Annotated in this window: 46 protein-coding genes and 1 pseudogene (1 of these 47 running past the window's edge); 24 read left to right on the forward strand and 23 right to left on the reverse strand. The window is 40.4% G+C overall.

The features are described 5' to 3' along the window. Positions 1 to 40 precede the first annotated feature (40 nt). From der to ndk, 9 genes are all read right to left on the reverse strand, one after another. The gene (gene der, locus H5203_RS12075; RefSeq protein WP_145239710.1) at positions 41 to 1,507 is read right to left on the reverse strand and encodes a ribosome biogenesis GTPase Der; all 1,467 of its coding nucleotides are present in this window, start codon (positions 1,505 to 1,507) and stop codon (positions 41 to 43) included. Positions 1,508 to 1,599: 92 nt separating this feature from the next. After that, a complete protein-coding gene (gene bamB, locus H5203_RS12080) occupies positions 1,600 to 2,778 on the reverse strand; it encodes an outer membrane protein assembly factor BamB (RefSeq protein ID WP_145239707.1) in 1,179 nt (392 codons plus the stop codon). Between the two features lie 9 nt (positions 2,779 to 2,787). Beyond that, a complete protein-coding gene (locus H5203_RS12085) occupies positions 2,788 to 3,408 on the reverse strand; it encodes a tetratricopeptide repeat protein (RefSeq protein WP_182819792.1) in 621 nt (206 codons plus the stop codon). Positions 3,409 to 3,424: 16 nt separating this feature from the next. Beyond that, complete coding sequence (gene hisS, locus H5203_RS12090; RefSeq protein WP_145239702.1) at positions 3,425 to 4,705, reverse strand: histidine--tRNA ligase; 1,281 nt, start codon at positions 4,703 to 4,705, stop codon at positions 3,425 to 3,427. Positions 4,706 to 4,841: 136 nt separating this feature from the next. Next, complete coding sequence (gene ispG, locus H5203_RS12095) at positions 4,842 to 5,960, reverse strand: flavodoxin-dependent (E)-4-hydroxy-3-methylbut-2-enyl-diphosphate synthase (RefSeq protein ID WP_145239699.1); 1,119 nt, start codon at positions 5,958 to 5,960, stop codon at positions 4,842 to 4,844. A gap of 5 nt (positions 5,961 to 5,965) precedes the next feature. Next, positions 5,966 to 6,838, reverse strand: a complete 873-nt coding sequence (locus H5203_RS12100) for a RodZ domain-containing protein (protein WP_145239694.1) — start codon at positions 6,836 to 6,838, stop codon at positions 5,966 to 5,968. Next, on the reverse strand, positions 6,835 to 8,796 hold the full coding sequence (gene pilW, locus H5203_RS12105; protein ID WP_182819793.1) for a type IV pilus biogenesis/stability protein PilW: 1,962 nt from the start codon (positions 8,794 to 8,796) through the stop codon (positions 6,835 to 6,837). Before pilW ends, H5203_RS12100 begins: the two co-directional genes overlap by 4 nt. A 112-nt stretch (positions 8,797 to 8,908) precedes the next feature. Beyond that, complete coding sequence (locus H5203_RS12110) at positions 8,909 to 10,042, reverse strand: bifunctional tRNA (adenosine(37)-C2)-methyltransferase TrmG/ribosomal RNA large subunit methyltransferase RlmN (RefSeq protein WP_145239689.1); 1,134 nt, start codon at positions 10,040 to 10,042, stop codon at positions 8,909 to 8,911. A 171-nt stretch (positions 10,043 to 10,213) separates the two neighbouring features. Continuing rightward, on the reverse strand, positions 10,214 to 10,645 hold the full coding sequence (gene ndk, locus H5203_RS12115; RefSeq protein ID WP_008111339.1) for a nucleoside-diphosphate kinase: 432 nt from the start codon (positions 10,643 to 10,645) through the stop codon (positions 10,214 to 10,216). 243 nt (positions 10,646 to 10,888) lie between these two features. Between ndk and H5203_RS12120 the strand changes: the two genes are divergently transcribed. The 4 genes from H5203_RS12120 (at position 10,889) to H5203_RS12135 (ending at position 15,169) form a co-directional block, all read left to right on the forward strand. Next, on the forward strand, positions 10,889 to 11,476 hold the full coding sequence (locus H5203_RS12120; protein ID WP_145239686.1) for a hypothetical protein: 588 nt from the start codon (positions 10,889 to 10,891) through the stop codon (positions 11,474 to 11,476). Between the two features lie 556 nt (positions 11,477 to 12,032). Continuing rightward, positions 12,033 to 13,358 carry a PAS domain-containing methyl-accepting chemotaxis protein gene (locus tag H5203_RS12125; protein ID WP_182819795.1) on the forward strand — a complete coding sequence of 442 codons (1,326 nt, stop codon included), beginning with the start codon at positions 12,033 to 12,035 and terminating at the stop codon, positions 13,356 to 13,358. A gap of 151 nt (positions 13,359 to 13,509) precedes the next feature. Continuing rightward, entirely contained in the window at positions 13,510 to 14,913 is a 1,404-nt protein-coding gene (gene yegQ / locus H5203_RS12130) for a tRNA 5-hydroxyuridine modification protein YegQ (RefSeq protein WP_182732105.1), read from the forward strand. Between the two features lie 10 nt (positions 14,914 to 14,923). Next, a complete protein-coding gene (locus H5203_RS12135; protein ID WP_182819797.1) occupies positions 14,924 to 15,169 on the forward strand; it encodes a YfhL family 4Fe-4S dicluster ferredoxin in 246 nt (81 codons plus the stop codon). A gap of 117 nt (positions 15,170 to 15,286) precedes the next feature. Here H5203_RS12135 and H5203_RS12140 read toward each other — a convergent pair whose 3' ends face one another. The 10 genes from H5203_RS12140 to H5203_RS12185 all read right to left on the reverse strand — a co-directional run bounded on the left by H5203_RS12140 (position 15,287) and on the right by H5203_RS12185 (position 28,383). Further along, complete coding sequence (locus tag H5203_RS12140) at positions 15,287 to 16,018, reverse strand: M48 family metallopeptidase (protein WP_182819799.1); 732 nt, start codon at positions 16,016 to 16,018, stop codon at positions 15,287 to 15,289. After that, on the reverse strand, positions 16,018 to 19,170 hold the full coding sequence (locus H5203_RS12145) for a type I restriction endonuclease subunit R (protein WP_182819800.1): 3,153 nt from the start codon (positions 19,168 to 19,170) through the stop codon (positions 16,018 to 16,020). Before H5203_RS12145 ends, H5203_RS12140 begins: the two co-directional genes overlap by 1 nt. Before the next feature lie 149 nt (positions 19,171 to 19,319). Next, complete coding sequence (locus tag H5203_RS12150) at positions 19,320 to 21,083, reverse strand: DUF262 domain-containing protein (protein WP_182819801.1); 1,764 nt, start codon at positions 21,081 to 21,083, stop codon at positions 19,320 to 19,322. Positions 21,084 to 21,215: 132 nt separating this feature from the next. Continuing rightward, the gene (locus H5203_RS12155; protein ID WP_145242103.1) at positions 21,216 to 22,280 is read right to left on the reverse strand and encodes a macro domain-containing protein; all 1,065 of its coding nucleotides are present in this window, start codon (positions 22,278 to 22,280) and stop codon (positions 21,216 to 21,218) included. Continuing rightward, positions 22,280 to 22,945 carry a DUF4433 domain-containing protein gene (locus tag H5203_RS12160; protein ID WP_182819802.1) on the reverse strand — a complete coding sequence of 222 codons (666 nt, stop codon included), beginning with the start codon at positions 22,943 to 22,945 and terminating at the stop codon, positions 22,280 to 22,282. Before H5203_RS12160 ends, H5203_RS12155 begins: the two co-directional genes overlap by 1 nt. Positions 22,946 to 22,947: 2 nt before the next feature. Further along, entirely contained in the window at positions 22,948 to 24,285 is a 1,338-nt protein-coding gene (locus H5203_RS12165) for a restriction endonuclease subunit S (RefSeq protein ID WP_182819803.1), read from the reverse strand. Further along, on the reverse strand, positions 24,282 to 26,762 hold the full coding sequence (locus H5203_RS12170; protein WP_182819804.1) for a type I restriction-modification system subunit M: 2,481 nt from the start codon (positions 26,760 to 26,762) through the stop codon (positions 24,282 to 24,284). The genes H5203_RS12165 and H5203_RS12170 overlap by 4 nt, the downstream gene beginning before the upstream one ends. Positions 26,763 to 26,794: 32 nt before the next feature. Further along, a complete protein-coding gene (locus H5203_RS12175) occupies positions 26,795 to 27,034 on the reverse strand; it encodes a transcription factor (RefSeq protein ID WP_182819805.1) in 240 nt (79 codons plus the stop codon). 105 nt (positions 27,035 to 27,139) lie between these two features. Next, a complete protein-coding gene (locus tag H5203_RS12180; protein ID WP_182819806.1) occupies positions 27,140 to 27,730 on the reverse strand; it encodes a hypothetical protein in 591 nt (196 codons plus the stop codon). Further along, entirely contained in the window at positions 27,727 to 28,383 is a 657-nt protein-coding gene (locus H5203_RS12185) for a hypothetical protein (protein WP_145242091.1), read from the reverse strand. The genes H5203_RS12180 and H5203_RS12185 overlap by 4 nt, the downstream gene beginning before the upstream one ends. Before the next feature lie 239 nt (positions 28,384 to 28,622). On the opposite strand from H5203_RS12185, the gene H5203_RS12190 reads away from it, so the two are divergent. From H5203_RS12190 to H5203_RS12215, 6 genes and pseudogenes are all read left to right on the forward strand, one after another. Next, positions 28,623 to 30,644 (forward strand): ATP-binding protein, encoded by a 2,022-nt coding sequence (locus tag H5203_RS12190; protein WP_182819807.1) that lies wholly within the window; start codon positions 28,623 to 28,625, stop codon positions 30,642 to 30,644. A 102-nt stretch (positions 30,645 to 30,746) separates the two neighbouring features. After that, positions 30,747 to 31,514, forward strand: a complete 768-nt coding sequence (locus tag H5203_RS12195) for a hypothetical protein (protein WP_182819808.1) — start codon at positions 30,747 to 30,749, stop codon at positions 31,512 to 31,514. A gap of 19 nt (positions 31,515 to 31,533) precedes the next feature. Next, complete coding sequence (locus H5203_RS12200) at positions 31,534 to 32,508, forward strand: YafY family protein (RefSeq protein ID WP_259401944.1); 975 nt, start codon at positions 31,534 to 31,536, stop codon at positions 32,506 to 32,508. Between the two features lie 78 nt (positions 32,509 to 32,586). Continuing rightward, the gene (locus H5203_RS12205; protein ID WP_182819809.1) at positions 32,587 to 33,684 is read left to right on the forward strand and encodes a cell division protein FtsZ; all 1,098 of its coding nucleotides are present in this window, start codon (positions 32,587 to 32,589) and stop codon (positions 33,682 to 33,684) included. An 80-nt stretch (positions 33,685 to 33,764) separates the two neighbouring features. Further along, positions 33,765 to 34,091 carry a cyclic-phosphate processing receiver domain-containing protein gene (locus H5203_RS12210; protein ID WP_145242070.1) on the forward strand — a complete coding sequence of 109 codons (327 nt, stop codon included), beginning with the start codon at positions 33,765 to 33,767 and terminating at the stop codon, positions 34,089 to 34,091. Positions 34,092 to 34,116: 25 nt separating this feature from the next. After that, positions 34,117 to 34,831 (forward strand): annotated as a pseudogene (locus tag H5203_RS12215) (SIR2 family NAD-dependent protein deacylase). A gap of 208 nt (positions 34,832 to 35,039) precedes the next feature. Here the strand turns inward: H5203_RS12215 and H5203_RS12220 are convergent. Next, positions 35,040 to 35,927: a LysR family transcriptional regulator gene (locus H5203_RS12220; protein WP_182819810.1), complete on the reverse strand. Its 888-nt coding sequence runs from the start codon at positions 35,925 to 35,927 to the stop codon at positions 35,040 to 35,042. A 103-nt stretch (positions 35,928 to 36,030) separates the two neighbouring features. Here H5203_RS12220 and H5203_RS12225 point away from each other — a divergent pair, with 103 nt between their 5' ends. Together H5203_RS12225 and H5203_RS12230 are read left to right on the forward strand one after the other, a co-directional pair. Beyond that, positions 36,031 to 37,146: an FAD-dependent monooxygenase gene (locus H5203_RS12225; protein ID WP_182819811.1), complete on the forward strand. Its 1,116-nt coding sequence runs from the start codon at positions 36,031 to 36,033 to the stop codon at positions 37,144 to 37,146. Positions 37,147 to 37,308: 162 nt separating this feature from the next. Further along, positions 37,309 to 40,230, forward strand: a complete 2,922-nt coding sequence (locus tag H5203_RS12230) for a TonB-dependent receptor (RefSeq protein ID WP_182819812.1) — start codon at positions 37,309 to 37,311, stop codon at positions 40,228 to 40,230. On the opposite strand, the gene H5203_RS12235 is transcribed toward H5203_RS12230, so the two are convergent. Together H5203_RS12235 and H5203_RS12240 are read right to left on the reverse strand one after the other, a co-directional pair. Next, the gene (locus H5203_RS12235) at positions 40,227 to 40,583 is read right to left on the reverse strand and encodes a ribbon-helix-helix domain-containing protein (protein WP_145242060.1); all 357 of its coding nucleotides are present in this window, start codon (positions 40,581 to 40,583) and stop codon (positions 40,227 to 40,229) included. The genes H5203_RS12230 and H5203_RS12235 overlap by 4 nt on opposite strands. A gap of 21 nt (positions 40,584 to 40,604) precedes the next feature. Beyond that, positions 40,605 to 41,162 carry a DJ-1/PfpI family protein gene (locus tag H5203_RS12240; RefSeq protein WP_145242058.1) on the reverse strand — a complete coding sequence of 186 codons (558 nt, stop codon included), beginning with the start codon at positions 41,160 to 41,162 and terminating at the stop codon, positions 40,605 to 40,607. A gap of 578 nt (positions 41,163 to 41,740) precedes the next feature. Between H5203_RS12240 and H5203_RS12245 the strand changes: the two genes are divergently transcribed. The 5 genes from H5203_RS12245 to H5203_RS12265 all read left to right on the forward strand — a co-directional run bounded on the left by H5203_RS12245 (position 41,741) and on the right by H5203_RS12265 (position 45,750). Beyond that, positions 41,741 to 42,730 carry a GGDEF domain-containing protein gene (locus H5203_RS12245; RefSeq protein WP_259397344.1) on the forward strand — a complete coding sequence of 330 codons (990 nt, stop codon included), beginning with the start codon at positions 41,741 to 41,743 and terminating at the stop codon, positions 42,728 to 42,730. A gap of 17 nt (positions 42,731 to 42,747) precedes the next feature. Further along, entirely contained in the window at positions 42,748 to 43,464 is a 717-nt protein-coding gene (locus H5203_RS12250; protein ID WP_145242056.1) for a Sir2 family NAD-dependent protein deacetylase, read from the forward strand. Between the two features lie 128 nt (positions 43,465 to 43,592). Further along, positions 43,593 to 44,390: a response regulator gene (locus H5203_RS12255; RefSeq protein ID WP_145242054.1), complete on the forward strand. Its 798-nt coding sequence runs from the start codon at positions 43,593 to 43,595 to the stop codon at positions 44,388 to 44,390. A gap of 272 nt (positions 44,391 to 44,662) precedes the next feature. Next, the gene (locus H5203_RS12260) at positions 44,663 to 45,079 is read left to right on the forward strand and encodes a hypothetical protein (protein ID WP_182819813.1); all 417 of its coding nucleotides are present in this window, start codon (positions 44,663 to 44,665) and stop codon (positions 45,077 to 45,079) included. 134 nt (positions 45,080 to 45,213) lie between these two features. Beyond that, positions 45,214 to 45,750 carry a hypothetical protein gene (locus H5203_RS12265; RefSeq protein WP_145242050.1) on the forward strand — a complete coding sequence of 179 codons (537 nt, stop codon included), beginning with the start codon at positions 45,214 to 45,216 and terminating at the stop codon, positions 45,748 to 45,750. A gap of 136 nt (positions 45,751 to 45,886) precedes the next feature. On the opposite strand, the gene H5203_RS12270 is transcribed toward H5203_RS12265, so the two are convergent. Then, positions 45,887 to 48,826 (reverse strand): TonB-dependent receptor, encoded by a 2,940-nt coding sequence (locus H5203_RS12270; protein ID WP_145242048.1) that lies wholly within the window; start codon positions 48,824 to 48,826, stop codon positions 45,887 to 45,889. 201 nt (positions 48,827 to 49,027) lie between these two features. On the opposite strand from H5203_RS12270, the gene H5203_RS12275 reads away from it, so the two are divergent. The 7 genes from H5203_RS12275 to H5203_RS12305 form a co-directional block, all read left to right on the forward strand. Next, the gene (locus H5203_RS12275) at positions 49,028 to 50,275 is read left to right on the forward strand and encodes an amino acid deaminase (RefSeq protein ID WP_182733867.1); all 1,248 of its coding nucleotides are present in this window, start codon (positions 49,028 to 49,030) and stop codon (positions 50,273 to 50,275) included. 12 nt (positions 50,276 to 50,287) lie between these two features. Continuing rightward, positions 50,288 to 51,139: a MurR/RpiR family transcriptional regulator gene (locus H5203_RS12280; RefSeq protein WP_145242044.1), complete on the forward strand. Its 852-nt coding sequence runs from the start codon at positions 50,288 to 50,290 to the stop codon at positions 51,137 to 51,139. After that, complete coding sequence (locus H5203_RS12285) at positions 51,139 to 52,611, forward strand: amidohydrolase family protein (RefSeq protein ID WP_259399513.1); 1,473 nt, start codon at positions 51,139 to 51,141, stop codon at positions 52,609 to 52,611. The genes H5203_RS12280 and H5203_RS12285 overlap by 1 nt, the downstream gene beginning before the upstream one ends. Beyond that, the gene (locus H5203_RS12290; RefSeq protein WP_145242042.1) at positions 52,604 to 52,987 is read left to right on the forward strand and encodes a RidA family protein; all 384 of its coding nucleotides are present in this window, start codon (positions 52,604 to 52,606) and stop codon (positions 52,985 to 52,987) included. The genes H5203_RS12285 and H5203_RS12290 overlap by 8 nt, the downstream gene beginning before the upstream one ends. A 161-nt stretch (positions 52,988 to 53,148) precedes the next feature. Then, positions 53,149 to 54,597: a sodium:solute symporter family protein gene (locus H5203_RS12295; protein WP_145242040.1), complete on the forward strand. Its 1,449-nt coding sequence runs from the start codon at positions 53,149 to 53,151 to the stop codon at positions 54,595 to 54,597. Then, positions 54,590 to 55,531, forward strand: a complete 942-nt coding sequence (locus H5203_RS12300) for a PfkB family carbohydrate kinase (protein ID WP_182733868.1) — start codon at positions 54,590 to 54,592, stop codon at positions 55,529 to 55,531. The genes H5203_RS12295 and H5203_RS12300 overlap by 8 nt, the downstream gene beginning before the upstream one ends. Then, on the forward strand, positions 55,524 to 57,671 hold the 5' portion of the coding sequence (locus tag H5203_RS12305; protein WP_182819814.1) for a family 20 glycosylhydrolase. Its footprint extends 171 nt past the window's final position; only the first 2,148 of its 2,319 coding nucleotides appear in the window; its start codon is at positions 55,524 to 55,526; its stop codon lies off the right edge, out of view. Before H5203_RS12300 ends, H5203_RS12305 begins: the two co-directional genes overlap by 8 nt.

The following is a 57,671-nucleotide window of genomic DNA, read 5'->3' on the forward strand; positions in this document are numbered from 1 at the left end:
CTTACAGCTTACAGCTTACAGCTTACAGCTTACAGCTATATCATTTATTGCGGTTTTCTTTACTAAATGCGCGGATCTTACGTTTTTGCGAAAGAGTCACTTTATTAGTACGTCCTGCAAATGGGTTATCACCTTCTCTAAACTCGATTTTGATAGGCGTGCCCATAATTTTTAATGCTTTACGATAGTAATTCATTAAGTAGCGTTTATAGCTATCTGGTAAATCATGTACTTGGTTACCGTGAATTACGATACGTGGTGGGTTATAACCACCCGCGTGCGCGTATTTAAGCTTAACGCGGCGACCACGAACCAATGGCGGCTGGTGATCAGCTTGTGCCATATCCATGATGCGGCGCAGCATAGCAGTGCTAATACGTTTAGTTGCTGATTCATAAGCTTCGTCAATTGACTCAAACAAATGACCAACACCTGTACCATGTAAAGCTGAGATAAAGTGTAAGCGTGCAAAGTCAATAAAGCCTAAGCGACGGTCAAGCTCCGATTTAATACGATCTTTCACGTAATCATCAAGGCCATCCCATTTATTCACAGCAATAACCAGTGAGCGGCCAGAATTTAAGGCAAAACCAAGTAAACTTAAATCTTGATCCGAAATGCCAGCTCGGGCATCTACAACCAATAGCACCACGTTACAATCTTCGATTGCTTGGAGGGTTTTGATCACTGAGAATTTCTCAACCACATCACTGACTTTTTTGCGTTTACGTACACCAGCGGTGTCGATCAACACGTATTCTTTTTCGTTACGGGTCATTGGAATATAAATAGAATCGCGGGTTGTGCCCGGCATATCATAAACAATAACGCGTTCTTCACCTAATATACGGTTAGTCAGTGTTGACTTACCTACGTTAGGACGACCGATAATAGCGAGTTTTACTGGCTTATCTGCAAATGCTTCATGCGCTGTAGAATCTTCATCATCTTCAGAATATAAATCGATTAACTCGTCGTCATCGCCTTTACCATCATCATTTTGTGCACTCAGCTCTGCAAGCAAAGGCTGTAAGGTGTGTTCAAGTAACAAGGTAATACCACGGCCATGAGCGGCTGCAATATGATGTACTTCACCCAGTGACAATTGGTAAAACTCAGCACAATTTGAGTCAGCATCAATACCATCAGTTTTATTGGCAACAACAAAGCTTTTCTTTTCTTGTTTACGTAAATGGTTGGCAATAGCTTGATCAGCTACTGTCATACCTACGCGTGCATCAACTAAGAATAATACGATGTCGGCTTCTTCAATCGCCAGTAGCGATTGATCAGCCATTTCGATTTCGATGCCTTCTTCAGAGCCATCAATACCGCCCGTGTCTACCACGATAAATTCATAGCCATCGTAATTAGCTTGGCCATATTTTCGATCTCGCGTTAAGCCTGGAAAATCGGCAACGAGTGCATCACGCGTACGTGTTAAACGGTTAAATAATGTGGATTTGCCCACATTGGGTCGCCCAACTAGAGCGATCACGGGAAGCATAAACTACCTCTTAAAAAAACAACAAAAGGCTTCGCATAGCGAAGCCTTAAAAAAATAAATTAACTATTAATAACTTATAGTTATTTAGCAAATTAGTCCGGTATTTTTACCGCACTAACTTCACCATCTCGGGTGTATAAAATCAGTTTGTCGTCAGCAACAATTGGCTCAATAAAAAAGCCTGAACTGTCGAAGTCTTCACGCGATACAAGTTCGCCTGATTCTTTATTCAGCCAATGTAGATTACCTTCTTGGTCACCCATGGCTAAGTAATTTCCTGCTACCGCAGGCCCTGTTAAGTACCAACCACGAAGGGCTGGCTGACTCCAGCGTTCAATGCCAGAGGTTTTATCTAATCCATAAACAACACCATTACTATCTACTACGTAAATAGTTTGGGTATCCATGGCAATTTCACGGTAACTGCTGTATTCGCGTTTCCAGACAACATTACCAGAGCGAATATCTACAGCTGCTAAGTTACCATTATAGGCAATAGCATACGCATAAGGACCACTGATCAGAGGTTGTGTATCAACATCGACTAAACGTTCGAATTCTGATGCGCCTTTTGCTGTAGCAATTTCAGCACTCCACGCAGAGTAACCACTATCAGAGATAAGTACACTTAACTTGCCTGTTTCAAGGCCAACTAATACACCGCCGTTAGCAACGGTCGGAGAGCTTTGTCCGCGTAGTGTTAATGCGGGTACTTCTTGCTCATGGCTCCAACGCTCTTCACCGGTATCTGGGTGAAGGGCTAATAATTTACCTGAGCCTAGGTTAACATATATAAGGCCATCACCGGCAGCTGGTTTTGATAACACTTCACCGGGTACTTTTTTACGCCAAACAACATCACCCGTTTCACGGTCAAGGGCAACTAAATAACCATGCTCAGAGCCGATAAAAATTTTACCATAAGCTTGTAAAATACCACCGGATAATTTTGCACTAATGTCGCTTTGCCATGGCCAAAAGGTCAAATTTTCGCGAACATCAGTCTCCCAAAGAGTATTACCGTTTTCAAGCGATAGCGCTTCGACTTTACCAGCGCGGCTTGCTACAAAAACACGGTCTTTATATACCGCCGGTGTTAGCCGAGAAAAGTAATGTTCAACACCGTCACCAATGCTTTCTTGCCAAATTACTTTGGTTTGAAACTGATTAACGATTTCAGGCAATACCAGTTCGTCTTCGTCATCGCTTGATGAACAACCGACTAAGGTTGCCATACATAGCGCTATGGTTGCCGCTGTTAATTTTTTCATGGTAACCCCTTACGCCGTTGGGCTAGTTACTGCTAAGTCATCAAGTTTGATTTGCAATAATGGGTTATTCTCCAGACCACCTGCATCTGCAGCAGTCTGATAAGCACTGCGAGCTTGATTTGCATCGCCTTGAGCTGTGTATATATCACCTTTAAGCTCAGCGACTGTTGCAGTGAATGAATCTGCAAGTTTAGCGTTAAGCGTTGTTAAAGCTTGGTCGTATTGCTGCTGTGCTATTTGCACGCGAGCTAAACGGGTGGTCGCCGTTGCTTTTAAATCTGCATTGGTAACATTATTCATTATCCAGCTGAGCTTTTCACTGGCTACATCAAGTTGACCTTTTTCTACGGCTTCTTTAGCAGCAACAAAGGCTGCAAGTGCGCTGTAGTTAGTATCTTTGTGCTCTGCGATAAATGTATCTGCCGAACCTAATACTTCACCACCTTCAACCAGCTGAGTATATGCATCAGAGGCACTTTCAGCAGTTGTAATTTGATTTTGGTTATATGCTTTCCAGCCATACAGGCCACCTAAACCAAGCACTACACCTAGCGCCAGTGATACACCATTTTCACGAAAAAAACGTTTGATCGCTTCAGCTTGTTGTTCTTCTGTTGAATAAATATCCATTACTACCTCGTCTTTTTTAGCTGTTTATTAGCTCAGCTAAAAGCGTTTTAATTTGTTCTAATTCTAAGGTGACCTGTTCTTTACGCTCACGTAAATACTTAACTGTCACTACGCCTTGTTCTAATTCATCTTCGCCGATAATCAGTGCAACGAGTGCATCGCTTTTATCTGCGCGTTTAAGTTGTTTCTTAAAGTTACCGCCACCGGCATGGACCATGATACGTAAGCCAGGTACTTCAGCACGTAATTTAGCTGCGATAATAGGGGCTTGAATGCTGGCTTTGTCGCCCATCGCTGCCAAATATACATCAGCGTTGCGACGAATGTCACCAACACATTCCAATGCTTGTAACATTAACACTAAACGTTCCAGACCCATAGCAAAGCCCACAGCTGGCGTTGCTTTGCCACCTAATTGCTCAACTAAGCCATCATAACGGCCACCTGCACATACAGTACCTTGTGAGCCGAGGCTATCTGTAACCCACTCAAAAACAGTGCGGTTATAGTAATCAAGGCCACGGACTAACTTTTCATTAACCGTGTATATGACGCCTGCGGCGTCTAAACGTTCACATAAATTTTCAAAATGTTCTTTTGATTCAGCATCTAAGTGTTCAGACAGTTTTGGTGCATCAACTAAAACCGCTTGTACATCAGGGTTTTTGCTATCTAGCACGCGCAGTGGGTTGCTGTACATACGACGTTTTGAGTCTTCGTCTAGTGCATCAATATGTTGCTCAAGATATGCCACAAGTGCATCACGGTATTGCGCACGAGCTTCGTTTGAACCTAAAGAATTAAGCTCTAAACGAACATGTTCGCTGATGCCAAATTGTTGCCATAATTGTGCCGTCAGTAAAATCACTTCAGCGTCAATATCAGCGCTGGCAATACCAAAGGTTTCTAAACCAAATTGGTGAAACTGACGATAGCGACCTTTTTGCGGACGTTCATGACGAAACATTGGGCCCATATACCAAAGGCGTTGCTCTTGGTTATACAGTAAGCCGTTTTGATTACCAGCACGTACACATACAGCGGTACCTTCAGGACGAAGTGTTAAGCTGTCGCCATTATTGTCGGCGAAGGTGTACATTTCTTTTTCAACGATATCGGTGACTTCACCAATTGAGCGTTTAAAAAGATCGGTTGATTCTACAATTGGAAAACGAATTTCTTGATAACCGAACGATGCTACTGTCTCGCGTAAGATGTTTTCTACTTTCTGCCAAACTTGGGTATCGCCCGGCAGACAATCGTTCATTCCACGTATTGCCTGAATTTGTTTTGCCACTGCTAAATCCTAAAAACTGTTTTTTGCGTAATAAAAGATGACTACACAACAAGAATGCTAAAAATTGACCCGTCATTATAGCGTTCTAGCTATAAAGGTAAACGGCAAACGGCTTTGTTTGCCGACTATATTGTATTTATTCGACGATTTTAATGTCGATAGGGGTCTGTTTTTCTTTTTGTGCGATAAAGTCGCGTACATAGCCTTCGAGTTGATCAACAATATTGTTGTTATCAATTCGGGCTTTTTGACGTTCGCCATTAATATAAAGGCCCGAGCGGCGATTTGCACCAGCTAAACCAATATCACTCACTAACGCTTCGCCAGGGCCATTGACCACACAACCAATAACCGATACTGATACCGGTTCGATGATATCTTCCAAACGCTCTTCAAGTTGGTTCATGGTACTAACCACATCAAACTCTTGACGTGAACAGCTCGGACAGGCAATAAAGTTAATCCCGCGAGAGCGAATGCGCAGTGATTTTAAAATATCAAAACCGACTTTGATCTCTTGCACTGGATCAGCCGCCAACGATACTCGCAGCGTATCGCCGATACCTTCGGCAAGTAACATACCTAAGCCTACAGCTGATTTCACTGAGCCTGAACGCATACCGCCTGCTTCTGTGATCCCTAAGTGCAGAGGTTGGTCGATTTCTTTAGCAAGTAAGCGATATGCTCCTACAGCTAAAAACACATCAGAAGCTTTTACTGATATTTTAAATTGATCAAAATCTAAACGGCGCAAAATATTCACATGGCGCATAGCTGATTCAAGTAACGCTTCAGGCGTTGGTTCGCCGTACTTTTCTTGTAAATCACGCTCTAATGAGCCGCCATTAACACCAATACGAATTGGAATGTTGTGCTCACGGGCAGCATCGACTACCGCGCGAATACGCTCTTCACTGCCAATGTTGCCAGGATTAATACGTAAACAATCAACACCATACTTTGCTACTTGCAAAGCAATACGATAATCAAAGTGAATATCTGCAACCAGTGGAATGGTGACTTGTTCTTTTATGCTTCTAAATGCTTCGGCGGCGTCCATAGTCGGCACGGAAACACGCACTATATCGGCGCCGGCATCTTGAATAGCTTGAATTTGTGCAACAGTTGCATCAACATCCATGGTATCGGTGTTGGTCATTGATTGCACTGCAATAGGGGCGCCATCACCGATCGGTACGTTACCCACATTGATGCGGGTAGATTTTCTGCGTTTAATAGGAGATTCTGAAAACATAGTGACTACTCTGTTAACGGTAAATTAAATTTAGCTAAACGATTTTTTGGGAAACTGGAAATATCAATCTTTTCACCGTCAAGAGTGATATCAACAGCTTGATGCTTACCAAGCACGATAGAAAAAGGCAGATGACCTGATACAGTCATATCATAACCCGCTTTTTTAACACCAAATGCCACTTTATCACCTTTGCCGTCATGAATTTCAACCCAACTTTCTTCATTGAAATGCATAACTATGGTGCCAAGGCCATCATTTTGTGGCTCGCTTGACGCTTCGCTCGGGACAACGTCTAGTTCGGTGGTATCGGCTTGTTGCTCCATAATTTGCGCCGCAGTGGGGTCATCAATCGATTCATCAGGGCCAGCTTGTTCTAGCTGGCTGATTGACGCCACGTCAGGCTCTGCCTGTGCGACTGCAACTGTCTCTTCGGCAAAGCTATTTAAAGATTGCGTTACAACTTGTTCGTCAAGAGGGGTTGAATTTTGCCACCACCATAATGCGGATGAACCAATAACAATTGCCAGAATAACGTAACTCACCAGCATCAACCGACTATCATGGGCTTCTTTTTCTGTTCGTCTAGAAAAGCTTTGCATGTTGGTTTTTTTAACGGTTTCCTGAGGTTCAGGGAACAGCGCTAAAACGGCCGCAGTATCTAAATTAAAGGCGCGACAATAACTTTTTGCATAACCTTTAACAAAGGTAGCAGGGCCGATTAATTGGTGTTCGTCATTCTCAAGACGTTGTAATTGCAACACCGATAATTTTAAATTTTTTGCCAACTCTTCTAAGCTGACATTCGCTTGCTCGCGGCTACTTTTTAAAGTTTGGCCAAGAGTGAGCGTTGTTGATTCCGTATTTTCATCATTCATAATGAGTATGATTCAGGGTCCACTAGTAACAGTCTATGCCCAGGTTTAAGTGCAACATCCGGGCTTAATTTATTCCATCGCATTAACTGATCAATTAACAAGCGACGCTTGGTGGCAATACTATACAAAGTATCACCGACGTTAATTTCGTAATAAATGTTGGGATCGTTGAGATAAATTTTCGTCCCATTGACCACCCGATCAGATTCTTTCAGACCATTCCATTGGAGTAATTTCTGTAGTTTAACATTGTATCGTACTGAAATGCTAAATAGGTTTTCACCATCTTGCAAAACATGGTAAGGCGTCGTTAATTGTGGGATCCGCGAATTTAGCAACGGTGCGTGAGTATTTTGTTGCGGATCTTGAAAACGGATTTCAGGTGTAGAGCTATATCCTGACTCTGCGAAGACGGCGGCGTTGCGTTTTGGCTGGTAAAAAACCACCTTTTCTTCATCCGTTAATTGATCACTAAATTGTGCTTGGCTTGGGGTTGAAGCCTGGCTGTTATTTGCAACGGCTTGGCTATCAGTGGGCGCACCAAAAGAAACAATTTTTACACCATCTTGTGCTTTGTTGCTGCGAGCAAGCGTTTGGGGAGGCGTTGCGGCAGTCGCTGTGGGCGCTGTTGCTAAATGCACAGTTGGTATTGCTAATGCTTTAGCAACTGCCTCCTCAGAGGCTAATGATGCAATGTCCGTCGCTTGAGTTGAAGTTACAGCTGGATTGTTTGGTGTTTGTGCGACCACCAGAGCAGACATTACTGCGGCAGGATCATTATTGTTTGCTGGAGCACTGATCTGTACAGCGGTAGTATCAACGTTTGTTTGCACTGGCGTTGTTATTGCTGTGGTACTTAAAGCCGCCAAAATACCACTCGTATCGACAGCTGTTGATACTGTTGCTTGGCTTTGCTGGCTACTTTGTGATGCGGTGCTTTGCGTTGGCGCAACCGGTGAGGTTAGCAACGCGGCAGTTAATTCATTGCTGCTTGCATTGTTATTTTTAACGGCCATTGTTGGCGTTGTGATACTTTGCGCCGACGTACTAGTTGCTGGCGCTTTTTTCTTTTTTACAATGCGTATTTTGGGTGCCGAGATCACCTCTCCCGCAGGGCTATTTGCTTGTAGCTCATCTAATTTTGCTTGGCGGTATTGCGAGCGCAGTATTTCAAACTCACTACGTTTGATTTTTTGCTCGCGAATGATCCCCGCTTCACTTGAGGTTGGGTAGGTTTGCAATATCATAGCCGCAGTGGTTTCGGCTTTTTCAATGTGGCCCATACGCTGCTCAACTAAATAGCTTAATAGCAATGAGCGAGACGATACTTGACCACTATTCTCATAACGCTCAAGTATTTCTTTTGCTCTATGTAAATCACTTTTAGCGTAATACAAAGCGGCTAAACTGATCAGTGATGAGGCACGCATTGAACTGTGATTAATGGCCGATTTGAAATATTTTTCAGCGTTATCAAAATCATCAAACTCAATGGCGCACAGAGCTAAATTTTCATAACTTTCTGCTACTCGTATATAACTTGGGATGGCAATGGCTTTGAGTAGTTGTTCTGTGGCGCGGTCGTACTCGTCAATACCGCATAAAAATACCCCGTAGTTATTTCGGGTATTAGGATCATTGGGATCAATTTTTATTGCTTTTTGATAGGCTTTATCGGCTTGTACGTTTTCGCCGACTTGTTGGTAATAATAAGCAAATGAATAATGGACTTCAGGAAGATCAGGAGAGAAAGACGCGGCGCGTTCGAGGTTATACTTTGCTTGCGAGCTATTACCAGTGCTTAAATATTCTAATGCTAAGGCTATTCGGGTACGTGCTGCGCCGGTATTATTGATTTTATTTTCAACGACTGGTTTGTCATTGCCATCATAACTATTTTCAGTTACACACCCAGTTAAAGCGAGTGCACTGATAGTTAAAGCAAGTAAAGATCGCATTACTTCTTCTCTTTATTATTGTCCATGCACCTATATTACCGAAAAGCCCTTATCTTGCATCATTTATTTAAAAATAAAGCAGCGCTAAGGGCTTTTGATTCACGACAACAGATTATGCTTGGTGGATATTAACCGCAATCGCATTATCGTCGCGCATTTTCTTTTTCGCTAAACGTTTTGTACGGTCAACTACATCACCAACTAACTGGCCGCAGGCCGCATCAATATCATCACCGCGAGTACGACGAACAATACAGGTAATACCTGCTGCTTGTAGCACTTTTGAAAAGCGGTCAATACGGCTGTTGCTAGAGCGTGTATATTCGTTACCCGGGAATGGGTTAAACGGGATAAGGTTCACTTTAGATGGTGTGCCTTTGAGTGTTTTAACTAATTCATGGGCTTGATCTGTGCTGTCGTTAATACCATTTAGCATCACATACTCAATGGTCACATCTTTATTGGCTTTAGAGCCATCAATGTAACGACGACACGCCGCTAAAAACTCTTCAATTGGGTATTTTTTATTGATTGGCACTAAGATATCACGTAATGCGTTATCAGGTGCGTGTAGAGAAATAGCCAATGCAACGTCGATTTTTTCTTTCAATAAGTCAAGTGCAGGCACCACACCAGAGGTACTTAAAGTAACGCGGCGTTTAGATAAACCAAAACCCCAATCGTCCATCATTAATTCCATTGCCGGAACTACGTTTTTAAGATTAAGCAATGGCTCGCCCATGCCCATCATAACGACGTTGGTGACCGGACGCTTTTCACTGTTGCCATCAAGGCCTATGTCTTTGGCCACACGCCAAACTTGGCCGATAATTTCAGATACTTTTAAGTTACGGTTAAACCCTTGCTGCGCTGTTGAGCAAAATGTACATTCAAGCGCACAACCAACTTGCGATGATACACACAAGGTGGCACGTTCTTTTTCTGGGATCCACACGGCTTCAACTTCTTGGCCGCCTTCAAGTATCAGCGCGTACTTGATTGTACCGTCACTGGCTTGTTGGCGTACGGTGATTTCAGGCGCGACAATTTCACATTCTGCTTTTAGTTTTTCTTTCAGCTTTTTGTTAACGTTGCTCATTTCGTCAAAGTTATCAACGCCAAAATGATAAATCCATTTCATCACCTGATCGCCACGGAATGGCTTTTCACCGAACGATACAAATAACTCGCGCATTGCATCTCGGTTTAAATCTAATAAGTTAATCTTTTTTTGCTCAGTGGTCATGAAACAACCTTAATCAGTGACGGTGGTGATAAAAATTTACAAAGGCGAATTGTACACAATCCACTCACTTTAATCATTAAGTAAAACATCATAAATTAGATAATTAATACTTTAACTAATGACTAAAAAAGGGCTCGAAAGCCCTTTTTACTTTTGCTTAGCGCGTTCGAATTAACGAGTACGTGGGCAAAGCTCTTCGTCTGCGAAGAAGTACGCGATTTCGCGAGCAGCAGATTCAACAGCGTCTGAACCGTGAACAGCATTTTCGTCGATGCTATCAGCGTAGTCAGCACGTAAAGTACCAGCTAGTGCTTCAGCAGGGTTAGTAGCACCCATGATTTCGCGGTTTTTAAGAACAGCGTTTTCGCCTTCAAGAACTGTAACCATTACTGGACCAGATGTCATGAAAGATACTAAAGCACCAAAGAAAGGACGCTCGCTGTGTTCTGCGTAGAAACCTTCCGCTTTCTCTTGTGAAAGGTGAACCATTTTAGCTGCAACGATTTTAAGGCCAGCAGTTTCGAAACGGTTGTAGATAGCGCCGATGTGGTTTTTAGCAACTGCATCAGGTTTTACGATTGAGAAAGTACGCTCTAAAGCCATCTTTATGCTCCAATAATTTTTAAGTAAAAGTGTGAATATTAACGGGCGCGAATTATACGCGTTTTAGTAGGCAATGCCTAGTTTTATTAAAAACTAGCTTGATGACAATTGTGCGATATTTAAATAACCGTGGGCCGAGTATAGGAAACAGGGCTTTATTAGCAGGAAATTATTACTGTGTCGTAATTGTTTCATACATTTGAGTTGTAATTAGAAAATTGAATATCTAAAAAGGAAATAATAATGAAAAAGTTATTTGTGATTGTGCTGTTAGCCAATTTTATTACAGCGTGTGGTTCAGACAACGAGGCTGTATTAGAGTGCCCGCCTACAGCTATTGCAATTGATATAAATAAGATTGAACTAGCGGTTAATGGTGGTGAGTACCAAGCGAATACTTTAATTTCTTATGATAAAGTTGACTTATCATTTGAAGCTTCAGGAGCCAATGTTTACAGCGACGGTAACGAACTTGATGAAGGCAAAACTTATGCTGAAAATTGCGTAACTTTGCCTGTTGTTATTCCGGCTAATAATAAATTAACCAAGCTTAATATTTATTCGTCCGCTGACTTTAGTGCTGATTTAACATCTGGCAGCAGTTTAAATGATGTGTTTAGTGTCATTGAATTTAATATTGAGAACAGCCAAGAAGCTATTACAGTTGCAAAAGTGCAAGAGTTACTACCCGTTATGATGCAAAGATACTTTAATTTTACGCTCAATACAGCGCCTGAATTTGAAAGCAGCCATGTGTTTTATATCGAAATAAGCTTAGATAATGGCAAGCAATTTTTATTACAAACACCTGAGGTGTTACTTTCTAAGTAACTCTTTGGTGATAGCTTGTAAGAACGATTGGCTGCAAGGTTTAAATGCCATTGCAGCTAATTAACATGTGCTCCCATCTACCTTACTGGATTATCTACAGTTTGTAGAATGAAGTGGTCGACATATTGTTCTAACGAAAAAGTATCTAGGCAAAGATTACAAAAATGTAAAAAGTAACCACTTTAACTATTCACTTAGGCTCGCTTTGTTGCTGCCAGATATACTTTTTTAAAACAACTAAAAGCTGAATAATCAGCAGTCATGCCCCGCCTTTGTGACGGAAGAATTGATGAGCAATGTTTTCATTATTTTGATTATATTTAAGTTTATCTTAGTGGAATTGGTATTTTCATTTTCTTTTTAGGTAAAAAATTCTTATCCATCACAGAAAAAGAAATATTTTAACTCTTTTTGAGCTATAAATAGTTATATTACGTACAATAGTATACTAGCTTTAAGCTACACTTTTTTTATATTGTTTAGTCGTTTTCATTTTATTAGATACGTTTTCTGGCTAAAAATGTATACCGTGCACACTAAATAACTAGGGTAACATATGTTTTTTAACCAATCTTTTAAAAATAAAATTGCCGAATTAGAAGGCATGCTTGCTATTGGCGAGCAGGTAAAGCAAAGTCTAGAGAGCGAAATGCTTGTTCTAGAGCTCGATAAACAGGGCCATGTGATCAGACAGAACACTAATTTTGAACGCGAATTTAACTACTCAGATAGACAGTTATTGGAGCAAAGTGTACTTAATTTTATACCTGAAAATGCCAGACAAAATCCTGATTTTAACTCATTTAAAAAAGCGATAAAGGACTGTAAACATTGGGCTGGGGCAATTCAATTTACACGCCAAGGTGGAAAACGCGATTGGTTGCGGAGCATTTTACACCCAATAACCGATCAGCATGGGCAGTTTATTCATCTTACTTTGCACTGCACTTTGTTAACACGAACCATAGAAACTTCCCGTGAAAATCAAGATTTAATTAAAGCACTGCACCGCTCTACAGCTGTGATTGAATTTGACACCAATGCAATCGTATTAAGAGCAAACGATAACTTTTTAAAAGGTATGGGGTATTCTGAGCGAGAAGTAGTCGGTCAACATCACCGTATTTTTTGTGAGTCGGATGAAGCCAATTCAGCCGGATATGATGCGTTTTGGAAGCGATTACGCAAGGGCGAATACATCGCAAGTCGTTTTAAACGCATTGATAAATATGGCAATACTGTATGGTTAGAAGCGTCTTATAATCCTATTTTTAATGAGGCGAATGAGCTTTATAAAATAGTTAAATTTGCCACTGTGATCACCGAACAGGTAGAAAGAGAGCAGGCTATTGCAGCTGCTGCAAGTATTGCCCATAGCACATCAACAGAGACCGACAATATCGCCGATCAAGGTGCGCAAGTAGTACAACAAACAGTACAAGTTATGAATGAATTAGCCGTTCAAATGGAGCAAGCCGGCAAAGAGATTTCAGCACTAGATAAGCAGTCTCAGGTTATAGCAAATATAGTACAAAGTATTAGTAGCATTGCCGACCAAACGAATCTATTAGCGCTTAATGCCGCGATTGAAGCCGCCCGAGCGGGCGATCAAGGCCGTGGTTTTGCAGTAGTTGCCGATGAAGTTCGCCAATTAGCTTCAAGAACCAGTAAAGCAACCGAAGAGATTGTTGATGTGGTACAACAAAATCAAAGTTTAACGCAATCAACAGTGGCGGTTATTGAACAAGGCAAAGTTAAAGCACAACAAGGCTTAGAGCTGTCCAACGAGTCTGGCATTGTAATGAGCAAAATTAAAAAAGGTGCGCAACAAGTCGTTGATGCTGTTAGTCAGTTTGCAAACCAGCTCGGGAGTAAAAATTGATTTAACGAGCAGAAGGATCCTGCTAGTTGATTACAGTCTTTTATGATCTTGATCAAGGTTGCGGTTAATCGTAATCCTTATACTTGCGCGCTTTATTTACCCTAACTATTCATGCAACCGACTTGTACTCGGTTCGATGTATGGAGCGCACATGCCGTCAGCCACTAATACCTCAGAGTTTTTTTCAACTAAACCATTTATCCCAGAGTTATTGTCACCAGCAGGCAGTTTAAAAAACATGCGTTATGCCTTTGCTTATGGGGCTGATGCGGTGTATGCCGGGCAACCTCGTTATAGCTTGCGAGTGCGTAATAATGAATTTGATCTGGAAACGTTAAAAATAGGCATTGATGAAGCGCATGCGCTGAATAAAAAGTTTTATGTAGTATCAAACATTGCCCCGCACAATGCCAAAGTGAAATCGTATTTACGCGATATTGAACCGGTAATTGCTATGGGGCCAGATGCGCTGATCATGTCAGATCCGGGTTTAATCATGCTAGTACGTGAAAAATGGCCTGATATGGCTATTCATTTATCAGTACAAGCAAACGCAGTTAACTACGCAAGCGTACAGTTTTGGGCGAAGCAAGGTATTGAACGGGTGATTTTGTCCCGCGAGCTATCACTTGAAGAAATAAGTGAAATTCGCACGCTTTGCCCAGAAACAGAGCTAGAAGTATTTGTACATGGCGCATTATGCATGGCGTATTCTGGCCGTTGTTTGTTGTCAGGTTATATTAATAAACGCGATCCAAATCAAGGCACCTGTACCAATGCATGCCGCTGGGAATACGATGTAAAACCGGGTGTTGAAAACGAAACCGGTGAAATGGTACATAAATTTGATCCTCAGCAGATTATTCCTACTCTTGGCGACGGCGCACCAAGTAACGATATTGTTATGCTTGAAGAGCAAGGCCGCCCAGGTGAATATATGCCCGCTTTTGAAGACGAGCACGGCACTTATATCATGAACTCAAAGGATTTACGCGCCGTGCAATACGTAGAGCAGCTTACAAAAATGGGCGTGCATAGCTTAAAAATAGAAGGCCGTACTAAATCGTTTTATTATGTTGCGCGTACAGCACAGGTTTATCGTAAAGCAATCGACGATGCCGCAGCAGGAAAACCATTCGACGCTGATTTATTTAAAACATTAGAAAACCTAGCCCATCGCGGTTACACCGAAGGCTTTTTAAAGCGCCACGCCCATCAAGATTATCAAAACTACGAATACGGCCATTCAGTTTCTACCAAGCAACAATTTGTTGGCGAAGTATTAGGGCGAAATGCCACTGGTTTAGTTGAGATTGATGTTAAAAACAAATTCTGTGTGGGTCATTCATTAGAGCTGATGACCCCTAAAGGTAATATTAGCTTTACCCTTGAATGCATGGAAAACAAAAAGGGCGAAAGTATTACCGATGCTAAAGGTTCAGGCCACATAGTAAAAATTCCACTGCCTGATACTATCGATTTAGAGCACGCCATACTTATGCGCAACTTGGATGAAAACCAAGACACCCGCAATCCTTTCAAACAAGCTGTTTAACAGGTAAATCATGGCATTACTAATAAACAGCAAATGCATTAACTGCGACATGTGCGATCCAGAGTGCCCTAACGAAGCCATTTATATGGGCGCTAAAATCTACCAAATCGACCCTGCAAAGTGCACCGAATGCGTAGGCCATTACGACAAACCCACCTGCGTGAGTGTATGCCCCATTGATTGTATAAAGCCCGATCCGAATCATAGTGAAAGTATAGATAAACTGGCGGAGAAGTATGTGAGGTTGATGGGTTAGTTTAGTATTTTTTTGTTATTCAACGAGCGTGATTTTAAAACGAGAGGCAATGTCTCTCGTTTTTAGTTTTTATGAAATGTGGTTATTTCAAGCTTCAAAATAACTCTCTTATGTTTATCAGTATTGCCAATCCTCGTAAGCTAAAGGCAAGCTGTTTAGTAAGTCTCGGCGCTCGCGCCAGTTATGCATATGCTTATCCATCAATGCTTTAAAACGTTCATTGTGGTGTCGTTCAAGTAAGTGGATTAGCTCATGTACTAAAATATACTCTAAACATTCAGCTGGCTTTTTAGCAAGTTCAAGGTTGAGCCAAACCCGCTTTGCTTGAATATTACAGCTGCCCCATTTGGTTTTCATTTTTTTGATATTAAGTGAATCCGCTTTTACGCCAAGCTTTTTTTGCCATGAAGGCAGTAACTTTTCAATTGATCGTTGCATTTCATCACGATAAAAACGGTTTAATAACTTGAGGCAATTATCGGGTGATGTATTCTCATTCACTTTTAACTCTAACTGACCGCTACCTTTCGCGGTAACGGTAAATTTACCCTCAGGCTTTTTTATTGCTAGCCGGTATTTTTTTCCCCAAAGATAATGACACTCACCATTGACCATTTCACGGATTGACTGTCGTTCTTGCTTTGCAAAGTCAACTTGTTGTTTTTTAATCCAAGCAAGTTTGTTAACAATAGCAAGCCGAATGGATTGCTCACTTGTTTTATTAGGTACCGATAATCTAACTTTGCCATTGGGCGGTAAAACGCTTAAATGGATGTTCTTAATGTCTCGTCGGTTAATTTCAATATCAATACCGCCAACTTGTATTACCTCAGTATTAGCCTTATTCACTAATGATATTCCTTTTGGGCTTTTACAAGCTCCATAACTTCATTGATATCGACTTCATAACTTGCTGTCTCTTGCCTAATTGCATTAACAATCTCACGCTCTTTAAACCTATCGCCAAGCCACTCAGCTTTTTTTGTGTAGCGCACTGCGGTATCAATTTTACTTGTAAGTACTTCATCATTGCCAAAATTATCGTAAATAGCCTGTTTGGCAGGGCTATCTACTGAAGCAGGATAGTTATGGGCATTATTGCCTGTAGGGTTCACAACTTTTTTAGCTAAAGCTTTAATTTGTTCTAGGTAGTCTTGGTAGCTTATAGCTTGCTCTCTGCGCTGCGCAATAATAGCGTCAAGTAATGTAGCCATGCTTTCAAAGTACTTAGGGTTTACAGGATTTTCATCAACAATGGTTTTTCTAACGTTATTTTCAATCGCTTCCGCCATCGACTCTTCATTATTTCTAATGCCTTCAGGTAATGAATCAAGTCCTGCGCCGTTATTATTTACCACTAAATCTATTAAGCCAAGTTCCTCAAAATCCATGAGTATTTCGCTGTCATCAGCACGAATATACATATCGAGTAAATGTCGCATTGCAGGCTCAAAGCGTTTCATTTCGAGTAAGTCGCCACTGGCTAGTTTTACTTCGTCACGAACTTTCTCAAAATAAGCGACTTCTTTTTTTATTTTTTCAGCTTCAGTCAGTGAATAACCAGCTTGATCCATCTCATTTGCAACATTGGCGTACGCACGTATAAGTTTGGCAACGGTTTGATAAAGGGTTAAACGTAGTGCTTCTTTTTCATTGCGTTCGTTTTCATCTGTTGGTTCAACTCCTGATTCACCACAAAAGTAATGAATAAAGTCTTTAGTATTTCTTGGTGCTTTTACTGGTTCACATAAAGCTCTAACAGCTTCTAATGCATTGTCTAAATCAGATTTAGATTCTTTGAGGCGATCTTTTAATAAACCAGCGACATCTTCTTCATCGTAACCATCAAAAGCTTCAGCGGTGAAATCTTTAATCGCTTTATCTAATGAGCGAAATAAATCTTTATAATCGATAATATAACCATAGTCTTTATCTTCACCGTCAAGCCTATTTACACGACAAATTGCTTGAAACAGATTGTGGTCAGCCATCTTTTTATCAATATATAAATAGGTAGCAGAAGGAGCATCAAAACCGGTCAATAGCTTATCTACCACAATAAGTAACCGCATTTGACCAGGTTCATCAATAAAGCGCTTTTTAACTGTTTTTTCAAACTCTTCTACGCGTTTTGCAGCTTCATGTTCGGGTTGCTCAAAATAGTTCGCCAGCATTTTTCGGTAGGTGTCGTACTTAAATAATTTTTGAGTTAAACCTTCACCTGATTCTTCACCTTTAATACTACTTGCAGAAGGCTGATAACTTGTCACAACAGCGCATTTGCCAGCAAGATCCGTTTTACTAAATAAGTCATAAACAACGCAGGCTTGGTGCACACTTGCGCAAACCAACATGGCATTACCTCTGCCGGTCATAAGTGCAGGTTTGATCTCCATATCCATCAAAATGTCACTAACAATTTGCTCTAAGCGAGATTTACTCGAAAGCACCTTTTGCATGGTGCCCCATTTTTGTTTGAGCTGCATTTTGGCTAGGTTTGAAAGCCCTTTTGTTTTTGCAGCAAACCACTGGTCTACTTTTTTATCAGAGGTTAAATGCTGATCTATATCTCTAGCTTCATACCTTAAGTCAAGTACTACACCATCATTTACAGCTTCATCAAACTTATAGGTGTGAATGTATGGGCCAAATACCTCTAAAGACTTTTTCTTGTCCTTTTTCATTAATGGTGTACCAGTAAATCCAACAAACATAGCCTCAGGTAAAAGCGCTTTCATTGCTTCGTGTAACTTACCCGACTGCGTTCTATGACACTCATCCACAAACACAAATAAGTTGCCTTTAGCAGCAAAGTCATTGGGTAAGTTTTTAGTCAGTGCTTCAAGATAATCTTTTGTCGCTTCTTCATCGTCTTTATCGCTGGGAGCTTCACCATTGCGGCCAAATTTGTGCACTAATGAGCAAAATAGCCAAGGGTTAGGTTGGTTTAAGGTGGCAACTAAATCTTGGCCACTTTGGGTACGATATATCTCTTCATCAACACCAGAAAACACCTTCTCAATTTGTTCATCTAATTCGGTTCTATCCGTCACGATTAATACTCGTGAGTCCGTTATGTTTTCGCGTATCCACTTAGCGAGCCACACCATAGTGAGGCTTTTACCTGAGCCTTGAGTGTGCCAAATAATACCATCTTGCTTTGCTGTTACATGTTTTTTAGCGGCTTGAATACCAAAAAACTGATTATGGCGACAGGTTTTTTTAACGCCTGCATCAAACACAATAAAGTCATGTATAAGCTGCAAAAACCGATGTTTATCGCATAATTGAGCAAGATGAGTATCTAGTAAGGTGTCTGCTGTTACCCCCGCAGCTGGTAAGCCTTGTGCGCTATCTGGCTCTTTCCATTCTAAGTAATATTTTTCAGAGGTTTCAATTGTACCGTAGCGTATACCTTGCGTATCGTTACCCGCCATAACCAGTTGCATGGTGGTGAAAAAGTTACGAATAAAATCTTTTTTCTGGTTATCTAAGTTTTGACGAATACCTTCACTTACTGATACCGAGGAGCGCTTTAATTCAATTACGCCTAGCGCAATGCCGTTAACGTAAATCACAATATCAGGGCGCTTTCTTTTAGGTGAGAGCTGGTCGCCTTTTACTGTCACCTCTTCAGCAATCGCAAAATGATTAGCTTCTGGGTTTTGCCAGTCAATCAGCCATACCGTTTGGTTTTGCTGACCCGTGCCTTCTTTTTCTTTTACGCCATAACGCAGTAGTCGGTATACATCTTTATTAGCATCAAATAGCTTTTTACCTTCGCCTAGGGCTGCGGCAGCGTCTAATTTTCGTAATGCACGCTTAATAAGCGCTTCAGGTGTTCCACGGGCTTTAAGCCACTTAGTAAGTAATGCTGTTTCAATGTTGCTGTTGCCTTCGCGGTATTCCCAATCACCTAAATAGTCGTAATTTAGCTGCTCTTTGAAAAATGTTACTGCTCGGTTTTGGGTTTTTCGTTCTAATTGACCAACATTACTCATAATACTTCCTTATAAAATCTTTCAATCAAGCAAATTATTGGCTTTAAATATATTGTTTTCAAAGCGTTAAGTTTATAGCACTAGTATTGTATTGAACTGTTCGACAAACCAGTCAAGCAACGGTCAAGCAAATACATCTAACTTGATATTTAGCCCCATTGCTCTTCAATAAACATGGTTAAGCTTCCTTGCCTATTTTTAATGGCTGATATATCCCATGTATTAGTTTCTGGCGAAATAAACTTTTTTAGCTCACCTTGGCTCAAATAGGTTGAGCTCTCTGAAAGTCTCTGCCATTTTTTATTAAAAGCATGATCTTTTTTCGATGAGTTAGATGAAATACTATCAAGAACTAAATTCCCAAGCCTATGCAAAGCTATATCTTTAAATTCAGCTTCATCATCAACATCCCAGCTAACTAAATGTTTTGATAATTCATTATTCTGTGCCGCGATGTGCTCAAGGCTCAGTTTTTCTGCGTTGTTTTTAGGTATAACAATATCTCTCCATGACAGTTTTGACCATTGATTTTGATTGTTTTTACCAGAGCGAAGATAGTTCTCATAACGCCATAAAATATATAATGCTGATTGTTTACTATTATTATAGAAATTAGGGCTTTGTATATTGCTTTTCATACGTTTTGGGATATCCCACCAACTACTCATATTGGAGAGTTCTTCAAATAGCCATTCATAGCCCCAATTATGGTCACTGTTGTCGAATTTTTTTGCTATCCAAAGCAAGTGAGAATTACCCGCATTCGCGCGTAAGTTAGCTAGTCCATAAGCTTTAAGGCTAAACCTCTCCATTAAAAGACACGCATTTTTAAATTGCACTTTACCGTTTGAATCATCCTCGTGATAGGTCTTTATCAGCAGAGGCCAAAAAGGTGCAAGGCGATTTAAAATAACTAAATGAGTAAATTCAGCAAGCTCATCCATGCTTTTATATATACTTAACACATTTTTATAGGTTTGTTTTAGGTTCGAGATAAAGCTATTAATCCAACTAACAATAGCTTCAGACCCTTTGTGCTCTAAAGCATTAATTTGTTTTTTAATTAACTTTTTGGGTTGTAAATATTCGTTATCAGTCCAAGGTATAAAAGCTGCACAGTAATAAGAGAGTATACTGTCTTCCTCAGGTGTTCGTGGGTATGTGGAAAGTTCTTCAATATCACGGAAAATAGACTCAAAGTTACTATGAATCGACTCTAGTTTATTTTCAGAGGCGCTTTTTGAATTTAAATGTACGTTGTGCATCAAAAAACTTTTAACTGCCTCTAGGTTAGTTAGTTTTTTTCCTCGGTCATTTTGAAACTCAAAAATTTGGGTCGCAGTAGATAAATCGTCGATTACATAAGCTAAAACTTGTGCCTCGCGAAGTTGATTTATCATTGCTGACCATTCATGAGGCTTTACATGTTTGCAAAAATAATCGCGAGCAAAAATGAGTTTTTGTGAAGATTGGCTGTCTGGTGCTTCATCAAAATTATCAATACCTAAAATAGCAGATCTAAAGCAGTTATTATCTTTAGTTATTGTTTTGAATTTTTGTTCGAACTCTGGATGATAAATATAGTTAGATTTAATAAAATCAGAGTCTTCAATTTCTGCGCACTCTTTCAGCGCAGTCGCAATAAAAATTAAAGTTGTTGTTAAGCGTTGTTGTCCATCTACTATATCGACAGTTTGGTATGAATATTGGCTATATTTATTGTGTAATAACAGCGTACCAATAAAGTATGGTTTCTTGGCATCAACGGCCTGAGTTTTTATTTGATGACGTAAATCCTCAACAAACAGTTCTAATTGAGTTTCTTCCCATGCATATGAACGTTGATAATTAGGAATAGAAAACTGATATTTTGCAAATAGTTCATCAATAGTTGTTAGTATCTTATCACTCATTAATAGTTAACCTTATCATCCTTGTCACTAGTGTTTTCGTTAAAATTTGTATTGTCTAATTTTCTAAAGTAAATATTCTATATTAGTTTGATGTATTATGGTTTTAGTTAATTAAACAATAATCAAGTTACCTTAAGAAAGCCTTTGTAAGCTGGTTAAAGCAAACCCAATATCTTTATCATTAAATATATTGAGTTTTCTCTGCGCCCATTTAGCACCAGCAGGCCAATTGGCCATGCCTTCTTTAATCGACTCAACGGTTCTATCACACCCTTGCTTAGTAACAAGCCAATCTACTGTAGATAAAAGTTCGAGACCAAAAGGAGATTCAAAGCCATTAATTACTTCAGTTGCTTCTTCTAATGCTGGTAAATATTCTTTAGCTTCAGTATTTAAGTACGTTGAAACTTTTTGCTTCTCTAATTCATTAAACCAAATCACATCTAACGGCTCGCAATCGGGAATACGTTTGTCTGACTTTAAATAACTACCATCAAGCGCATTCAATAAATGTTCTAAGTTATTGGCATATGGGCCATAATAATTTGCTTCAAATTTAAGTTTTAATTCGTTTTTCAAGCCCGTATTTTCGATAGTTCTTTGTAAAAACCAAGCGAGTTTTTGAATTTCTAACAAACTACATTCCATGCCCAAAATCCAATAGCGTCTCACTAACTCTGCAACCAATGCTCTTGCTGGCGTAAGTTTTTTAACGCCTGATTTTTTAGCCACATTTTGATATTGGCTGGTAGGTTCAAACACAATAATATTAGTGGTTTCAATGTCTGATAATGTTTTTTCAATTTCCGCTTTAACATCAGGCCAAGACAATCCACCTTGTCCTGCGCCAAGTGGCGGTATGGCTATAGAGCTAACATTATTGGTTTCTAAAAAATGACGAAGGTCGATTAAACCGTCTTGTATCCATTCCATTTTAGATTTTGCACGCCAATGCTGCTTAGTAGGGAAATTAACAATCCACTGAGGACCCATTAATTCGCCTGTTTGCGTAACAAACATTTTGCCAGTATTTACTTGTTTAGCTTTACAAGCGTTAGCATACTCAGCCATGTTTTTAGGAAAGCGCTCTTTGAACATTAATGCAATGCCTTTACCCATAACCCCAACAGTATTAACTGTGTTAACGAGTGCATCTACATCTGCTTCGAGTAAATTGCCTTGTGTATAAGTGATCATTAGAAGTACCATCCCGGACGTACAATAACGTCCAAATTCATATTGCGCTGTTGAATATGTTGTTTTAATTGTTGTTCAACTTGCGTGTTGTAACAAACTATACCGACTAAAGCATTTATCGGACAATGCTGCTTTATCAATGCTTCTGCTTGGTAGCGTTCAAACTTAGCTGGATCATTTAGATCCCTAGCAAAATTTCGTGTTTGTAAAATAGGCCAATCTATTTTTCCCAAGTTATTTAAATCAGAGTAAAAATTCGCCCACTGATAGTATGCATGCATGTCTGTATAGACAAAATCTAAGTTCAGTTGTTCAACTTTGTGTAACGATGATACCAAAATAACGATATCTTCGTTAGCCCTCTGTACAACACCTCGGCCCGACTTAATATTGAGTAACATTGGCGAGAAAGGGGTAAAGTAAAACGGCACATAGTCATTTAAAGAACCAAATGGTGAAATAGGTACTGGATGAGTTGCTCGTTTTTGTATCAACTCTGAACTACCTATTGCTTCCCAGTTAGGTGATTGCACCTGACTATTGCCACAAAAGCTATTGCCGCAATGTAAGCCGTTATCTAAAATCCACGGTATATTATTGCGATGCACAATACGCCATATCAGCGCTTTTTGTGGGTTAAGGGTTGCACTGTAGTCGTAGCTCATGATTAAGCTTCCTCCGCCTGCTTAAATGGCAACCTTGTACGACCCGTGAGTAGCTGTTGCATCATACCTTGCTTGATTTGGCGCGTTTTCGTCAAGCGTTGTTCAAGGGTTTGAATTTCGTTATCCATATCCGAGAGGATAGTGGCGATTGCGGTTTGTTCTGCTAACTTAGGTATTGGTACTCGGATACGACCCAATGCCCCCCTAGAAATACGCTTATGAGTTGTACCTCCAACTTGTTCCAGAACAGAGCTAAACCATTCGTTTGTTGAAAAGTAGTGTAATAAATACTCTCTATTTACTGTTTCTACTGGAGGTCTAAAAATAGTTACGTCAACAGACGTAATAATTTTTTCTTCTCCAATGTCAGGAAATATACATGCCCGACCAGCAGGTTCAGCCAACCTACAAATTAACAAATCACCTTGTTTTAACTCTTTGCATTTCAACTTTATAAATGAACTTTCAGAAATATATTTTTTATTTGCTTTTTCCTGATAGCTGCCAACACCAATATTCCCAGTTTGAATTAAGCGAACACCTTTATCAGTGATATATTCAGCTTCAATCCAGTCACCATCATCAAATAATGATTTTTGACCTTCTGCTAGTTCATAAACGGTTTGCACACCCCAATCCTCTGGGATTTCACCTAGTTCGCTGGATTTTGTGCCTTTGCGCTTATCTTCGTCAGGGCCTTCAGTGTTAGTAGCAAACTGCGGTAAACGGGTTTTTCCTGTTAGCAGTTGCTGCATGGTGGCGGTTTTTATCGCTTGTTTTTTCGCGATCAATTTTTCCAATTCTGTTAATAGTGCATCAACATCGGATAAGGTATTGGCAATGGCGGTTTGTTCCTCGATAGTTGGAACAGGAATATAAAAAGGTATTATATGTTTATTATTTATCTGAGGGATTGAAGTTGTATCCGCAACAGAATCTAGTCCTAAATAGGTTAATTGATTGTACAGGTACTTACCATCTAACATCGCACTGCAAGTCAATGTCATTAAATTTGTATCCATAAAAGAATCTTTTTTAAGAATTCTAATTTTATTGGAAAGGATCGATGCTCCTCTTTTGGGAAAAATTACACTGCCAGATGAAATTACTTTTGAATTTTCAATAAAGTATGGAGTCGCTTCTGCATAGACAGGGTGATTATTTAACTGTTCAACTTTAAAGTAAGGAATACCTTCTGGTTTAAACTCAAATCTTGATGGGCTGTCACCACTACATATCTCCACATAATTACCCAACTGATCTGATTTCCAATCTTTAGGAATTACACCAACGTCAGTTTGCTTGTAACCATCAGGAATCATTTGCTCTAAAGCACTCATAATGACCACTCCAAGCCCATTGCTTTTAGGTGAACTGCCACTTTATCACTTAGGTCATCAACCGAGTTGGATAGCTTTGGTAACGGTGTGCTATAACGCTCTTCCAGCTCTTTAACACGGTTTGCCATTTGCTGAGTGACACGCTCAATTTCAGCAATAATATTCGCTTGTAATGTGGCAAGCCACTTGTCATCGACAATCAGGGTTTTAATTTCATCAATAGTCAGTTTTGGATATTGGTTAAATACGGCTAAATCCAAAGCCTCTTGCGCTTCTTTTACTGCTTTTTTAGCAGCAGTTTCAGCGTTAAACAACTTAGTTGCTTGTTTAAGTACTTTAACTTCTTCAGGATCGGTTGCTAACTTAGATCTGGCAGCGACACTGGCTTTGGTGATTTTGTCTTTATCGTTCATGGCGTCAGCTAATAAACAATCTTCAGCACCATGTTCTTCAAGATAGCTTTCTAGTGTTTGAGTTGCTTCATCTTGTTTAGCTTGCAGGGCATCAATCTTGGCTTGAACACCTGCAAAATAACGAGCAACTATTAAGCTTGGCGGAATAAGCTCGGCTTTGTACTTTGTTTTATTGATAATTAAATCAGGCGTTTCTTTAAGCTTCTCGCCTTTCTTAGCCACTAACTCACGTAACGTATTACCTGCCTGCCAATCATCTTGTGCCAATACATATACATCGTCTTGTAGGATATCGGCCCAGTAGTCCATCAGAATTTGGTAAATATCGTATTTACTAAGTAGTTCGCTATTGGCATAAGCGCTGAGTAAGTTTTCTGAAATATCGAAAATAAACTCTTTTGGATTATCGCCTACTTTAATTTCTTTTAATTTGGCTTCAGGTATCCAGTTCTTAAATGGCAATAAGCTGAGGCTGGCGAAGTCTTTAAATTCTTGATGAGCAAGAATGCTACTTTTAACTTGGCTGGCTTCAAGCATACAGAGACTGTAACCGCTTCGTTTAGGGTCAGGCGCTGGCTTGAAAAGAGTCGCCCTAATGCTTGGGAACACTTGCCAGTAATGCTGTAATGCATCGATATCACGGTTAGGAATACCGCCTTGCAGGTGGGCGCTTAAATCGTGCAAGTCTTCTGGCTCTGAAGAGTCAATATAACGGGGAATATTAAGGTTGTAATCGTTTTTGGCTATTTCATCTAAGGGGACTAAACGGCTAAAGCGCTCAAGCTCCAACCCTTTGTTAAACACATCAACAATTTTATGAATATCTTGGCTGCGTAGGCGGTTTTTGTTGCCGTCTTTAATGTAGCCTTTGCTGGCGTCAATCATAAAAATTGGGCGACCTGTTACCGTTGGCAGTTGTTCATCACCTTCATTAAAATTGGTTACTGCTTTTTGCGCGTGCTCTTTATCAATCACGATGATACAAGCAGGAATACCTGTGCCGTAGAACAAGTTTGCCGGCAGGCCAATAATGCCTTTGATGTAACCTTGTTTGATCAGGTTTTCACGAATAGTGGCTTCAGCATTGCCACGAAATAGCACGCCATGAGGTAAGATCACCGCACCTTTACCGGTGCTTTTTAAGCTTTTGATAATGTGCAATAAGAAAGTGTAGTCGCCATTTTTTTCTGGTGGTATGCCCCAAGTGAAGCGGTTGTATAAGTCGTTTTCTGGGGTTAAGCCGCTGGTCCAGTTTTTATTGGAAAATGGCGGGTTAGCCACGGCAAAATCAAAGGTTTTTAGTTGACCATCTGCGTCTTTCCAGTGTGGATCAGACAGGGTATTGCCTTTGTAAATTTTAGCCGTTGTATTGTTGTGTAATATCATGTTCATACGAGCGAGTGCGCTAGTCGCGTTATCCATTTCTTGCCCGTAAATAGACAGCCCTCGGGGTGCTTCGTCACTGGCTTTTAATAATAACGAACCTGAGCCCGATGTAGGATCGTACGCCGTAGCATCTTGCGGGGTATCTTTTGTTATACCCACTACTTTGGCTAATATTTGAGAAACCTCAGATGGCGTATAAAACTGGCCTTTTGATTTACCTGATTCAGTCGCAAAGTGGCGCATTAAAAACTCATAAGCATCACCTAATAAGTCGTCGCCGCCAGCACGGTTGGTTGATAAGTCTAACCCCTGAAATATACCTACCAATTTGGTTAAGCGGTCAATCATGTCTTTGCCTTTGCCGAGCTTGTCTTCATCGTTAAAGTCGGCAACATCAATCACGCCCTTAAGGTCGTTTTCTTCAGCAAGGGCTGAAATGATTTTATTAATTTTATCGCCAATTTCTTTATCGCCTTTAGCGGCAATCATATCGTCGTAGCTGGCACCTTTTGGTACGACTATCATGGCGTAAGGGTCGCCTTTAAATTTGTCGCTTACGTACTTCATAAATAACATAGTCAGTACGTAGTCTTTATATTGGCTGGCATCCATACCACCACGTAGTTCGTCACAACTTGCCCAAAGAGATGAATAGAGTTCTGTTTTTTTAATAGCCATTGGAGTTTCGTTTAATCCTTGTGAAAGCGTTATTAGAGCAAGTCGGTGTTTAAGCCTGCGGCTTTGAGTCGTTGAGTGAGGTTGCGCATTTTTGAAAATTCAGTGCCAAAACTGTCTTTTAACCCTACGCCTTGGCAAAATTCTTTAGCGGTTATGCTTTTTAGATTATCAGCGTATTTAATCATTTGTAGGTGCATTTCGACAGTAAACTGATTGCGTGGCGCGTTGTTTAACGCTGTTTTGATATTATCGAATATCACTTGCTCGTTCATAAGAGTGTACTTTGAGAAGAGTATTTAGCTAATTTATATAAATTAGCTAAATAAGCAAGAGGAGATTGGGTTTATAGTCAACAATGCTAACTCTATAAGTCGATATTAAGGATTAAGGTCTCTGAGTTTATCGAGTTCATCTACACGTAAGTTTAACGACATCACTAAATTTAAGATTAACTCTTCAGGAGTTAAACTTTCACGATTAAATGCGGAGTCTATTAATTGCTCAGTTATTGGATGCAGAGTTAAATCTTTTGCTAAGCCATAAACTTCTTCAAGATCTAAATCATCGGCTTTTGGGGAGGACACTTCTAAGGGGATTTCTTTTTTAGCTTTTTGCTTAGCTAAAAGCTTTTTAATTTTTTTCTGGTGTTTTAAAGATTCCTGCTCCAGCTCTTCCTTCAAGCGGTCAGTTTTATTTTTAACTGTGTTCTTTAGTATCTTTTTGGCTTGCTGTGCAGCATCATGGGAGTCATCAATAATAGTGCTCATTCTAGTTTGTGGTGCATAAGTGTGCTGCAAACTAAATGAGACATCATCAACGTCATCACCTAAAACTCGATTAGTCCAACCTTTAAGTGTTTCATTTTCATCTATAGGGCCTGGTACATTAGTTCTAGCAATATTCCCTTCAAAGTCGACAATAACACCGTACACTTCCATAATTCTGCGGCAATAATTATGTTTATTCATTTTAATTCCTTATTTACAACCCAAATATTGGTGAGGTTTTTTGTATCCATCATTTCGTTAATTTCAATTAGCTTTAAATAAGCTTTATTCTTACTAGCCTTTTGTTCTGGTTTAGCAAGCTTTGAATTTGCCATTGTAACGGGAGTTACGTTTATGTAGTGAAAGCTATCTAATCGGGTGAGCACTTTATTCAAAATATCGGTAGAGACTGAAGTTTTGAATAACTTATATAACTGGTCAGCAAGCGGGGTAGGGTCTATTTCTCTCTCAAATCCATCGCTAAAAACAATATCCTCCCCGAATTCACCATAGTTTTCGAGGTCTAACTCTTTTGAGGTACATAAGTAAACCATGCCTTCAGCTTTGTGACGCCATTCAAGTATTTCAAATAAGGCTAAGGCTATTTTAATATCAAGTGGTTGTAAGTTAGGGTTGGAGATAACATTTAAAGCAAAATGTTCATCTCCTTCTGGCGCCTTATCAAATGCAAATTCATCGCCATTGTTATTTTTAGTAGAGCTTTGTAATAATGGGCGATGAATGTATGCCTCACCACGAGCGCTGTATTCTTTCGATAATTTTGAGTTTTGATGTTTATTTTTGATAGTAATAGGATTATCAAATGAGCCAGGGTTTTTATTAATTATTTCCATATAAATCCTAATAAAGTTTATATTAACGCTATTACCTAATTTATTTAATTTTTTGTTTTTTAAAACAATGCTTTACAAAGTATTGCAAATTCCCAATTAAAAAAGCAGAAAGAAAAAACACTTAAATTATTTAAAATCAATGCGTTGCACTTATTTTGTTTGCGTTTTTTTACGTTATAAAATACTACTTTATACCGGTTACTATGTACTTATTGATTACAAACAACTAGGTACATAGCATGAACACAACCCCTCAATTAAAACGTATTGTGGCACACTTTACCACTGAATTATTAGAAGAGTTCGACGTAGAAGTGCTTTGGCAAGATAAGCTATTTAAAAAGGCTTTATGTAGCATTTCTGGTTTTAGCTATACAAATTTACAGGGCTTAGATGTTGATGATTTGATAGCCCGATTAGATCATTTAGCAATCAACACAATGTCAAAAACGATACAAAAAAATGTGTATATATTTTGTAAAGCGTTTTCACTGCCAAAAGCGGTTACTCCTTTAGTTATTTTTTCGTGCTGTATGACGCTCAGTAAACCATTGCGCGAACTTGTTGAATACTTACGTGACGATTACGCGAGCATTATTTTAGAAAAAATAGCTTACGTGCTTAGTATTGATGAGGCACTGCTTAACAAGCAAATTGGGTTAATTATTGAATCTGGCATGTATTCTATGGATATGGAGATATTTGCTGGGGAAGATGAGTTTTTAATACTACCAACCGCAATTGCTAAAAGCCTGCTCGAGGGTAAGTTAAATAGTGAAAGTGATATTCTATCTAGTTTAGTAACTCCTTGTGAAGCTTCTGAGCTTAGCGCTGCTGATTTATCTCACTTAGATTTAAATACTTTACTAAAAGCTACGCAAAATGCGACTAAGACGGGTGATCAAGCATTGAGTATTCTATTTTATGGTGTGCCAGGTTCGGGTAAAACTTCATTGGCGAAATATATAGCGCAAGCGTGTGGTTCGCAGTTGCTTAAGGTGCAAGCTAAAGGTAGTAATTTAATAAGCCCAACAAACGAGCTCGATAGCCGAAGCGCAAGCTCTGAACTACGTTTAGAACACTTTAATGTGGTGAGTAAGCTGGTAGCAAAACGTAAAAAGACAATATTGTTACTGGATGAATGTGAAAATATTTTTGAGCGTGATTTATTCTCTAAGAGCTTTTCAAAAGAATTACTTCATACTTACATTGAAAATCACCCGGTGGTGAGTATTTGGATCACCAACCATTTAGAGGATTTACCACAGAGCGTTATTAGACGATTTAATATTGTTTACGAAATTCCTGAGCTAAACAAAGCAACTAAAGAAAAAATGATCGGCAAATATGTTAAAGGCTTGAGTGTTGGTAACAGTTTTATAAGTCAGTTAGCTGCTCAAAAGAATTTGCTGCCAGCTCATATTGCTAAAGCAGTACATGTAGCGAGGTTATGTGGATTTAAAGCTCAAGAAGCACGTGAATGTATTGAAGAGAATATTCAAGACACCTTAACTGCATGCGGCTTTTCAACATATGAATTAACTTATCAAGCAGCGCAAAAGTTTAATCCACAAATGGTAAACGTAGAGTCTGAGTATGCATCACTCGAACAGGTGGAAGAGGCTGTAATAGAGTATTCAAGTTCACGTACATTGCTAACTGGCCCGCCAGGCACAGGTAAAACAGCCTTTGTGAATTATTTATGCGAAAAAGCTGACTTTAAACTTATTTCGATCAAAGCATCTGACTTACTAAGCAAGTGGGTTGGCGAAAATGAGCAAAACATTGCTCAACTATTTAAACAAGCTACACAAGAAGGAAGTGCAATATTTATTGATGAAGCTGATAGCTTGTTGTGTAGCCGTGAACAAGCAACGGCAAATTGGGAGGTACAAACAGTTAATGAATTATTATGCCAGATGGAGCAATTTCAACTCCCACTTTTTGCTGCGACTAACTTTGCTAAAAATCTAGATAAAGCGGTAATGAGGCGATTTGATTTTAATTTAAATTTAACCTACTTAACTTCGGTTCAAGCTAAGCAATTATTTAAAGATACATTGGGCCAAGGGGTGTTAAAGAAGGACCTAATGCATAAGCTATTCAAACTGTCGAAGTTAACACCAGGTGACTTTGCGATTGTAAAAAGGCAAATGAAATTTTCAAAGAAACGAATAACTCAAGAGCGAATGTTATCAATCTTACAAGAACAAAACGATTTAAAAGAAGGTGGGAAGCAGAAGATTGGGTTTGTTATTTAGTTTTTAGAATTAGTTACATCTAATTATCGCTACAGAATAGTGGATCTCTCACAGCTTATAACTTAAAAATAGTTAAAAGCTTTAATTCTTAAAAGGATATCTATGAAAGTTAATGAACAGTATGTCTATATATACAGAGACCCAAAGACTTCCAAAATTAAATATGCGGGGAGGGGCAAGTCTGCTACACGAGCCTCATCGCACCAAAAAAAGACACATAATATTGAACTTGAGAATTGGTTAAAAAAAGCAAGCTATAAGCTCGAAATAGCAGGCCCGTATGAAAATGAACAAACAGCTATTGCTGTTGAAGAAGCATTAATTTCTACTCACCAGCCTGAATTTAATATGCGAAAAGAGTCTTCTAAGTACAGTTTTCGTCCTTTGGGTGTTCCAGAAAAATACATTACTAGGCTTGAGCAACAACCTTTAGAATATGACCGTTTGTTTAAAGGGAATACAAAGTCAATTATATTAGTTAAGGTCACAGATAAAACGTTAGGCGATAGAGTTGGGTATAATTTAGTAGACCCACCTAGTGATGATGCAATCGTCGAAAGAGTAGAAAAATATTGGCAATTAGGAAATGATAAATATCTAGGTACTTGGATTAAAGATAAAAAACTGTCTCCGACGTTAATACTTGGTATTACAGGGAGTCCTGGAAACCAAGTAATAATAGCCTCTCTTGAAGTTGATATTTCTGCATGGGATGCGGTTGAAGTTATGAAAAAAAAGCTCATAACAGTACCTTTAAAAGATCGATCAAAGTTAGATAAACATTATTTACGTGGGTATCGTATAGCTTTATCAGCTGACATAAAATTTGGACGAAGTATCCAAGAGCACTTTAGAGTAATTCAAAAATGACTACTTCCCACCTAATTTAATGAATTCACATCGTCATTTATCAATTTTAGAGCTTGTGCCAATAGCACCAAGCTCTATCTCGACCCACCAGTTGCAGCAAAAATTGCTTGAACGTGACTTTGATATTTCAATTCGTATGCTGCAACGCGATCTACAATCACTTTACGAGCAAGGTTGCTTTGGGCTTGAAAAAGATACCCGCAGTAAGCCCTATGGCTGGTCTATCAATGCGCAGTGGCGAAGTAGCAACTCAAGAGTAATGAGTACCGAAGTTGCAGAGCATTATTTGTTGTTGGAGCAGTTACTACCACAATCTGTACCGAGCGATGTTAAGCAGTCTGTGCATATTAAAGCAGAGCAGGCGTTTAAACGTTTTAATGGCTATGTGCCTGATTGGCTTTCAACCCTGCCAAAACCTTCCTTAAAAGTAAATATTGATACTCAGTTGGTTAAGCAAATTGAACATGCCATTAAACACAAACGTGCTGTGAGTGCTGAGCTTTATAGAGTGCTTTATGATGAGGCGCACTGGTTAAAATTTACTGAATTGAGTTTTTATAACTTAGTTGATCAAGGTGGTGTTTTAATGGTGCAGTTTATGGTGGGGCAACTTCACGATAAATGCTACCAGATGCCGGTTTACCGTATTCGTAATGTACAGGTACTGCAAAAAACACGACGTGAGCCAAGCACTGAGCAGTTAAAATCGTTACGCAGTGCTATTAACAAAGGCATGACGCAATCAGCTATTGAGTTAATTGTTAAAGTGCCCAGCCATTCGGCGGTTAATCAAGGTTTTATTGAACTTGGCTATCTGACTGACAAGCAACATATTGACGATAAAAACGTATTACTCACCTACCAAACCATTGATACAGAGCAGTTAACTGATGAGCTATTTAAATGTGCTCATTGGCTTGAGGTTATTAAACCTGAAAAGCTGCGGCAAAGAATTATTTCTAAGCTTAAAGCTGCTACTACAAACTACCTCTAATGACCTTAGCTAGTCTGGGTGCGTCAAGAATTGACGCACCTGTTTGCTATGCTTCTTTTAAAGATGAAAGGAGTGGTTATGTTTCAATTAATTGAGCAGCAAGATGGTTTATCTATTGGTGTATTTGGTATTGGTGGCTGCGGCTGTAATACGTTAAATAGTATTTATGAGCAGCGAGAGAGTAAGCAGGCTAAGTTATTTAGTGTTAATACCGATAAAGTGGTGCTCGAACATACACAAAGTGATGATGCCGTGCTTATCGGTGCAGAGCTCACTCATGGTTATGGCGCTGGGGCCGATCCTGAGGTTGGCCTGCAGGCTGCTCAAGAGAGTAAAGAGCAACTGTTAGTATTAATAAATAGCTGCGATATTTTATTGTGTGCAACAGGGCTTGGTGGTGGCACCGGCACTGGCGCAAGCCCATTTATAGCGCAGCTTGCGCGTGAGCAAAATAAGCCAGTGATATTTGTAGCGACATTGCCTTTTAGCAGTGAAGGGCAGTTTAGAAGCAACATAGCGCAAGCAGGGCTGAATACCTTAAAAGAGTATGCTAATGCGGTGATCACGTTACCTAATGATCAACTTATTGAAGTGTTAGGTAATGATGTTGGCTTGTTTGATGCCTTTAAACACAGCAACCAAATATTGCATTCATTAATAAAATCGTTAATCGATATGCTGTGTTATCAAGGTTTGATTAACGTTGATTTAAACGACTTTGCTAAAATTATGGATTGCCAAGGCGATGCCGTATTAGGTGTAGGCAAGTGCGATCTTGAAGATGAACTTGCAAACGCGCTTGATGGGGCGCTTAATAATCCGCTGGTTAACCAAGTTGATATGTCATCAAGTACCGGCGTTATTGTGCAAGTAAACTGTAAAGATGAGATTTCACTGGGTAGTTATAATCTCATCACCGACACGGTTCGCCAGCAAGTTAGCCCTAATGCGCTAGTGATCTGTGGTGTGTCTAAAATTGAGAGCTTAGCAACTAATTATGAGCTGTTGATCATAGCAACTGGCGCAAGCGCTAAGATGCTTGTTGAACCTAATGATAAAGCGCCTAATAGTGAACTAAAAAAGCCAGAAGCTGTAATCACTAAACCTCAAACTTCAGATATTTTTGATATACCCGCATTTATTCGTAATCAAGCCCCGCCGCCCTCAGGGAAATAACGGTTATTCACTATTTGTACTTAAAGGGTTGTTAGCTGTTGTTTTCAGAGTCTGAATACTTTTTTAAGTGGTATAAATCTATGAACGTATATTTAGATGATGAGAGGGAAACTCCAGCCGGTTGGTTACGAGCCTATTGGCCCGATGAAGTGATTAAACTTTTGAAGACCGGTAAAGTAAAGCAGCTCAGCCTTGATCATGATTTAGGAAATGATACTAAAGGCACTGGCTATGATGTTTTACTTTGGATTGAGCGGGCAGTGTTTATTGATGGCTTTGTACCACCAGCAATAACCGTTCATTCAGCTAATAGCTCAGCACGCATAAAAATGGAGCGCGCAATTACACAAATTAACTTACTGGCTAGAAATCAACAGGGCTCTAAACGCTGCTATAACGAGTCGTAAATCTTACAATTAAACAGGATTATTTATGACGATATTATATATTACTGGCGCAGGTGTAAGTGCAGCCAGTGGCATCCCAACTTTCCGGGGGCAAGACGGTTATTGGACCATTGGCAGTAAAATTATACACCGATGAAAATGGCCACTCGCGCGATGTATAAATTTAATCCTCACGAATTTTTAGCGTGGTATTACCATCGATTTACGACTTATAGAGATTATGGGCCAAATGAAGTACATAAATGGCTTAGTGATAAAAATGTGAACACCCAAAATATTGATGGGCTTGATGGTAAAGCGGGTAACAAAAACTACATCGCTATTCATGGTCGCCTTGATCAAATGACTCTCTATCAAAAAAATGGTTTGCCAGAACCAATAGCCGCACCGTGGCATAAAGTTGATGAAAGCCGCTTAAACGATTCGTTATTGGAGCTGTTTAACATTGAAAACAAAAATCCGAAGGTGAACCGTTCGTTTAAACCGTATGTGTTGTTATTTGATGAATACTACACTGAGCTTTACCGTTTTCGTGAAGCTAAACAACGCATGCTTAATGCAGATAAAATGGTGTTTATTGGTACCTCTTTTAATGTTGGCATTACCAATATGGCGCTTCAGATAGCAGCAGAGTATAACAAGCTAGTTGAAATTGTAGATCCTGATCCTGTGGCGTTCTCAATTGGAAACATCACATATAAAAAATGACGGCAATCGACTATATACAAAAAGTGGGATGATTTCTGTTCGTCGCACAGGGCAATTAATTAGTAAATGATTAATTGCCCTGCGGTGAGGATAATCAAACCATTTAGTACTTTTTGGACAGAGGTTAAACGCCTCGATGATTTGAGTTTTAAAAGTTATCTTTAGCAAACCAGAGTATGAGGGCTAATACTTTCCTTCTTCTAGCTTACTTGTGCATCTAATTCTAATTGCATTGATATCTTAGTTAAGCTCAATGCATTTAGACTTTAAGAATTCTAAAAATACTTTTACCTTTTCTAGCGGGTATTTCCTGCCTGCATAAAATGCGTATAACACCAGATCTTCTGGTTCATGGTCGAGTTTAATATTGATCAATGAGCCGTTGTCTATATCTTCTTGGCATGCATGAGTGGGTAAAATGGCATAGCCGAGTCCTTTTAGTGCAGCGGCTTTGGCCATGTTGCCACTGTTTACTTTAAAATTAGATTTTACTTGCACTGCTTGTTGTTGTTTAAAACGCCAAGGCATACCTTGCAGTACTGATAAGCTAGTAATACAAGGAACTTTACTTAACTCATCTAGCGAGTGAGGCGGTGGCGCATTGTTTATCAGTTGTGGCGCGCCAACAATGCAACTGGGCCAGCGCAGCAGTTCTTTAGCAATCCAACCTGAATCGTCCAATGGCCCACGGCCAAAGCGTAGCACCAGATCAAATCCCTCTAACAAGCCTTCGGTTGGATTTAATTGCGTATCGCAACTTAGTTGTATTTGTGGATGCACAGAGCAAAACTCTGCGCTTATTTCGGCTAAAAAAGGCAGATCAGGCATGATGATTTTAAGGTGCCCGGCAAGAGAATCACCATACACAGACACCTCTTCTAGCGAGTCATTCATTGCTTGTATCAGTGGGGTGATAGATTGATAAAGTTGTTTTCCTGCAGCCGTTGCAATCATTTTTCGGGTGGTACGTTGTAATAACCTTAAATTAAGTTGCTTCTCTAATAACGCGACATGGCGGCTAACATTAGATGTAGGCAATTGCAGTTGTTCGGCTGCGAGTTTAAAGCTCAGTTGTTCATATACGCACTGAAAGCTGAGTAACCACTGAAGTTCGATTTTATCAATCATTAATTAACTCAAAATATGGGATTAATAACGCAATTATTACTAATTTATCTTAAAAAATGACTTTGTGATAATGGTTATTCAGTTAATTATTGAGGTAAAGAATATGAACAGCAAGCGAATTGCCATTGTGGGTGCGGGCATCGGGGGAATAGCGCTGGCCATTCTTGCAGCACGAAAAGGTTATCAGGTGAGCATATTTGAGCGCGATAGTGAGATTTCTTCTATAGGTGCCGGGGTAACGTTATGGCCGAATGCAATGTTTGTGTTACAGCAAATGGGCTTGGATAAACATATCCAAGCGCTGGGCGGTATGCCTTTGTTTATGCGTCTGTGTGATCAGCATGGCACGGTGCAAAGTGAATTTGATATTGCAAAAGTAAATACACTCAGTGGTTTTTCTAGTATCAGTATATTGCGCCGTGATCTTATGAGTGTGTTGGGCCGCACATTAGCTGATTTAGGAGCAAACATACATTTTAACAGCGCAATAACCGTATCAGAGATTGCTCAACTAAAACAAGATTTTGATTTAGTTGTGGGTGCTGATGGGCGGATGAACTCGGTGGTAAGGCAATTCTTATATGCTGAAAAAATCACTCCTCAGTATCAGGGGTTTATTAATATTATTGCTATTAGCCAGTTAAAACCGGGCACTTTAGATAACGTGATCCATGATTTTCGCGGCCGTGGCGAGCGCTTTGGTATTGTGCCTGTTAAAGCAGACCTTTGTTATTGGGCTGCCGGGTGGAGTGCAAATATTGATAAAGCGCGGCCGCTATCTGCTTGGTATGAAGAAATGCACCAACGCTTTTTAACTTGGCCAGATGCAGTACAGCAGGTGCTTAAGTCTTATGATAAAAACTCACTGAAACGAATATTTGTGCACGATATTGACCGTTTGCCATATTGGCATCAAGGTAACGTACTGATTATGGGAGATGCGGCTCATGCTCCTTTACCTACTTCAGGGCAGGGGGCATGTCAGGCGTTAGAAGATGCTTGGCATCTTGTACGGGTGTTAGAAAAGTATGATGATTTAGAGCACGCCTTAACGGCTTTTTATCAACAACGTATAGATAAAACCTCAGCCTCTCAACTTGTTGGTCGCCAAGTCGCGCAGAAAATTTTCACTACAGCAGCAGATACCAATGAGACACCAGCGCTAGGTATCTCTGCTCAGCAGTTAGTAACGTTATGGATGCAAGGTTTGAGTAATTAACCTATCGAGCTCTGTTATTTAGGTGCGAGCAAGGCTACTTATGAGGTGGTTATTTGTTCGCTTATTCAGTTACTTGTAAGTTGTGGTTAACAATCCATTAAGTCTGGCTGTGTACAATTGCCGCCTTTACAATTGTTAACCAGTAATGGACTCGTACATTCAATGTCAACCTCAACGTGTTACTCGCCTTTAGCAGCATCGCTGCGTTTTTCAGTTATTAGTTTATCGGTTTTTAGTGCTATGAATGCGGCGGCTGCCGAGCAATTAACAGGCACTCAAACAGAAAAAGATATGGAAGTGATTGAGGTGCGAGGTATTCGCTCTAGCATGGCTGAAAACTTAGCGGTGAAGCGTTTATCGAGTTCTGTGGTTGATGCCATTACCGCTGAAGACATTGGTAAGTTCCCTGATAAAAATGTGGCTGATTCATTAGCCCGTGTGCCGGGTGTAGTGATTGAACGTGAAGGCGGTGAAGGATCAACGGTGAGTATTCGTGGTTTATCGTCTGATCTTACTTACACGCAGTTAAATGGTAATTTTATTGCCTCCTCACCAGGGGAGCCATCTCGTTCATTTGATTATGCTTTACTCCCATCAGCGATGATCGCAAGCGTTGAAGTATTCAAATCACCTGAAGCGCGACTAGATGAAGGTGGCGTCGGTGGTACAGTGTTAATGCATAGCCGCAAACCATTGGATATGGATGCTAATTCGGGCGTTTTTAATGTTGAAAGTACTTATGCAGATGTAACGGAAGATTATGAACCTCAGTTTACTGGTTTGTATTCATGGAAAAACGATAGCGATAGCTTTGGTTTTTTACTTGGCTATACCCGTCAAGAACGCACCAACCGTACGCTCTCTGGTGGCACAGATGCCAATGTTTGGCGTTACACAGGTCAGCAAGCCGTTGATATAAATGGTAACGAGGTTGATAACAGTAATGACTGGGGCGTAGTGACTGATGCCAACGGGCAACGTTATGAGAATATGTGGTTTCCGCAGGTGGTGCGCAGCTCTGTTGTGAATGAAAAACGTGAACGTGAAGGCGTGCAGTTTTCGACTCAGTGGCGACCAACTAATCGCATTGAACTAGGTTTTAATTACTTTGGTTTTAGTTTAAAGCAACAACGCAGCGACTCGGTCGTTGATATGCCGGAATGGGCGTTAAATCCTGACTTTTTAACAGGTATTACACTTGATGAAAGTGGCACAATTGTCAATGGCATGGACTATAGTGCCATGGCCAGTGGCGTTGAAAAAGATATGCAATTGCCGTGGTTGCGCGGCAGTTATGTGGATGAAGAGTCAACCTCTGATACTTTTGATTTTAACTTAAGCTACGAAGGCGACAACTTTACAGCACGCTTTGTCGTCGGTAAAACTAAAGCTAAAGGCGGGCCAAAAGAAAGTTGGCAAGCAGCGTATAAAAGCTCAAACGCGGGTGAGGGGCAAAGTAATATTGAGAACGCCTCGCAAAGTGCCGCTTGGTCAATCAGTGATGACCGTATTTCGATGCTGATAGACCCAAATACACTCAATAACTTACTCGCAGGTGTTGGCGGAGGTCGTGATGCAGGATCATCGAACTCAAGTTTTGTACGTAGCACCTTAGAAGAAAAGTACTACCAAGGCGACGTTGATTTTTATGTTGATTGGGGCATATTGACCACCATTCGCACTGGTGCAAAATACCGTGATGCATCACTGCATCGCGAAACGGGCAACAACTTTTTCCTTGATCCGAGTTTTGATATTGCCGCAGGCGAGGCAAGCGCTGGGGGTATCACGCAATTTGATAGCTATCAATGGAATAATGGTATGCCACAGGCACAAGATGTGTTTAATGTGGAAGGTGAAAGCAATATTGCTGGTGGCTTTAATATCAATTTAATGCCAACTATTAATTGGGATAAATATCGCGATTATATTTACAGCAACTACGTGCCGTATACTCGAATTGAAGATAACTTTGTCTATGATATTGCCGAGCAGATCAGTGCGTTTTATTTACAAGGTGATTTTGAATACAGAGATATACGCGGTAATTTTGGTGTGCGCGTTGTACAAACCAAGACTAGCAGTGCTTCAACCGATCTCTATACCTTTTTATTGGATGAAACCGATGACGAAACGGGCGAGCAAATCACCGGTGATGATCGTTTAGTTGAGCAATACCAGTTGATCACCCAGCAAACAACAGACACCCACGTATTGCCGAGTTTAAATATTGCGTGGGATGCCAGTGATGATGTGGTGATCCGTGGTGCGCTTGCTAAAGTGATGTCGCGCCCCGATTACGGCGATTTGGGTAGTCAACAGCGTATTACTTATGTGTCGGACGAATGGGCAGATGATCGCGCCGCTTTTAATGAACAACCCGGATTTAGTGGCAGTGGTGGTAATAAAAATTTAAAAGCGTTTGAGTCAGTACAAGCCGATTTATCTCTTGAGTATTACTACGCGCCAGGTTCTGCATTAGGTGTTGCGTTATTTCATAAACAGGTCGATAACTTTATCGTGCCACTGGTGATTGATTCACAGCGTGAATTTGCAGGGCAAGCAGGTCTTGTTGATGCTGGTACTATTAGCATTTCCCCGTATAGCACCGTAGGTAATGGTACTGATGCGGTATCAAAAGGGGTGGAAGTGTTTATTCAACACGCCTTTGATAGTGGCTTTGGTATTTACGCAAACTACACGTATAACAACACCAATCAGGCCGATGTAACAGTTGCAGGTGAAAAGTTAGCAGAGTCACCATTAATAGGCAGTGCTGACTATCAATATAACACCTCTATTTATTATGAAGGGGATAGTTTTAATATTCGCGCTTCGTACAATAAACGAGGTGAAACGGTGCTTGGTATTAACAGTGGTTTAAATGTCTACCAAGATCCATACCAGCAAGTAGATGTAAATGCAGCATATAACGTTACCGATAACTTAAGCTTTACCGCAGCGGTAATTAACTTAACGCAATCGGAGTCGGTAACACGTTTGGGTAAAGATACCGATGCGCGGCTACTTAATACTAGTTATTCAGGCCGCCGTTATTATGCTGGGATTAATTACAGCTTTTAATTTGAAAAGTACCGGCTTTGCTCACGGTTGAGCACTTGCTGTACATCAACACTCGCCAATGGTTGGCTAAGATCACGACAGATCTCGCCATTGGCGATCAGCGCGAGATAACGTGAGCAACAAACTCTTAAAAAAGAGGTGAAATTGCTCACGTCATGTTTTGCTTGCAGGGATTCGCGATACAGTTTACAAATCATCTGATTAATACTCATGTTATCGCGTGCGGCAATTTCTTCTAAAGTGTGCCAAAAAAACTGCTCTAACCGAATTGAAGTGACGACACCATCAATACGTAAAGACTTCGTTTTATTACTCCATAATTCACTGTGAGCATTTATAAATAATTGGCACATGACCTTTCCCTGTAATTTTAGTTAAAACAAAGCGACAAACTGTTTTAACATAGCCGGATGCGCAGGCCAAGCTGGTGCTGAAACTAAATTACCATCGGTAATTGCACCATCCATTGGTAACTCAACGTACTCGGCACCGGCCATTTTCACTTCTGGTTGGCAAGCTGGGTAAGCAGAGATTTTTTTACCTTTAATAACACCTGCGGCGGTGAGTAATTGCGCGCCATGACACACCGAAGCGATAGGTTTATTGTTATTTGCAAAATACTTAATGATCTCAATTACTTTAGCATTCAAACGTAGATATTCAGGTGCACGTCCTCCTGGTAAGTAAAGCGCATCGTAATCAGCGGCATTAATGTTGGCAAATGTCGCGTTGAGCGCAAAGTTATGACCGCGCTTTTCGCTGTAGGTTTGATCCCCTTCAAAATCATGAATAGAGGTGGCAATCATATCGCCTGCTTTTTTATCTGGGCAGACTGCATCCACATCGTGGCCCATTGCCAGTAATGCCTGAAACGGCACCATATTTTCATAGTCTTCTACAAAGTCACCAGTGATCATTAGTACTTTAGCCATTTGCTGCTCCTTACGATTTGTTAATGTATTTACTGCTTGTCCAGTTAAACATGCTCACAGTAAGTAAGGGTAGTATGGGAATACTACAGCTTTAATTTATCAACTGATCGGTAATATCATGCTGCAATCGCTACGGTAAAAAATCAATAAATGCTCTGACCATATGTTTTTAAGGTTTTCTCGCTAGGCTTATAAAAAACAAAATATAATTATTAAATGATACTTTTGAGGCCGCTTTTATCCTCTGCTTTAGCAATATTTCCAGTCTTACCGAGTCTGTTGCAACTTAGATAAGACTGAAGATTATTGTTAATGAGCAGGCGAATTTTTTATGCAATGAGGTGCAAAAACCTATTTGCTCAGCTTAGTAATACGAAGATGTTATCCGTGTATAAGTTGACTTTTAGTAATTATTTCCTACTTTCACTTTTACAATGATCTTATGTCTAGACTATATTTGAACTGGTAACTGATTAATTATTTTAATTTTAGTGCAATCTTACAATCAGCTTTTGTATGCAAAGATTGCCTTTACTATTGATAAGTGATGCATTGTATTGATGATTAGCTATTCCGATATGGCCGAGCGAAAACTTATTATTAGGTTATTCGCCGCAATAGGTACGGTAACAACGCTTTGTATGGCGATGATAGCTTTGTTTAATAATCAACCTATTTTGGCCTATCCTTTATTAGGCTCATCGGCTTTATTTGCCTCCTCTTTTTTTCTTGGCGATAGAGTTGAGATTTCCTCTTTAATTGTTCTGTATACTTTATATGCTTTAATGATTTATTTAGTACTTACAGGTGGGAGCCATGGCACTGGGCCGATTTGGATTTTTATTGTATCTCCGGTAACTTTTTTTGTGCGTGGTTTTAAACGGGGAATCATTGATTTAATTATTTTTGTAATTTGCGTAACTGGCGCCTTTTATTTATCGAGCTACTTTAAATTTTACAGCGGCTACTCGGTTTATTTTCCAATTCGTATTATTGCTTCTTTTATTATTGTTGCTTTGTTGAGTGGCTTTTATGAATATTTTCGGCAAATGTACAGCCATCGTTTGATTGAACTTGTTCAAAAAAATGAATATTTAGCGACTCGCGACCCTTTAACAAACCTACCCAATCGACGTTATGCTATGGAAGAGCTCGAGCAATTTGAAGCACAGCAGCAAACGGCGAGTATCATTATTGCGGATGTAGATAATTTTAAGGATATTAATGATCAATATGGTCACTCAGTTGGCGATGAAGTGCTAAAACACCTTGCTGAATTATTTGTTGCTCAGTTAAGTGAAAATGATATGGTGGCGCGCTGGGGCGGTGAAGAGTTTTTATTTTTTCTACGTCATAAAAATAAACAACAAGCGACACAATTTGCCAACGATATTCATCATGCTTTATCACAAAATCGTTTAGATATTGGTGTAAACCAGCTGGCTGTTACAGTGAGTATGGGGATCAGTAAATTAACCGCGGATGTGTCTATTGATAAAGCGATGCACAAAGCTGATGAATTGCTTTATCAAGCAAAGGAGCAAGGCAAAAATAAAACGTGTGTTTAGCGCTTATTGGGAACGCTATGAATACATTATATATAACAGGAGCCGGTGTGAGTGCCGCCAGCGGTATTCCTACCTTTCGAGGTGAAGATGGGTTTTGGACTATTGGTAGTAAAAACTATACGCCAATGGAAATGGCTACACGTGCTATGTATGTAAACAACCCGCGTGAGTTTTTAGCTTGGTATTATCATCGCTTTGCCACCTACCGTAACCATGGTCCTAACGAAGTTCATCAATGGTTGAGCGATAAAAACCTGATCACACAAAATATTGACGGGCTAGATGGCAAAGCAGGCAATAAAAACTATATCGCCATTCATGGTCGGCTTGATCAAATGACTTTGTTTCATGAGCAAGGCGATGATGTGAAAGCGCATGCGACACCGTGGAATAATGTAGACGAAAGCCGCTTACATGAGTCACTACTTGAGCTGTTTAACATCGAAAACCAGCAGCCTGTGCTGGATCAATCTTTAAAGCCTTTTGTGTTGTTATTTGATGAATATTACACTGAGCTTTATCGTATTAGCGAAGCACAACAGCGGATGCTTGATGCCGATAAAATCGTTTTTATTGGCACTTCGTTTAGCGTTAATATTACTCAAATGGCGCTAGAAGTGGCACGCAGTTACGATATCCCAATCGAAATTGTTGATCCAGAACCTGCGCATGTTATGCATCGTAATGTTAATTATCATAAAATGACGGCATTAGACTATATTCAACGTAACTAAACGCGAGCTTGATACGCGCTTTATTTAGCAAAAAAAGATCATAAAAAGCATAATCACGATGACTGTATTTTTGATTTTTACAAAAATAACCGTTACTAATTAAACATAGCAATACTGAAGAGATGTAAATGAAAGACTTAACAGCAATAGCCAATTTATCAATATTATTAGTAGAGCCATCAGATGTTCAGCAAAAGCTTATTATAAAGTCACTTACTCAATGCGGTGTTACACAAATAGAAACTGCTACTTCTCAAGCGCAAACGTTAACAATGCTGGAGAATTATCAGCCGGATTTGGTCATTAGCAGCATGTATTTTTCTGACGGTAGCGCTGATTCTTTATTGCAAAAAATCAGAGTAACCCCAGGTATTGAGCATCAAGCTTTTATGTTGGTATCGACAGAGCGTAATAAAACCTATCTTGAACAGTTAAGGCAGTCCGGGGTATTAGCTATTTTACCAAAGCCGTTTAGTGCTGAGGCAATTACGCGAGCGTTAAAGGCAACATTAGATATTATTACTGAAGAAGAAGTTGAATTAGAGCATTTTGATGTAACGCTATTGCGTGTACTTGTGGTTGATGACAGTCGTTTTGCACGCAAGCATATTATTAGGGTCTTGGCTGGAATGGGAATACCGGCGCCTGTAGAAGCCGAAAATGGCAAACAAGCGATTGACCACCTTAATAGTCAATCATTTGATTTAATTGTTACTGATTACAATATGCCAGAAATGGATGGTAAAGAGCTAACGGAGACCGTAAGAAGCTCGAATGCTTACTCGCATATTCCTATTTTGATGGTGAGTTCTGAGGCAAACGACACTCATTTAGCTAATATTGCTCAAGCTGGTGTAGACGCCATATGTGACAAGCCATTTGAACCTGCCACAGTAAGAGAGCTGCTATTTAAAATAATGTCTTAGATATTAATGGCTTAATAGTAATCTAGGCTGCTATTAAGTCTCGTAATTAAGAAAAGTAATTCTGAACACTAAAAAGACATAGTTGTTGTCTTTGCTAATGAAGTCATGTTTAAGCGTCAATATTCATCAAATTACACTGGAAGTTGCAGGCAGTTACGATATCCTTGATATATGTTTGCTCCAGCGTCAGCGCAAATGTGAGTTATAAAGAATGCTGGTATTGCAGTGCTGCCAATAGCTAACTCCAAGTGTATGTAAAGGAATACGTTGATATGCAATACATTGAGTATACTACAATACTTGCCGTGATATTTATCAGTGGTTGCAGTGATATTAAAATAGAGAAGCAGTGCTTTGAGCCCATTCATTATCAAGCAAATAAATTATTTCAAATTAGTGAAATTCGTGTCGAACCTATATGGTTTGGCCATCCTCGAAACGACTACTTAAAAGATCACAACGTAGAGGGTCATCTCAGCCCTTTCGGCGGGTTTGAAAAGATATCAGCCTCTAGTCAGCTTACTCTTACCGGAAATATATATAAGATAACGCCAAATATAGGTGAGCGTTATATTGGCAGAAATTCAGAGTATCTTTTATTTGAAGTCACAGTTGATGCAAAAAAGTATGTGATTTCTGATCAGATCCCTGAGCATATCCTGCTACCTTTACGGTGTTTTTTTAATTAATGCCGTGTCTTTATAGATAATGTTATTTCGTTGGCTGCTAGTGGTGCTTATCTTGTCGCCTACTTGCATAGTTAAAAACATGGAAAGTCGTTGTTCAAAAATTTAATTTAATTTAAATAAGGAAATGTTTAACAATGAAGTATTTTAAAACCCCTGAATTTTTGCATGAAGTGTTTGGCGAAAAACAATCGATTTTAGAGATCACCGGTACTATTTTGTTTGCTTTAGTCGGCAGTTGGGTTATTTATTCGGTTGCGGAGATTAAACTCGATAATTGGCGAGCAATCTTAGCTTTTATATTAATTGCTGACGTATTAGCAGGATGTATTGCTAATTTCACTCTTGGTACCAATGAGTTTTACACAAAGCGTCCTAAAAATAGGCTGATTTTTATTGCCATTCACGTTCATATAATAGTGATTGCGTGGTTACTTTCACAGCCACTAGATACTGCACTGCTTATGTGGGCATATACGATAGTGGCAGCATCTGTTGTTAATGCGTTACATGGTAAATCAATCCAGGGTTTTATTGCTGCAAACTTAATGTGTTATGGCATCTTTTTGTTGATTTACTTATCGCTGCCAACGTGGTTTTTGATGGTGAGTCTATTTTTTATGATCAAAGTTTTATTTAGTTTTGCTGTTGATCACTATCGGCAATCAGCCTAGATGAATCCACTTAGGTATAAAAACCAGTACAGCTTAATTAGCTGTACTGGTTTGCTATTTGGCAAAAAAGCTTATTTAAATAATGCTAAGTCTTTTTATCTCCTGGGCAGAAGTGTGCCAAATGTGTTGTTAAGCGTTAAAAACGGGTACGAATACCAAACGTAATACGACGCTCAAAGATATTTTGGGTGATCACATGATCAGACCACTGTGCGTAAATATCTTCTTTTTCTTCGGTTAGATTGCTCACTGAGGTATAAATGCTCATATCTTCAGCAAATTCATAGCCGGCATACATATCAAAGTACAAAGTGCTATCGGTCCAAAATGGCATTACCCCTTCGCCCATTGGCGAGCTTAAGCTGTCTAAGCGATCACTACGGTAGTTAGCTGCAAGACGTAGTTGTAATGGGCCTTTTTCGTACCAAAGTACAGCATTGGCTGATTTTTCTGAGTTATCTTGAATTGGTAAACTTTTGCCATAAACATCAACGTTAGCGCTGTCACTTGGCGCATAAGTAAAGTTTAGTGATGAGCCTAAGCCATCAAATGGCGCTGGTAAAAAGTCAAATGCTTGCTGATAAACAACTTCAAAACCTTTTATGTCACCACCTTGGCCATTTATTTCAGTGGTTACAGGTACTTCACGGCGAATAATGCCATCAATATCAGGCAAGCCTTGCATGACAATACCGTTTTCAACAAATGACTCTATGTCCATTAAAAAGGCTGAAATACTTAATAAACCGCTGTCATTAAAATACCACTCAGCAGATAGGTTATAGTTAGTTGCGCGCCATGGTTCTAGATCAGGATTACCATTTTGGCGACCTTGTACTGCCACTAATAAGTCAGGGCTTACTCCAAGCTCAGCGGCAAGTACATCTCCGGCTCGGGTACGACCAACACTTATACCACCAGCAAGCTTTCCAATATCGAGCGTGGTCATTGTTTTACCGTAACCTGCACGTAGGATCACATCTTCGGTTAGGTTTAAATTAAAGTTCATTGATGGTAAAAAATCTGAGTAATCTCTGTTTAACCATTTTTCACCGGTTTTCTCACTGGCAGTACACAACGAACAAGGACGCGCAGAGCCTAGTTGATTTTGCAGCATGTCGAGTTCGGTTTTAATATATTGTGCGCCGATATTTGCGGTATAGCTCAAATCACCCAATTCACCAGCAAAGTTTGCTTTAAAGTAAGCTGTTTGAGTTTGTTCTTTTACTTGGTAAGTACGTGACGGATTAGCTAATCGTTTGTTACCCGGGTAAATTGCATTTTGAAATGCCATTGGATCGTCCATTACTTTAGGATCGATTAAGTAAAAACTATGCCCAGCGCCACCTGGCCCTAAACCATTGACTTGGTTGACCCAACCATCGGGCATATCACTAAAGAAGTTGGTTTTCCCTATGGTTAAATCACCACCTGCTACGCTATTTTCACCGTCGCCATTGGTATCACCTAATGATGCGCCGGAATCTTTCCACATCACATCGGCACTAATATTGCCGGTGGTAAATGGTGCAACGAGAATATAGGTTTCGCGCTCTACGTCTCGTTTTGATGCCCGCAGACCAAAATCAAGATTCTGTAGGTGATCTGTCTCAAAGGCATAATGGCCATCAATACGGGCAACATCAAGTGTGGCTTGTTCTTCAAAGTTATTTTCAGAGTAGGTTGAAACGAGATTATATTGGCTTATATCATTACCAAAGCCTTCTGCAAAACCAAGGGTTAAATATTCGCCGCTGCGAGAAAAGCTCACATCAACTTCTTCTGGGCCATAGCCATTGGGGTTAACTGGCGTAATACCATCACCATGATTTTTTAATAAACCATGTTGTGCGCCTGAGGTTAAAAAGCCGTGGGCCACATTTTCAGTATGGCTTCGCTCTGCAGAGCCATGAATATACCTAAATTCACCAGAGAGTGGGCCATCACCTTGGTATTCGAATAAAAAGCTAGCATTGGTTGATTCACGGTCGTTAGTTAAACTTTCAGAGTAGGCGCTAACCCGACGAACTTTTAAGTTAGCATCGTTGACTGTGTATATTTGTCCGCCCCGATCATTATCTAAGCGAGGAATAAAGTTATCAGAATACGCCCAAATAGAACCACGGGCATTATCAACCATCACCCCTTGCTTACGATCGGCGTCATCCATTTTTGTATAAAACAAGTCACCAGTAAAAGTAAGTGTGTCGGCAATTTGATATTGAATGGTAGTGTTTAGGCCAAGGCGATCACGCTCTGTTTCTCGGTCCATCACGCCATAAAAACGTTGGCTGTAAAAGCTGTCGTTAAAATCGCCATCACCGTTAAAATCGCGGTCGGTTTCATTTTGCACTTCTGAAGAGGTTAAAATTGTGCCATTACGGTAATTCGCTAAGGTGCTTTCGTCATAAGCGGCAGTAACAATAATGCCAAATTTGTCATTGTTATATCCGGCAAAGGCTACCAGTTTAGGGTCGGTTTGCTCTGATAAACTACCACGGGTTGCTTCTCCTGTGAGTGAGAAGGTTGTGCCTTGGTCAAGATCAAATGGTCTACGTGTTTTTAAATCTAAAGTACCTGAAATGCCACCGGCCAAGGTGTCGGCTTGAGGTGATTTAAGCACATCAATCCCAGATAGCAGCGCCGCTGGGACATCAGTGAAGTCTGGTTGTAATGTTGTAATTGAACCTGCACTTAAGAATTGTTCGCCATTGAGCAAAGTGGTTACTTGCGGCATACCGCGAACGTTAATGGTTGAGCCCTCACCCGCAGAGCGGCGAATTTGTATGCCAGGGATACGTTGCAGCGTATCGGCAATGGTTACATCAGGCAATTTACCAATATCTTCCGCGGTAATAGAATCCATTACTCCAGTACTAAAGCGTTTGTTGTTAATATCTTGTTTGTTACTGGCGGCAATACCGCGCACTTCAATAGTTTCTATGTCGTCATTTGCTGTCTGTGCTTGGTCTGCGGCAAAAACGCCAAAGCTGGTATAGCCACATACAATAGCGGCGACGGTTTTTGCTATTAGGCTCCTATTTAAAGTGGGTTGGTGACGGTTTTTAATGCTCATGCTGATATACCTCATCCTGTAGATTTAAAAGTTAATTATTATTTCCTGTTAATTTGTAACAGGTGTTGACTACTTGCTTGTTATTAATTAACATCACTTTCAAACAAAATGCAATAACAATTACATTAACATTTGATAATTTTTTGATTTTTAATCCAACGTTGCTATCTAAGGTAATGATTTAAAATAAGAGTTTTATTTATGGAAAAGTTAGCCATGAAACGCGCCGCAAAAATTTATACTATGAATAAAGGCTTAGGCAACAGCGAAACGATCATACAAGGTGATTGCAATGTTGCTAAGCAGCAGGTGAGTCTTCCTTGTGCGTGTATTTATCAAACGCGTTTAGATAATAACATTGCATGGATGGCTGAGTTCGCCAAACAAAGTCAGGTGGAGTTTTCACCGCATGGTAAAACCACCATGGCACCGGATATTTTTAAAAAGCAATTAAATGCAGGTGCTTACGCGATCACCATTGCAACTGTGCAACAAGCAGTGGTAGCAGCACAAGCTGGCGCCAAGCGCATTATCATGGCGAACCAATTAGTTGGTAAAGCCAACATGCAGCAGCTTAGCTATTTATTAAAACAGTATCAGGTTGATTTTTATTGTTTAGTGGATGATGTTAGCAATGTAACAAGCCTTGGCGAGTTCTTTAGTAAGCAAGGCATACAAGTTAAATTATTTATTGAGTTAGGTGTGCCTGGTGGACGTTGTGGTGTAGTTGATGAACAAAAGCTCCAACAATTGGTTGCGCATATAAAGCAGTTTTCTTCATTACAGCTTGCGGGCATTGAAGTGTATGAAGGAGTGTTGAGTACACAAAGTGAAGTGACTGCATTTTTAGCGGATGCGGTAACAACATGTAAAGAGTTGATTGAGCAGCAGGCTTTTGCCACAGAACAAGTAATTATTACCGCAGGTGGCTCAGCGTGGTACGACTTAGTCTGCGATGCTTTTGCACCTAGTAACATGCTCGATAACATGGTGCCTGTGATCCGCCCTGGCTGTTATGTCGCTCATGATCAAGGGATTTATGGCCATGCGCAGCAACAGATTCTAGCGCGTAATCCGTTGGCGTGTAATATTGGTAGCGATTTACAATCATGTTTAGAGGTTTGGGCATATGTACAGTCATTGCCAGAACCGGGACGAGCAATTATTGGTATGGGTAAGCGCGATGTGGCATTTGATGCCGGGCTACCTATTGCGAATTTACATATTGACCAACACGGTGTTGTTACTAAAGCAGGTGCTGATTGGCAAGTTGAAAAAATAATGGATCAGCATGCCATGCTGCGTGTTGATCAAAATAGCCACTTAAAAGTCGGTGATATTATTGCCTTTGGGACTTCACATCCTTGCCTGACATTTGATAAATGGCGTTATATTAATGTTATCGATGATAATTATAACGTTGTTGGTATCTTTGATACGTATTTTTAGGAGAGTAGTTAATTGGATATTGTTTCACGAATTAAAGAGCGTTTAGGCCATTTACGGCAATCAGAGCAACTCGTTGCACAATTAATTTTAGCCGATCTGCAATATGCAGCATCGGCAAGTATAAGTGATTTAGCACAGCGCGCAAAAGTCAGTCACGCATCTATCACTCGGCTAGCAAAAGCGCTGGGCTGCGATAATGTGCGTGATATGAAACTACAGCTTGCACAATCACTGGCAGTAGGAGAGCGCTTTATTAGTGAAAATGCCTCTGTACGTGAAGATATTCCAGCTATATACAAAGCAATACACGATATTCTCGATATTAATGCCGGATTAATTGAACAGTCGCAGATTGAAGAAGCAGCTCGCTGTATTGCTGAAAGCCGTCATACGTTAATTTTTGGCGTTGGTGGGGGTAGCTCTGTAGTTGCACAAGAATGCCATAACCGCTTGTTTCGACTGGATGTACTCAGTAACGCTTACAGTGATCCGGTGATGATGAGAATGACTGCCGCCAGTGTTGATATCAGTGATGTGGTGGTGGTGTTATCGCTTACAGGCTTAGCAAATGACTTAATTGATGCGGCAAATATTGCCAAAGATTATGGCGCTAAAGTGATTGCGGTTTGCCCAGAGAGTGCGCTTGCTGATATCGCAACGATTCACTTACCAATTAAAACTAACGAATCAGATTACATTTTTACGCCCAGTACAGGCCGTTACGCGATGCTTGCTGCAGTAGACATATTGGCAAGTGAAGTGGCTATTTTAACGCAGAAAAAATCTCGCGAAAAACTTCGTCGCATCAAACATGAGTTAGATGAGTATCGTCAAGGACCAGACAGAGCACCACTAGGAGATTAATGATGCGGCACGATATCTCGCAATCAGCAGACACAATCATTTATCAAGCAAAAGTATTTGATGGTTTAGGCAATGCGCCTCAGTACATGGATGTCGCAATTAAAGGTGAACATATTGTCGCACTCGGCGAGTTATCACAGTGGCAGGCAACACACACAATAATGGCCAATGGATTATGCCTAGCCCCGGGGTTTATCGATGTACACACCCATGATGATCTTGAGTTGTTAAGAAACCCAGCGATGGCAGCGAAAATAAGTCAAGGGGTGACAACGGTGATCACCGGTAATTGTGGGATCAGCGCGGCGCCGGCAAAACTAACTGTAGATGCGCCGGATCCAATGAATCTGCTGGGTGAAAAAGCAGAGTTTACTTTTGCACAGATGCGCGATTATATCGATGCATTTAATGTACAAAAAGCCAATGTGAATGTTGCAGCATTGGTAGGGCATACCACATTGCGCAATAACGTGATGGATGACTTATTACGTCCAGCGACGCTTGACGAAATTGCCGCGATGCAATTGCAATTGGATGAAGCCATAACCCAAGGTGCCCTCGGTTTGAGCACTGGGCTTGCCTATCGCAATGCACAGTGTGCACCTGAACAAGAGGTACAGGCATTTGGCGCTATCTTACAAAAGCATGATGCTTTATATACCACCCATTTACGCACCGAGTTTGATGCCGTGCTTGAGGCGATGGATGAAGCGTTTGCTATGGAGCAAAAGTTTGGCATTAAAGTGATTATTTCCCACTTGAAGTGTGCAGGTAAAAATAACTGGGGACGCGCCCCAGAGCTGTTAGCAAAATTTGCAGCACAAGGCGAGCACTCAAAATGTAGTTGCGACGCATACCCGTATGCGGCCAGCTCCAGTACTTTAGATTTGAACCAAGTGACTGACGACTTCGATATTTTTATCACTTGGTCTGATGCCCACCCTGCAATGGCCGAGCAATTACTTGCTGATATTGCTAAACAATGGGACGTCAGTTTGCTGGATGCTGCTGAAAAACTGCAGCCAGCTGGTGCTGTGTACCATGGGTTAAATGAAGACGATGTAAACACTATTTTAGCGTTTGATAAAACCATGATTGGTTCAGATGGTTTACCGTGCGATCCACACCCACACCCTCGGTTATGGGGCTCATTTCCCCGAGTGCTGGGTCATTACAGCCGTGAACAAGGAATTTTTTCATTAGCAACTGCGATTCATAAAATGACAGGCTTAAGCGCGGCTAACTATCGGTTGGCAAATCGTGGAGTGATCAAAGTAGGCAACTTTGCCGATTTGGTGTTATTTGATGCCAATGAGATTATTGATAACGCAACATTTGTTGATCCAGAGCTGGCGGCTTCAGGAATTCATCGTGTCTGGACCAATGGCCAAGCAACCCTTATAGATAAACATATTCTACCTGCATATTCAGGTAAATTTTTAACATCCCTAGGAGCAAGTAAAGATGATTAGACGAATTGGTATTGAAGGCGGTAAAGGTACCGGTGGTCAGCACTTACCGTTTGCACGCGCAGTAGAAGCGGGTGGTTGGCTGATGGTATCTGGACAAACCCCAATGAAAGATGGAGAAGTGGTTGAAGGGGGGATTATTGAGCAATCAACACTGGCGATTGAAAATTGCCTCGAGATTATGAAAGAGGCCGGTTATGAGCTCAAAGATGTGGTGCATGTTACTGTTATTTTAACTGATTCTCGTTACTTTCAGTCGTTTAATAAAGTGTTTAAAGAGTATTTTGGCGCTAATCCACCGGCACGTATTTGTGCGGTCGCGGATTTAGTCGTCGATTGTAAAGTTGAGGTGGATGTTACCTGTTATAAGGCGCCTTAAGATTTTGTCAGTAGCTGAATGACAGCGCTGACATTTACACCTAAGAGCACACAAAATAATAACCGCTCTTAGGTCAGAATAATAACTAACATCAACCACGTAATTAATAATTAGAAGTGCTGTTACAAAGCGCAGCGTGGATTGGTGGAGCAGGGTGTCTTATGAAGTGGCAATTATTAATGGCCTTTTTAGGCTACTTAGGATTTATGATTTGGTTTGGTTGGTGGGTAAGCCGAAATTCTAAAGGTGGCGATGACTTTTTACTGGGGGGACGTAATTTACCGTTTTTTCTTACGTTAGGTACTACAGTTGCCACTATGGTAGGAACAGGATCATCAATGGGGGCTGTGGGATTTGCTTATTTAAATGGCTGGGCTGGGATGATCTATGGCCTTGGTGGTGCTGCGGGAATTTTATTATTAGCAAAATTATTTGCGCCAGTGCGTGAACACCAATTCATGACTATGAGTGAAGAAGTATCATACTATGTGGGAGCACATCCACTCGTTAAGAATACCATCGCAATATTTATTTTTGTCGCCAGTATTGGTTGGTTAGGAGCGCATATTCTGGGCGGTGGTATGTATTTAGCATGGCTTACTGGGTTATCGCCATTTTCGGCAAAACTTATTATTGCACTGGGCTTTAGTATTTACGTGGTGATTGGCGGTTATGTTGCTGTGGTATGGACCGACTCTATTCAAGCATTGGTGTTATTTGTTGGCTTTTTCTTGATGGCTGGGGTCGCTCTTTATGAAGTGGGTGGCTTGGCTGATATGGCCAATGCGCAACCTGCGCTTAACCAAAGCTTTTTATCATTGGATAAAATAGGTGCAGTGCATGGCTTATCATTATTTTTCGCGGTGTTAATAGGCGTCTTGGTTGCGCCATCATTTCGCCAACGTATTTATTCTGGCAAGCATGTTAAAAGTATTCGTCAATCGTTTTATTTATCGGGTGGCTTGTATTTAGTATTTGCCATAGTACCTGCCATTATCGGTATGGCAGCTTATGCACTGAATCCTGCTTTAGAGAACAGTGCATTTTCTTTCCCTTTTATGGCGTTTGAATTATTACCTTTTGGCTTGGCAGCGCTGGTTATTATTGCTGGCCTTTCAGCCACGATTTCCAGTGCTAGCTCAGATGCGATTGCAGCTGTGAGTGTATTAATACGTGATCTGTATAGTTTAGTATTCAAACGAATGCCCCACGCTAAAGATGTTGTATTACTTTCGCGGATGGGCTTAGTGATGACGATAGGCATTGCGTTATTATTGGCGTTATTAACTAACGATGTGATTGGTTACATTACAAATATGATCGCCACTTTAATGTCGGGTCTATGTGTATGCGTGTTATTTGGTCATTTTTGGCCACGCTTTAATTGGCAGGGGGCCATTACTGCTTTATTGGTTTCGCTGTTGGTTTCGTTGGCGATTATTTTAACGCCAAATTGGCTGGCTTATTGGAGTAACCCAATTATTCCGGCCACTTTAGGCTCCGCTTTATTAGCTGCTATGGTAACTTTGTTTACCCCAGTTCAAGTGTGCACATCTGCACAAGCATTAGCTATTTTAAAAGCTCAACGCGAGGAAATGCAACATGATTAAGATTGCATTTTTTGGTGAAGCGATGCATGAACTATCTACAAATCAAGAGCTTAATTTTGGGGGGGACACCTACAATACGGCAGTTTACTTTAAACGTCTTATGGGAGAACAGGTGCATGTTTATTTTATATCTGCCATTGGTAGCGACGAACTAAGTAAGCAAGCTAAGGCTAGGTGGCAGCAGCAAGCGCTTAAACTCGATTTTTTACAATATGCAACAAATCATACTTTAGGCGCTTATGGTATTACGCTTGATGCTAATGGCGAGCGAGTTTTTCATTATGATCGAAAAAATAGCGCTGCCAGAGAGTATTTTAAGCTTGATACTCAACATCAATTCTTAACTGCATTGCAGCAGCAACAGTTTGATTACCTTTATTTTTCAGCTATAAGTTTAGCAATTTATGATGACCCAACTAAACAGCTATTAATGACTGCTATTGCACAGTTTAAGCAAGCTGGTGGCATCGTTATTTTTGATAGTAATTATCGCCAAGTGCTTTGGCAAAGTAATATGCAAGCACACTATTGGTTTCGCCAAGCCTTTTTAGTTGCAGATATCATTTTTGTTACCAACGACGATCACTTTGGTGTGTTTGGTGATTGTGAACAACAGCAGTTGGTCGACTTTTATCGGGCATACCCACAAGCGTTGCGAGTGATTAAGCAAGGACTGGATGACACCATTGTGTTACAGCAACAAACAATTAATTACTATCCAGTAACCGCAGTCGCGAAGGTAATTGATACTACCGCGGCTGGAGATGCGTTTGCAGCGGGTTTTTTAGCTGAACAAATATTAGCGAGTCCTTGTGCAATTGCAGTGCAGACTGCCCAGCAACTTGCGGCTCAAGTGATCACCGCCGCAGGGGCAATTGTCGCTACAACAGTGACTCTCAAAGCAAGCAAACAACAGGAATTAAACAATGCATAAAATTATTCATTTTATGATGGGGGCAATGCTACTGAGCAGCTCTTGTTATGCTTTTTCTGCGCCCGCCACCGAAGCGCTGATGCCAATGCCTAAAGAGGTGCAATCATTGGCTGGGAGTACTACCTTTGAAGCAACTCTTAAGGTATTTATACCTAAAACGCAGCACGCTATCGTCCTGCCTTTATTAAATAGTTCGTTGTTTGCTACCCAATTTCAGCATCTACAAGTTACGCCAAGAGCGGCTGCGCAATTACACATTAATATCACGCAAACAGTGAGCGAGTTACCTTATTTAAATATGGATGAAAGTTACACGCTAACTATTGCAGATAATAAAATTGACCTAACGAGTGCTAATCAATACGGCATGCTTAGAGGATTGGCGACTTTATCGCAGCTATTATTTAGTGCTAAGCAGCCGCTACAAGTTAATAATCTAATTATTACGGATGAACCAACTTATCCGTGGCGTGGTTTATTATTTGATGGCGTGCGTCACTTTTTGCCAATTGCAGATGTAAAACGGACATTACTTGGCTTGGCTTCAGCCAAGTTTAATGTGTTTCACTGGCACTTAACCGATGATCAGGGCTGGCGAATTGAGCTAAATAGTTACCCTAAACTACACCAGCAGGCATCCGATGGTCTTTATTATACTCAAGCACAAATTAAAGAGGTGGTTAGCTATGCGGCAAAGTTAGGTATTCGGGTGGTGCCAGAGTTTGACGTTCCGGGTCATGCCAGCGCGATTATACTTGCGTATCCTGAACTTGGTAGCGGAACTCAATTAACTCAGATGGAGCGACGTTGGGGCGTATTTAAACCGTTACTGGATCCAAGCAACCCTGAGGTTTATAAATTTGTTGATGCAGTAGTCGCCGAGCTTGCGGGTTTGTTTCCTGATCCGTATTTGCATATTGGTGGCGATGAAATTGATGATACTGATTGGCAAGCCAATAGTCATATTCAAGCTTATATGCATAAGCAAAAACTGGCTGATAGCCATGCATTACACGCCTACTTCAATCAACGGGTTGCTAAAATATTAGCAAAATACAATAAGAAAATGATTGGTTGGGATGAGGTATTACATCCTAATTTGCCTAACAACACCTTAGTGCAATCATGGCGTGGTCATCATTCATTGGCGGCGATCACTGAGGCCGGTTTCGATGGTTTGTTATCAAGCGGGTTTTATATTGATCAGCCGCAGTGGACGAGCTATCACTATCGTAATCATCCGCTGCCGCCAGCGAAACCCGCAGTAACGGCGAAGACTGTAATCGGACATGTTGATTTTACCCTCACACGCATAAAAGGCAGCGCGGTGACTGGCGATATTACTGTCTTTGCAAGTGATCAGTCTCGTATGCAAGCAATTGTCAACATCGCGGGTAAAGGGGCATTCATCACTGATAAAGTGACTAAAATAGCGAATAACTATCAGGTGCTTATTGATACTTGGCTTGGGCCAACTCAGCTGACATTTAGTTTAACGCAGGCTAGCAAAGATCCCGCATTCGTGGGTAATACTCCTTATGTGTTTAGGGCAAATGTCGGTGGTGAGATACCTCTGGTGCAGTTGAACCAACAACTAAAACATCAGCAGCAACGAGCCAAGCTAGGTAATGTATTGGGTGGTGAAGCAACTATTTGGGCTGAGCTTGTCACCTCTGATAATTTAGATACGCGTATTTGGCCAAGACTCTATGCAATAGGAGAACGTTTTTGGTCACCGACTAGCTTAACGGATGAGCGCAGCATGTACACTCGGCTTGCGCTAATGGACCAATACGCCGATGAACAGTTAGGCTTACTACATCAACAGCAGTTTATTCAACGTTTAGAGCAGCTACCAGAGGTTTCAAGCAGTGCGCTTAACGCGTTACTTACTTTTAGTCAGCTGATAGAGCCCGCACACTATTACACGTTGCATCATTTAGCGTTTCTAAGCGATGATTACCATCAGTTAGCGCCACTGGATAAATTAGTGGATGTTTTACCGGTAGAGAGTTTAACCTTAAAACAATTTGATTATGCGGTGGATGATTACCAACAACAATGTGATCGCCAACAACTTACCGCATTGCAAAGTCAGCTAGTAATGTGGCAGCAAGTACTTACTAATAATCCGCAGGTA

Origin of the sequence: Pseudoalteromonas sp. SG41-1, from assembly GCF_014164575.1 — a bacterium.
GTDB classification, from domain to species: Bacteria; Pseudomonadota; Gammaproteobacteria; order Enterobacterales; family Alteromonadaceae; genus Pseudoalteromonas; species Pseudoalteromonas rhizosphaerae.

What these genes read in the sequence shown, in the direction of transcription:
- der (WP_145239710.1), bottom strand. Translation starts at nt 1,507, where the DNA reads ATGCTTCCCGTGATCGCTCTAGTTGGGCGACCCAATGTGGGCAAATCC.
- bamB (WP_145239707.1), bottom strand. Translation starts at nt 2,778, where the DNA reads ATGAAAAAATTAACAGCGGCAACCATAGCGCTATGTATGGCAACCTTA.
- H5203_RS12085 (WP_182819792.1), bottom strand. Translation starts at nt 3,408, where the DNA reads ATGGATATTTATTCAACAGAAGAACAACAAGCTGAAGCGATCAAACGT.
- ispG (WP_145239699.1), bottom strand. Translation starts at nt 5,960, where the DNA reads ATGTTTTCAGAATCTCCTATTAAACGCAGAAAATCTACCCGCATCAAT.
- H5203_RS12100 (WP_145239694.1), bottom strand. Translation starts at nt 6,838, where the DNA reads ATGAATGATGAAAATACGGAATCAACAACGCTCACTCTTGGCCAAACT.
- pilW (WP_182819793.1), bottom strand. Translation starts at nt 8,796, where the DNA reads ATGCGATCTTTACTTGCTTTAACTATCAGTGCACTCGCTTTAACTGGG.
- H5203_RS12110 (WP_145239689.1), bottom strand. Translation starts at nt 10,042, where the DNA reads ATGACCACTGAGCAAAAAAAGATTAACTTATTAGATTTAAACCGAGAT.
- ndk (WP_008111339.1), bottom strand. Translation starts at nt 10,645, where the DNA reads ATGGCTTTAGAGCGTACTTTCTCAATCGTAAAACCTGATGCAGTTGCT.
- H5203_RS12120 (WP_145239686.1), top strand. Translation starts at nt 10,889, where the DNA reads ATGAAAAAGTTATTTGTGATTGTGCTGTTAGCCAATTTTATTACAGCG.
- H5203_RS12125 (WP_182819795.1), top strand. Translation starts at nt 12,033, where the DNA reads ATGTTTTTTAACCAATCTTTTAAAAATAAAATTGCCGAATTAGAAGGC.
- yegQ (WP_182732105.1), top strand. Translation starts at nt 13,510, where the DNA reads ATGCCGTCAGCCACTAATACCTCAGAGTTTTTTTCAACTAAACCATTT.
- H5203_RS12135 (WP_182819797.1), top strand. Translation starts at nt 14,924, where the DNA reads ATGGCATTACTAATAAACAGCAAATGCATTAACTGCGACATGTGCGAT.
- H5203_RS12145 (WP_182819800.1), bottom strand. Translation starts at nt 19,170, where the DNA reads ATGAGTAATGTTGGTCAATTAGAACGAAAAACCCAAAACCGAGCAGTA.
- H5203_RS12150 (WP_182819801.1), bottom strand. Translation starts at nt 21,083, where the DNA reads ATGAGTGATAAGATACTAACAACTATTGATGAACTATTTGCAAAATAT.
- H5203_RS12155 (WP_145242103.1), bottom strand. Translation starts at nt 22,280, where the DNA reads ATGATCACTTATACACAAGGCAATTTACTCGAAGCAGATGTAGATGCA.
- H5203_RS12160 (WP_182819802.1), bottom strand. Translation starts at nt 22,945, where the DNA reads ATGAGCTACGACTACAGTGCAACCCTTAACCCACAAAAAGCGCTGATA.
- H5203_RS12165 (WP_182819803.1), bottom strand. Translation starts at nt 24,285, where the DNA reads ATGAGTGCTTTAGAGCAAATGATTCCTGATGGTTACAAGCAAACTGAC.
- H5203_RS12170 (WP_182819804.1), bottom strand. Translation starts at nt 26,762, where the DNA reads ATGGCTATTAAAAAAACAGAACTCTATTCATCTCTTTGGGCAAGTTGT.
- H5203_RS12175 (WP_182819805.1), bottom strand. Translation starts at nt 27,034, where the DNA reads ATGAACGAGCAAGTGATATTCGATAATATCAAAACAGCGTTAAACAAC.
- H5203_RS12180 (WP_182819806.1), bottom strand. Translation starts at nt 27,730, where the DNA reads ATGAATAAACATAATTATTGCCGCAGAATTATGGAAGTGTACGGTGTT.
- H5203_RS12185 (WP_145242091.1), bottom strand. Translation starts at nt 28,383, where the DNA reads ATGGAAATAATTAATAAAAACCCTGGCTCATTTGATAATCCTATTACT.
- H5203_RS12190 (WP_182819807.1), top strand. Translation starts at nt 28,623, where the DNA reads ATGAACACAACCCCTCAATTAAAACGTATTGTGGCACACTTTACCACT.
- H5203_RS12195 (WP_182819808.1), top strand. Translation starts at nt 30,747, where the DNA reads ATGAAAGTTAATGAACAGTATGTCTATATATACAGAGACCCAAAGACT.
- H5203_RS12200 (WP_259401944.1), top strand. Translation starts at nt 31,534, where the DNA reads ATGAATTCACATCGTCATTTATCAATTTTAGAGCTTGTGCCAATAGCA.
- H5203_RS12205 (WP_182819809.1), top strand. Translation starts at nt 32,587, where the DNA reads ATGTTTCAATTAATTGAGCAGCAAGATGGTTTATCTATTGGTGTATTT.
- H5203_RS12210 (WP_145242070.1), top strand. Translation starts at nt 33,765, where the DNA reads ATGAACGTATATTTAGATGATGAGAGGGAAACTCCAGCCGGTTGGTTA.
- H5203_RS12220 (WP_182819810.1), bottom strand. Translation starts at nt 35,927, where the DNA reads ATGATTGATAAAATCGAACTTCAGTGGTTACTCAGCTTTCAGTGCGTA.
- H5203_RS12225 (WP_182819811.1), top strand. Translation starts at nt 36,031, where the DNA reads ATGAACAGCAAGCGAATTGCCATTGTGGGTGCGGGCATCGGGGGAATA.
- H5203_RS12230 (WP_182819812.1), top strand. Translation starts at nt 37,309, where the DNA reads ATGTCAACCTCAACGTGTTACTCGCCTTTAGCAGCATCGCTGCGTTTT.
- H5203_RS12235 (WP_145242060.1), bottom strand. Translation starts at nt 40,583, where the DNA reads ATGTGCCAATTATTTATAAATGCTCACAGTGAATTATGGAGTAATAAA.
- H5203_RS12240 (WP_145242058.1), bottom strand. Translation starts at nt 41,162, where the DNA reads ATGGCTAAAGTACTAATGATCACTGGTGACTTTGTAGAAGACTATGAA.
- H5203_RS12245 (WP_259397344.1), top strand. Translation starts at nt 41,741, where the DNA reads ATGGCCGAGCGAAAACTTATTATTAGGTTATTCGCCGCAATAGGTACG.
- H5203_RS12250 (WP_145242056.1), top strand. Translation starts at nt 42,748, where the DNA reads ATGAATACATTATATATAACAGGAGCCGGTGTGAGTGCCGCCAGCGGT.
- H5203_RS12255 (WP_145242054.1), top strand. Translation starts at nt 43,593, where the DNA reads ATGAAAGACTTAACAGCAATAGCCAATTTATCAATATTATTAGTAGAG.
- H5203_RS12260 (WP_182819813.1), top strand. Translation starts at nt 44,663, where the DNA reads ATGCAATACATTGAGTATACTACAATACTTGCCGTGATATTTATCAGT.
- H5203_RS12265 (WP_145242050.1), top strand. Translation starts at nt 45,214, where the DNA reads ATGAAGTATTTTAAAACCCCTGAATTTTTGCATGAAGTGTTTGGCGAA.
- H5203_RS12270 (WP_145242048.1), bottom strand. Translation starts at nt 48,826, where the DNA reads ATGAGCATTAAAAACCGTCACCAACCCACTTTAAATAGGAGCCTAATA.
- H5203_RS12275 (WP_182733867.1), top strand. Translation starts at nt 49,028, where the DNA reads ATGGAAAAGTTAGCCATGAAACGCGCCGCAAAAATTTATACTATGAAT.
- H5203_RS12285 (WP_259399513.1), top strand. Translation starts at nt 51,139, where the DNA reads ATGATGCGGCACGATATCTCGCAATCAGCAGACACAATCATTTATCAA.
- H5203_RS12290 (WP_145242042.1), top strand. Translation starts at nt 52,604, where the DNA reads ATGATTAGACGAATTGGTATTGAAGGCGGTAAAGGTACCGGTGGTCAG.
- H5203_RS12295 (WP_145242040.1), top strand. Translation starts at nt 53,149, where the DNA reads ATGAAGTGGCAATTATTAATGGCCTTTTTAGGCTACTTAGGATTTATG.
- H5203_RS12300 (WP_182733868.1), top strand. Translation starts at nt 54,590, where the DNA reads ATGATTAAGATTGCATTTTTTGGTGAAGCGATGCATGAACTATCTACA.